The 57,671-nt window shown below is 38.9% G+C and carries 54 protein-coding genes and 2 pseudogenes (2 of these 56 cut by a window edge); 32 read left to right on the forward strand and 24 right to left on the reverse strand.

The window, feature by feature from the left end:
* The 5 genes from betA to ATS72_RS15795 form a co-directional block, all read right to left on the reverse strand.
* A protein-coding gene (gene betA / locus ATS72_RS15775; RefSeq protein ID WP_058429204.1) for a choline dehydrogenase crosses the window boundary here: on the reverse strand, positions 1–230 show its 5' portion. Its footprint begins 1,438 nt before the window's first position; the window shows 230 of its 1,668 coding nt (coding positions 1–230); it begins with the start codon at positions 228–230; its stop codon lies off the left edge, out of view.
* Positions 231–241: 11 nt separating this feature from the next.
* Positions 242–1,705: a betaine-aldehyde dehydrogenase gene (betB, locus tag ATS72_RS15780; RefSeq protein ID WP_010556261.1), complete on the reverse strand. Its 1,464-nt coding sequence runs from the start codon at positions 1,703–1,705 to the stop codon at positions 242–244.
* Position 1,706: 1 nt separating this feature from the next.
* The gene (gene betI / locus ATS72_RS15785; protein WP_170865593.1) at positions 1,707–2,282 is read right to left on the reverse strand and encodes a transcriptional regulator BetI; all 576 of its coding nucleotides are present in this window, start codon (positions 2,280–2,282) and stop codon (positions 1,707–1,709) included.
* Between the two features lie 492 nt (positions 2,283–2,774).
* A complete protein-coding gene (locus ATS72_RS15790; protein ID WP_006791764.1) occupies positions 2,775–3,080 on the reverse strand; it encodes a hypothetical protein in 306 nt (101 codons plus the stop codon).
* Entirely contained in the window at positions 3,080–3,337 is a 258-nt protein-coding gene (locus ATS72_RS15795; protein WP_008127891.1) for a DUF3081 domain-containing protein, read from the reverse strand. The genes ATS72_RS15790 and ATS72_RS15795 overlap by 1 nt, the downstream gene beginning before the upstream one ends.
* Positions 3,338–3,482: 145 nt before the next feature.
* Between ATS72_RS15795 and ATS72_RS15800 the strand changes: the two genes are divergently transcribed.
* The gene (locus ATS72_RS15800) at positions 3,483–4,763 is read left to right on the forward strand and encodes a flavohemoglobin expression-modulating QEGLA motif protein (protein ID WP_010556258.1); all 1,281 of its coding nucleotides are present in this window, start codon (positions 3,483–3,485) and stop codon (positions 4,761–4,763) included.
* A gap of 77 nt (positions 4,764–4,840) precedes the next feature.
* Here ATS72_RS15800 and ATS72_RS15805 read toward each other — a convergent pair whose 3' ends face one another.
* Genes ATS72_RS15805 through ATS72_RS15820 form a run of 4 tightly spaced genes read right to left on the reverse strand, consistent with a single transcriptional unit; the run spans position 4,841 to position 9,426 of the window.
* On the reverse strand, positions 4,841–5,644 hold the full coding sequence (locus tag ATS72_RS15805) for a DUF1338 domain-containing protein (RefSeq protein WP_058429205.1): 804 nt from the start codon (positions 5,642–5,644) through the stop codon (positions 4,841–4,843).
* A gap of 22 nt (positions 5,645–5,666) precedes the next feature.
* Complete coding sequence (gene astD, locus ATS72_RS15810) at positions 5,667–7,133, reverse strand: succinylglutamate-semialdehyde dehydrogenase (RefSeq protein WP_058429206.1); 1,467 nt, start codon at positions 7,131–7,133, stop codon at positions 5,667–5,669.
* A gap of 7 nt (positions 7,134–7,140) precedes the next feature.
* Positions 7,141–8,175, reverse strand: a complete 1,035-nt coding sequence (gene astA / locus ATS72_RS15815; RefSeq protein WP_058429207.1) for an arginine N-succinyltransferase — start codon at positions 8,173–8,175, stop codon at positions 7,141–7,143.
* Between the two features lie 45 nt (positions 8,176–8,220).
* Positions 8,221–9,426 (reverse strand): aspartate aminotransferase family protein, encoded by a 1,206-nt coding sequence (locus ATS72_RS15820; RefSeq protein WP_058429208.1) that lies wholly within the window; start codon positions 9,424–9,426, stop codon positions 8,221–8,223.
* Positions 9,427–9,608: 182 nt separating this feature from the next.
* Between ATS72_RS15820 and ATS72_RS15825 the strand changes: the two genes are divergently transcribed.
* Positions 9,609–10,037 carry an Lrp/AsnC family transcriptional regulator gene (locus tag ATS72_RS15825; protein ID WP_058429209.1) on the forward strand — a complete coding sequence of 143 codons (429 nt, stop codon included), beginning with the start codon at positions 9,609–9,611 and terminating at the stop codon, positions 10,035–10,037.
* A gap of 221 nt (positions 10,038–10,258) precedes the next feature.
* Complete coding sequence (locus tag ATS72_RS15830; protein ID WP_139295588.1) at positions 10,259–10,636, forward strand: hypothetical protein; 378 nt, start codon at positions 10,259–10,261, stop codon at positions 10,634–10,636.
* 84 nt (positions 10,637–10,720) lie between these two features.
* Here the strand turns inward: ATS72_RS15830 and ATS72_RS15835 are convergent.
* Positions 10,721–11,625: pseudogene (locus ATS72_RS15835) on the reverse strand (hypothetical protein).
* Positions 11,626–12,012: 387 nt separating this feature from the next.
* Here ATS72_RS15835 and ATS72_RS15840 point away from each other — a divergent pair.
* The 10 genes from ATS72_RS15840 (at position 12,013) to rluF (ending at position 27,498) form a co-directional block, all read left to right on the forward strand.
* A complete protein-coding gene (locus ATS72_RS15840) occupies positions 12,013–12,315 on the forward strand; it encodes an isoamylase early set domain-containing protein (protein ID WP_058429211.1) in 303 nt (100 codons plus the stop codon).
* A 9-nt stretch (positions 12,316–12,324) separates the two neighbouring features.
* A complete protein-coding gene (gene malQ / locus ATS72_RS15845) occupies positions 12,325–14,316 on the forward strand; it encodes a 4-alpha-glucanotransferase (protein WP_058429212.1) in 1,992 nt (663 codons plus the stop codon).
* The gene (glgB, locus tag ATS72_RS15850) at positions 14,317–16,554 is read left to right on the forward strand and encodes a 1,4-alpha-glucan branching protein GlgB (protein WP_058429213.1); all 2,238 of its coding nucleotides are present in this window, start codon (positions 14,317–14,319) and stop codon (positions 16,552–16,554) included. It abuts the gene before it with no gap.
* Complete coding sequence (gene glgX, locus ATS72_RS15855; RefSeq protein ID WP_058429214.1) at positions 16,547–18,610, forward strand: glycogen debranching protein GlgX; 2,064 nt, start codon at positions 16,547–16,549, stop codon at positions 18,608–18,610. The genes glgB and glgX overlap by 8 nt, the downstream gene beginning before the upstream one ends.
* Positions 18,603–21,134, forward strand: coding sequence for a glycogen/starch/alpha-glucan phosphorylase (locus ATS72_RS15860; RefSeq protein ID WP_058429215.1), 2,532 nt, complete (start codon positions 18,603–18,605; stop codon positions 21,132–21,134). The genes glgX and ATS72_RS15860 overlap by 8 nt, the downstream gene beginning before the upstream one ends.
* Before the next feature lie 18 nt (positions 21,135–21,152).
* Positions 21,153–22,454: a glucose-1-phosphate adenylyltransferase gene (gene glgC / locus ATS72_RS15865; RefSeq protein ID WP_006791778.1), complete on the forward strand. Its 1,302-nt coding sequence runs from the start codon at positions 21,153–21,155 to the stop codon at positions 22,452–22,454.
* A 70-nt stretch (positions 22,455–22,524) separates the two neighbouring features.
* Positions 22,525–24,060, forward strand: coding sequence for a glycogen synthase (locus ATS72_RS15870; RefSeq protein ID WP_058429216.1), 1,536 nt, complete (start codon positions 22,525–22,527; stop codon positions 24,058–24,060).
* Between the two features lie 92 nt (positions 24,061–24,152).
* Positions 24,153–25,367: an EAL and HDOD domain-containing protein gene (locus ATS72_RS15875; RefSeq protein ID WP_033018946.1), complete on the forward strand. Its 1,215-nt coding sequence runs from the start codon at positions 24,153–24,155 to the stop codon at positions 25,365–25,367.
* A 15-nt stretch (positions 25,368–25,382) separates the two neighbouring features.
* The gene (locus ATS72_RS15880) at positions 25,383–26,468 is read left to right on the forward strand and encodes a DUF418 domain-containing protein (protein ID WP_235591556.1); all 1,086 of its coding nucleotides are present in this window, start codon (positions 25,383–25,385) and stop codon (positions 26,466–26,468) included.
* 64 nt (positions 26,469–26,532) lie between these two features.
* On the forward strand, positions 26,533–27,498 hold the full coding sequence (gene rluF, locus ATS72_RS15885; protein WP_058429421.1) for a 23S rRNA pseudouridine(2604) synthase RluF: 966 nt from the start codon (positions 26,533–26,535) through the stop codon (positions 27,496–27,498).
* Between the two features lie 92 nt (positions 27,499–27,590).
* Here the strand turns inward: rluF and ATS72_RS15890 are convergent, their stop codons facing one another.
* Together ATS72_RS15890 and ATS72_RS15895 are read right to left on the reverse strand one after the other, a co-directional pair.
* Positions 27,591–30,668, reverse strand: coding sequence for an efflux RND transporter permease subunit (locus ATS72_RS15890; protein WP_058429217.1), 3,078 nt, complete (start codon positions 30,666–30,668; stop codon positions 27,591–27,593).
* Positions 30,669–30,670: 2 nt separating this feature from the next.
* The gene (locus ATS72_RS15895; protein ID WP_058429218.1) at positions 30,671–31,753 is read right to left on the reverse strand and encodes an efflux RND transporter periplasmic adaptor subunit; all 1,083 of its coding nucleotides are present in this window, start codon (positions 31,751–31,753) and stop codon (positions 30,671–30,673) included.
* A gap of 122 nt (positions 31,754–31,875) precedes the next feature.
* Between ATS72_RS15895 and ATS72_RS15900 the strand changes: the two genes are divergently transcribed.
* Positions 31,876–32,778: a LysR family transcriptional regulator gene (locus ATS72_RS15900; RefSeq protein WP_006791785.1), complete on the forward strand. Its 903-nt coding sequence runs from the start codon at positions 31,876–31,878 to the stop codon at positions 32,776–32,778.
* Positions 32,768–33,073 carry an MGMT family protein gene (locus tag ATS72_RS15905; RefSeq protein WP_039037404.1) on the forward strand — a complete coding sequence of 102 codons (306 nt, stop codon included), beginning with the start codon at positions 32,768–32,770 and terminating at the stop codon, positions 33,071–33,073. Before ATS72_RS15900 ends, ATS72_RS15905 begins: the two co-directional genes overlap by 11 nt.
* A 90-nt stretch (positions 33,074–33,163) precedes the next feature.
* Here the strand turns inward: ATS72_RS15905 and ATS72_RS15910 are convergent.
* The 8 genes and pseudogenes from ATS72_RS15910 to trhA form a co-directional block, all read right to left on the reverse strand.
* Positions 33,164–33,304 (reverse strand): annotated as a pseudogene (locus ATS72_RS15910) (IS3-like element ISCps9 family transposase); the annotation flags it as partial.
* An 84-nt stretch (positions 33,305–33,388) separates the two neighbouring features.
* Entirely contained in the window at positions 33,389–33,649 is a 261-nt protein-coding gene (locus ATS72_RS15915) for a hypothetical protein (RefSeq protein ID WP_058429219.1), read from the reverse strand.
* Positions 33,650–33,769: 120 nt separating this feature from the next.
* Positions 33,770–34,105, reverse strand: a complete 336-nt coding sequence (locus ATS72_RS15920; protein WP_139295589.1) for a hypothetical protein — start codon at positions 34,103–34,105, stop codon at positions 33,770–33,772.
* Positions 34,106–34,234: 129 nt separating this feature from the next.
* The gene (locus tag ATS72_RS15925; RefSeq protein ID WP_058429221.1) at positions 34,235–34,720 is read right to left on the reverse strand and encodes a hypothetical protein; all 486 of its coding nucleotides are present in this window, start codon (positions 34,718–34,720) and stop codon (positions 34,235–34,237) included.
* Positions 34,710–35,021 (reverse strand): hypothetical protein, encoded by a 312-nt coding sequence (locus ATS72_RS15930; RefSeq protein ID WP_058429222.1) that lies wholly within the window; start codon positions 35,019–35,021, stop codon positions 34,710–34,712. The genes ATS72_RS15925 and ATS72_RS15930 overlap by 11 nt, the downstream gene beginning before the upstream one ends.
* 120 nt (positions 35,022–35,141) lie before the next feature.
* A complete protein-coding gene (locus tag ATS72_RS15935) occupies positions 35,142–35,573 on the reverse strand; it encodes a hypothetical protein (protein WP_139295590.1) in 432 nt (143 codons plus the stop codon).
* 109 nt (positions 35,574–35,682) lie between these two features.
* Entirely contained in the window at positions 35,683–36,288 is a 606-nt protein-coding gene (locus tag ATS72_RS15945) for a hypothetical protein (RefSeq protein WP_058429225.1), read from the reverse strand.
* A gap of 693 nt (positions 36,289–36,981) precedes the next feature.
* Entirely contained in the window at positions 36,982–37,611 is a 630-nt protein-coding gene (gene trhA / locus ATS72_RS15955) for a PAQR family membrane homeostasis protein TrhA (RefSeq protein ID WP_039037401.1), read from the reverse strand.
* A 151-nt stretch (positions 37,612–37,762) separates the two neighbouring features.
* Here trhA and ATS72_RS15960 point away from each other — a divergent pair, with 151 nt between their 5' ends.
* The 16 genes from ATS72_RS15960 to ATS72_RS16035 all read left to right on the forward strand — a co-directional run bounded on the left by ATS72_RS15960 (position 37,763) and on the right by ATS72_RS16035 (position 49,709).
* Positions 37,763–38,095: a hypothetical protein gene (locus tag ATS72_RS15960; RefSeq protein ID WP_008129213.1), complete on the forward strand. Its 333-nt coding sequence runs from the start codon at positions 37,763–37,765 to the stop codon at positions 38,093–38,095.
* Positions 38,096–38,434: 339 nt separating this feature from the next.
* Entirely contained in the window at positions 38,435–38,707 is a 273-nt protein-coding gene (locus ATS72_RS15965) for a hypothetical protein (RefSeq protein WP_006794865.1), read from the forward strand.
* 235 nt (positions 38,708–38,942) lie between these two features.
* Entirely contained in the window at positions 38,943–39,521 is a 579-nt protein-coding gene (locus ATS72_RS15970) for an LON peptidase substrate-binding domain-containing protein (protein WP_074210178.1), read from the forward strand.
* Between the two features lie 67 nt (positions 39,522–39,588).
* Entirely contained in the window at positions 39,589–40,212 is a 624-nt protein-coding gene (locus ATS72_RS15975; protein WP_008129206.1) for a sigma-70 family RNA polymerase sigma factor, read from the forward strand.
* On the forward strand, positions 40,205–40,885 hold the full coding sequence (locus ATS72_RS15980; protein ID WP_058429228.1) for a ChrR family anti-sigma-E factor: 681 nt from the start codon (positions 40,205–40,207) through the stop codon (positions 40,883–40,885). Before ATS72_RS15975 ends, ATS72_RS15980 begins: the two co-directional genes overlap by 8 nt.
* Positions 40,886–40,893: 8 nt before the next feature.
* Complete coding sequence (locus ATS72_RS15985) at positions 40,894–41,847, forward strand: YbgA family protein (protein ID WP_058429229.1); 954 nt, start codon at positions 40,894–40,896, stop codon at positions 41,845–41,847.
* Positions 41,847–43,241: a deoxyribodipyrimidine photo-lyase gene (phrB, locus tag ATS72_RS15990; protein ID WP_058429230.1), complete on the forward strand. Its 1,395-nt coding sequence runs from the start codon at positions 41,847–41,849 to the stop codon at positions 43,239–43,241. The genes ATS72_RS15985 and phrB overlap by 1 nt, the downstream gene beginning before the upstream one ends.
* Before the next feature lies 1 nt (position 43,242).
* Positions 43,243–43,671 carry a nuclear transport factor 2 family protein gene (locus tag ATS72_RS15995; protein WP_006794850.1) on the forward strand — a complete coding sequence of 143 codons (429 nt, stop codon included), beginning with the start codon at positions 43,243–43,245 and terminating at the stop codon, positions 43,669–43,671.
* 2 nt (positions 43,672–43,673) lie between these two features.
* A complete protein-coding gene (locus ATS72_RS16000; RefSeq protein WP_058429231.1) occupies positions 43,674–44,384 on the forward strand; it encodes an SDR family NAD(P)-dependent oxidoreductase in 711 nt (236 codons plus the stop codon).
* Positions 44,381–45,637, forward strand: coding sequence for an NAD(P)/FAD-dependent oxidoreductase (locus tag ATS72_RS16005; protein ID WP_058429232.1), 1,257 nt, complete (start codon positions 44,381–44,383; stop codon positions 45,635–45,637). The genes ATS72_RS16000 and ATS72_RS16005 overlap by 4 nt, the downstream gene beginning before the upstream one ends.
* A complete protein-coding gene (locus ATS72_RS16010) occupies positions 45,630–46,358 on the forward strand; it encodes a DUF1365 domain-containing protein (RefSeq protein ID WP_008129195.1) in 729 nt (242 codons plus the stop codon). The genes ATS72_RS16005 and ATS72_RS16010 overlap by 8 nt, the downstream gene beginning before the upstream one ends.
* A 49-nt stretch (positions 46,359–46,407) precedes the next feature.
* On the forward strand, positions 46,408–47,670 hold the full coding sequence (locus ATS72_RS16015) for an SAM-dependent methyltransferase (RefSeq protein WP_058429233.1): 1,263 nt from the start codon (positions 46,408–46,410) through the stop codon (positions 47,668–47,670).
* A complete protein-coding gene (locus tag ATS72_RS16020; RefSeq protein WP_058429234.1) occupies positions 47,648–48,151 on the forward strand; it encodes a DUF2878 domain-containing protein in 504 nt (167 codons plus the stop codon). The genes ATS72_RS16015 and ATS72_RS16020 overlap by 23 nt, the downstream gene beginning before the upstream one ends.
* A 54-nt stretch (positions 48,152–48,205) precedes the next feature.
* Positions 48,206–48,685 carry a chalcone isomerase family protein gene (locus ATS72_RS16025; protein ID WP_425320033.1) on the forward strand — a complete coding sequence of 160 codons (480 nt, stop codon included), beginning with the start codon at positions 48,206–48,208 and terminating at the stop codon, positions 48,683–48,685.
* Between the two features lies 1 nt (position 48,686).
* Positions 48,687–49,226, forward strand: a complete 540-nt coding sequence (locus ATS72_RS16030; protein WP_058429236.1) for a DUF3833 domain-containing protein — start codon at positions 48,687–48,689, stop codon at positions 49,224–49,226.
* A 207-nt stretch (positions 49,227–49,433) separates the two neighbouring features.
* The gene (locus ATS72_RS16035; RefSeq protein ID WP_006793424.1) at positions 49,434–49,709 is read left to right on the forward strand and encodes an HU family DNA-binding protein; all 276 of its coding nucleotides are present in this window, start codon (positions 49,434–49,436) and stop codon (positions 49,707–49,709) included.
* Positions 49,710–49,800: 91 nt separating this feature from the next.
* Here ATS72_RS16035 and ilvN read toward each other — a convergent pair whose 3' ends face one another.
* The gene (gene ilvN, locus ATS72_RS16040; protein WP_006793425.1) at positions 49,801–50,298 is read right to left on the reverse strand and encodes an acetolactate synthase small subunit; all 498 of its coding nucleotides are present in this window, start codon (positions 50,296–50,298) and stop codon (positions 49,801–49,803) included.
* Entirely contained in the window at positions 50,298–52,025 is a 1,728-nt protein-coding gene (locus tag ATS72_RS16045) for an acetolactate synthase 3 large subunit (RefSeq protein ID WP_058429237.1), read from the reverse strand. Before ATS72_RS16045 ends, ilvN begins: the two co-directional genes overlap by 1 nt.
* Before the next feature lie 483 nt (positions 52,026–52,508).
* Between ATS72_RS16045 and ATS72_RS16050 the strand changes: the two genes are divergently transcribed.
* Complete coding sequence (locus ATS72_RS16050; protein ID WP_058429238.1) at positions 52,509–55,523, forward strand: immune inhibitor A domain-containing protein; 3,015 nt, start codon at positions 52,509–52,511, stop codon at positions 55,521–55,523.
* A 52-nt stretch (positions 55,524–55,575) separates the two neighbouring features.
* Here ATS72_RS16050 and ATS72_RS16055 read toward each other — a convergent pair whose 3' ends face one another.
* Together ATS72_RS16055 and ATS72_RS16060 are read right to left on the reverse strand one after the other, a co-directional pair.
* Entirely contained in the window at positions 55,576–56,583 is a 1,008-nt protein-coding gene (locus ATS72_RS16055) for an isocitrate dehydrogenase (protein ID WP_058429239.1), read from the reverse strand.
* A 186-nt stretch (positions 56,584–56,769) separates the two neighbouring features.
* On the reverse strand, positions 56,770–57,671 hold the 3' portion of the coding sequence (locus ATS72_RS16060; RefSeq protein ID WP_058429240.1) for a hypothetical protein. The gene runs 787 nt beyond the window's last position; only the last 902 of its 1,689 coding nucleotides appear in the window; its start codon lies beyond the right edge, outside the window; its stop codon occupies positions 56,770–56,772.

Genomic DNA, 57,671 nt, shown 5'->3' on the forward strand with positions numbered 1-57,671 from the left:
ATTTCACGGTTATCTAAGTACGGCTCTGGCTGAGTATGAAATTGCCAAGCATACTTGTCAGTATTCATAGGAATAGACAACGCCGTTGGCATTTTAATAAAAATACTTTTATCACTGCCACCGGTTTCTAGTAGTAACACTTTGTTGCTTGAATCTTCAGATAATCGGTTAGCTAAAACACAACCCGCAGATCCCGCACCAACAATAATATAGTCGTAATGATTACTCATAAAAGGGCGCCTTAAAATGGGCTTTCTATGTCGGCCATACCAACATAAATAGACTTGGTTTGCGTGTAATGATCAAGTGTTTCTATGCCATTTTCACGGCCAATACCAGATTGCTTATAACCACCAACAGGCATTTCAGCAGGTGAGTTACCATAGGCATTAATCCAACAAATACCGGCTTCTAATTGATGAATTACGCGGTGTGCGCGTTTAATATCGCTAGTAAATACGCCTGCAGCTAGGCCTAGGTGAGTACCATTAGCCCGTGCAATTACATCGTCTTCGTCTTCAAAAACGAGTACGCTCATTACTGGGCCGAATATTTCTTCTTTAACAATCGTCATTTCATCGTTGCAATCTATGAACACAGTAGGTGCAACAAAGTAGCCATTAGGCGCTGATTCAGGTGAAAGCGTTGAACCACCGGTAAGCAGTGTTGCGCCTTCTTCAATCCCTTTATTAACATAACTCATTACTAAGTCTTGATGCTTTTTAGAGATGAGCGCACCAAAGTTAGTGTTTAAATCTTGCGGGTCGCCCGCAATAATATTTTTCTCTGTTCGCGTTTTAAGCTCATCAATAAATTGCTGGTATATATTTTTATGAACGTAAATACGTGTACAGTTAGTGCAAATTTCGCCTTGGGTATAAAAGTTACCTAGCATGGCTGCGCTTACTGCTTGCTCTATATTTGCATCATCAAACACAACAAGCGGCGACTTACCGCCAAGCTCCATGGTTACGTCTTTTAATGTACCTGAAGCACTTGCGACTACCTTTTTACCTGTGCCTACTTCGCCAGTGAACGACACTTTGTCAATCTCACTATGTGCAGTTAACCATTGCCCTACATCACCCGCACCTTGTACTACGTTAAATACGCCAGCAGGTACGCCCGCTTCTATAAAAATTTCAGCAAGTTTAATAGCGCCTAGTGGCGTTTCTTCAGATGGTTTAAATATAAATGCGTTGCCAGCTGCAAGGGCTGGGCCTGATTTCCAACATGCTATTTGTAGCGGGTAGTTCCATGCACCAATACCGGCACAAATCCCTAATGGCTCTTTACGTGTATAGTAAAAGTCTTCGCCTACCATTTGTTGTTGGCCAACTTGCGCAGGTGCTAGGCCTGCAAAGTATTCAATTACATCGGCGCCGGTTTCTATATCAACACAGTTTGCTTCTTGCATTGGCTTACCGGTATCAAGCACTTCTATTAAGGCAAGCTCATCGTTACGTTCGCGAAGTATTGCCACAGCGTTTAATAAAATACGGCTGCGTTCAATAGGGGCCATTTTTGACCACTGTGCAAAACCTTGCTTTGCACTTTCAATGGCTGCGTTTTGAACAAATTCATCGGCAACTTCGACACTGTAAATAACTTCACCTGTTGCAGGGTTAGTTACATCAAAAGTTTCACCGCTTTGGTTAGCAAGAAAATGGCCATTAATAAAATTTTGATAGACTGGTGTGCTCACGCTAGGCTCCATATTGCTTGATGAGTGAATTTACATAGCTTTTTGCTAGAGTTTCACTGTGTTTAAACTGGTTTTTGTCTGATTTACTCAATACTGCTCTCAACCATAGGCCATCAATCATAGCGGCGCTAAGTTCAGCAGCTTGTTTTGCTTGCTCAATAGGCATTAATTGCTTAAATGAGAATGCTAAATTACTTTGCAAGCGTTTACTGTTTACATTTTGCAGTCGGTGAAGTTCGTCATCGTGCATTGATTGCGCCCAAAAGCTCAACCAAGTTTTGGTTGTATCACTGCGCTGTTGTACAAGCGCAAAGTTAGCTTCAACAATAAACATAAGGCGCTGTGTAGCGCTGGTGTTGTTGCTAACTTTTTCAATAAGGTCTTTTTTAAGATTAGAAAGCAAATAACGAACAGTTGCTTCTATTAAACCCTGCTTACCACCAAAGTAATGACTAATAATGCCTGAAGATAAACCTGCATTTTTACTAATGCTGTTAATGGTAGTTGCTTGTAGTCCACGCATCGCCACTGACTCAATTGTTGCGTCAATTAACTGTTGACGCCTGACAGGTTCCATTCCAACTTTAGGCATAATTTTTATTAATTGAACGTTCAATAAAGATAAGCTTAAGGTAATAGCTCTAACAATTCAAGGGTGAAGTAAATAGTCAGATACTAAAATGTAGATGAATTATTAATAAAACCAACAGGAGAAGTACTTAAGCAAATAGATGCAATAGATGGTTAATTACTATTTAAAACAGTAGTTTAAATGTTGTTTTAGAAATGCTTAAGAGTGTAATTATATCTTTACTCCTTGTTATGAAATAAAAGATGAATAAATTTATTTGAGTGGTAATAATTAGAGTACTAATAGTATTTTTTTAATCCAAGTGAGCACAAACACAACAATTACTTAGTGCACTAATAACTTAGGGAAGGTTAGTATTACTAGGGGCGCGGTAAGGCAGCTAGCTCTGGCTAAATAATATTAACCACGCTAATTTGGAAATTACCAGAGGCTTTTTATCTGGCTTGTATAGATGTTATTTAGTATAAATAATAGCTATTATTGTTCGCTAATCACGCCTTTGAATAGAAGGGGGTAACGTCTTAGGCGATTTCCAATATAGTCGTCAGCTAGTATTTGTTCACAAATAAAATTAACATCATCACTTGCCTCAAATACCCAGTCAAAGCGTTCAATTGCGAGTAAAAACCCCCGTTTTAAATGGCGTTGGCTTCTGTATTGTTCCAGATTTTCTTGAATGACGGCGAGTTTTGATGGATCTGATTTAAGCGCAGCTATTACCTGATTAATAAAGGCTGTATTGAGATTGCTGTCGCTGCGCTTTCTTACTTTTCTTGGATACATTATTCCTCGTTGGCGATATTGTGTAATTTTTTTAAGAAATCATCTTTATGTTTATCGTGCTCGTAATCAAGATGATAAGTGTTATGAAAACCAAAGCGTAATAGTACGCCACTACCTTGTAAATAAATTGTGTATCCATCTATATCTGAAAATGCAGTAACACCTTGATAATGCTTACCTTCGTCGTTTAGCTCTCCGCGCTTTTGTATTCGCTCATATACGGCAAGTATTTGTTTATTGTCGAGTTCATTTTTCATATATCACACCTTTAATTTAAGATTCAATACGTATTAGATATGAGGGTCGATCAGCTTAAAACAACAGATAAAATTGATTGATAATACTTGGCGATTTACTGTTTATAAATTATGCTCATGGTTCATTTTTTATTGAGCTTTCACCATGATAGACAAGGCGTTACTGCTTAAAACTCGTGAGTTATCAGACCAACTAATTGCACTTCAAACACCTATTCGAATTCTTGATGCAATAAATTGGGATAAACAGATCAAAGAGGAATTTTTTAGGCAAAAGTGTCAAAAAAACCCTCTAATAGATCGTGCATACTACCAACAGCGCGATTTAGGCTTTGTGCCTAGCGAGTTGCGTCAAGCGTTTTCAACATTACACCGAAACATTATTAACCAGTTAGGTCAGTTAAACCCCATTTCTCAATATATGGGTAAAATGTGTGGCGAATATAAAACGGTATTAAGTATGTTGGAGTACCGAGGTACTCCTGAATTTCATGATTTATCAGTTGAGCTTTTTGGTCATCCTAAAGATTTATTCCATGCGGGTGAGCCTTCACTCTCCGAGCTTGCGAATATGCTAGAGCAACCACTGCAAAATTTATTAATGGCCGACATTTTACCCGATGATCCTAAAAATATAGATGCTAGCGACGCGGTGCGAATTTTATCAGAGCAAGTTAATGCCAGTATGCCAGGTATAAATGTAGAGGTTATGTTGAGCGATGGGATTGTAAGCGACGCAGCAGCAGGTGCTAACAATATAAAGCTAAACCAAGATGTTAAATTTTCACAACGTGAATTAGATATATTAGAAGTACATGAAGGGTGGATTCATGTGGGCACGACTCAAAATGGTTTAGCCCAACCTTATTTAACCTGTTTAAGTAAGGGCACACCAAGCTCAACAGTAACACAAGAGGGCTTAGCAGTATTAACTGAAATTATTACTCTAAAATCTACCCCTAGGCGCTTATCGAAATTAGTTAATCGGATTCAAGCGGTCACCAAAGTAATTGATGGGGCTGAATTTGTTGATATATACCGAGATTACGTAGCTCAAGGAATATCTAAAGACGATAGTTATACGTTGGCTCAGCGTGTATTTAGAGGCAGCACAGCAACAGGGTTACCGTTTACTAAAGACATTGCCTACATAAAAGGCTTTGTTTTAGTGTATAACTTAATACGTGTGGCAATTCAGTTAGGGCGAATCGATCAGTTACCGTTGTTATTAGTCGGTAAGTTGTCTATTGATGATTTTAGATTAATTTCCCAGCTTCATGATTTAGGTGTGATTGAAAGCCCTAAGTTTGTTCCCCCGCATTTTAAAGATTTACGCGGACTAGCAACATGGTTGAGTTTTGGGCGCTTTATTGGTGATTTATCTTTTGAACAACTAGAAAACGACTATAAACCCTTGTTTTTATGATGTAGGTATTTTATCTGCATGCTTAAGTTCGTGAGCATAAAAAAAGCCCGTAAGGGCTTTTTTTTGTTTTCATCAAATTAGCGTGAGTTAGTGCTTTCAAATATTTTATCTGCAGACGCTGCAACAAACCCCGTGTAAAGTTCGCCATCGGCTTTCGGGTATCGAATGGCAAATTCATAAAAACAACTAGGGATGCGTAGCTCGCCATCGCTAAAGGTAACGGCGTAATCATCAGCAAGCGTTGATGATTGTTCTAATAGCACTTCTGGTGAGCCTTTTACTTCGCCGCCTGATGTATTAAGCGCAAAGCCTGCATCTTTAAGCGCTTGGTTAACATCGTGAATGTTATCAAACTTGGCAAGCATATTAATATTTACAGTAAAGTGGTTTGCACGGTAGCCCCATGCCGACATCCACGCTGCGTACTCACTTTCAGCGAGTAATTGCTTATAAGTGTCGCTACTTACTTGCCAATGGGTGCCTGAGTATAAAAAGTTATCGGCAATTACTGCGTTTTCATCTATTTGCTCTACCATATCTGTCACAATAGCTTGTAACTTTGGCGAGCACTTTTCTACTAATAACTCAGAGATAAATACTTTAGGTTGCTTAGGATCGCTGTGTTCGTAGTGTTTAGCGTATAGCTTTTTAGCTTCAAAGTGGTATTCGCCGCACTCTGTGTAACCTAACGCTAAAAAGTGTGCTGCTAGTTTTTCAAGGCCTACTTTTTCAATATTGAACGTACGTAGCGCAATATGGTCGTTAATTATGTCGTTTTTTTGGGTTGAACCTAAAAGGTCATGTATTTTATCTGCCGATGGAGTAACGGCTAAATAGTTATCCCATAGGTTTTCAAATAATGTATTTACGTTAGTATGCATGTTAAATCCTTAAAAATGGGTATTATTCTATTACTAAGCCAGGTGCTAAAGTTTGCGGTAAATTCACTTTTTCTGATTCAACCGACGCAACAGGGTAAGCGCAGTAATCTGCAGCATAATAAGCGCTAGCACGGTGATTACCACTTGCACCAATACCACCAAACGGTGCAGCACTAGATGCACCCGTAATAGGGCGGTTCCAATTTACAATGCCAGCACGAATACGCTTTAAAAAGTGGCTGTAATCATCTTCGTTATCGCCAAGTAAGCCTGCTGATAAACCAAAGCTGGTGTTATTAGCCTCTGCTATTGCGCTGTTAAAGTTGTTGTAGCGGTAAACTTTTATAAGCGGGCCAAAGTGTTCTTCATCGGCCATGTTAGCGATATGTGTAACATCAATAATACCTGGGCTTACAAAGCCGGTGCCTGCTTTTAGCTGCTTAAGCTCAACGAGTATTTCGCCGCCGCTTTCAACTAATTCTTTTTGCGCAGCAACCATACCAAGGGCTGCTCTTTCGCTTATCATTGCACCCATAAATGGCTGGTCAGTTGCAAAACTGTCGTCAACAACGATATTTTTAGTCGCGCTAATTAGTTTTTCTAAAATGGCATCGCCATTGGTTGAATTCTCAATAAACACGCGGCGGGCACAAGTACAGCGCTGGCCAGAAGTAATAAAGCCAGACTGAATAATATCGTGCACTGCAGCGTTTACATCGGCTACATCTTTAACTATTAATGGGTTATTACCGCCCATTTCAAGTGCTAATATTTTACCTGGGTGGCCTGCAAACTGTTTATGTAATAAATGGCCGGTGTTTGAGCTGCCGGTAAAAAATAAGCCGTCTATGTCTTTATGTGAAGCAAGTGCTTTACCTGTTTCTACCTCACCTTGCACTAGGTTAATAACACCCGCTGGTAATCCTGCTTTTAACCAAAGTGCTAAAGTAAATTCAGCAACGTGAGGTGTAAGCTCAGACGGTTTAAATACCACGGTGTTACCCGCTAAAATAGCCGGTACGATATGGCCATTAGGTAAATGCCCAGGGAAGTTGTAAGGACCAAATATAGCTACAACACCGTGTGGTTTATGGCGTATAAAGGCTTTAGCACCCGGCATTGGGTTTTCTGTTGTGCCGGTGCGTTCATTATAGGCTTTGATAGAAATGGCTACTTTACCTGTCATAGCGCCTACTTCTGTGCGTGTTTCCCAAAGAGGCTTGCCGGTTTCGCGCGCTATAATGGCTGCAAATTCTTCGCTGTGCTCTTTTAATTGTGCTACAAAGTTTTCAAGTATGGTAATACGCGACTCAATTGGCGTATCGGCCCACTGTACTTGTGCGGCTCTAGCTGCATTAATTGCAGAATCTACTTGCTCGGCATTTGCGCCATTACCTTGCCATACAACTTCGCCGTTACTTGGGTTAACAGAGTTAAAAGCGGGGCCTTGGCCTGTATGCCATTGGTTATTTATAAGGTGTGTGTTCATATTTGTTTTACAGGCGGAAAAAACGCGCTGCATCTCCTTGGGATAGATTAAGGGCATCAGCCACTTCTTGGCTTATTACTAATGTGTGCTTAGCGTGGTTATAGTGGGCGTGCTGGGTAAAGGTTGCTCTAAACCCACTTACACCTTGATTGCAAACGGCTAAAGTATCTGAGCTGTGCTGGCTAATATGTTCCAGCTCGCCAATTGTAATAGGGCATACTTGAGACTCACGAACACTGCGAATATTACCAAGCTTAGCTTCTACCGTTGGCCCTGCATCAAACAAATCAACGTAGCCACGATGCTCAAAACCTTCTTTTTCAAGCAGTTTGAGCGCCGGTTTAGTTTTATCATGCACGTTGCCAATCACTGCTTGGGCTTTTTTACTGAGTAAGTTGACGTAAATAGGGTATTTAGGCATTAATTCACTAATAAACACTTTATCGCCAAGCCCCACTAAGTGATCGGCCTTGGGAAACTCAATACTAAAAAAGTGCTCTTGCAACCACTGCCAAAACGGTGAATGACCATCTTCGTCACTTACGCCGCGCATTTCAGCAATGACGGTATCGGCAAAACGCTCGCTGTGCTGGGCCATAAATAAAAAGCGTGAGCGTGATAAAAATCGACCGGTTAAACCTTTGCGGTTGTTTTCGCGCAAAAACAAAGTACATATTTCAGAGCATCCGGTGTAATCGTTACACATGCTTAAAATATCAACGGTGTTATAAACATTAAGTGTAGGCGAGTGGTGTACTGTTTTACCTAAATGGTAATGGTACAAAGGCACGGATAAACCAACAGCGGCTTCTATGGCGGTTGTGCCAATGACCTCAGCTGTTTCACTGTCTTCTAAAACAAATAGGTAGCTTTCATCTAACGGCTGATTGATATTTTTAGCAAAGCTTTTTTCGGCGCGATCTATTTTTTCTTTTAATTGCTCATCATCTACAGGCAGTGAGGTAAAGCCATGGCCTGACTCGATTGCAATTTGCTTAAGTGCAGCAAAATCTGCAGTGGTAATAGGACGTAATACTTGCATTTATTACTTGCTCCAACAGCGCGCCCTGAGGCGCGCTTAATTAAATTAGCCGTTTACTACGTCGCTTACTGCTTTTTCAAAGCGTGCTAGGCCTTCTTTAATGTCTTCAAATGGAATTACTAAAGAAGGGGTAAAACGAATCACGTTCATGCCTGCAACAAGGTTCATTAAACCATTGTTAGCACTGGCAACTAAAAAGTCGCGTGCGCGTCCTTCAAATTCATCGTTTAATACAGCGCCAATAAGTAAACCTTTACCACGTACTTCGCTAAATACGTTGTATTTTTCGTTTATTGCGTTTAAGCCATCGCGGAATAACTGTTCGCGCTCTTTAACGCCGTTTAGTACATCAGGTGTATTTACGGTATCAAAGGCAGCTTCTGCTACTGCACAGGCAAGTGGGTTGCCACCGTACGTAGAGCCGTGCGTACCTATTTTTAAATGCTCTGCAATAGCAGTGCGAGTGATCATAGCACCTATAGGAAAACCACCACCTAACGCTTTAGCAGTCGTTAAAATATCGGGTACTACACCTAAGCCTTCGTAAGCGTATAAATCGCCAGTGCGGCCAACGCCTGTTTGTACTTCATCAAAAATTAGTAGTGCATTGTGTTTAGTACATAACTCGCGTACTTTTTTAGCAAATTCGTCGGTAGGTGAAATAATACCGCCTTCACCTTGAAGTGGCTCCATCATCACGGCACATGTTTTATCACTGATAAGTGCTTCAAATGCTTCGATATCGTTGTAATCACAATGCATAATGTCGCCAGGTTTAGGGCCAAAGCCATCAGAGTATGCAGCTTGTCCGCCCACCGTTACAGTAAAAAATGTACGACCGTGAAAACCTTTGTTAAAGGCGATTATTTGTGATTTTTCTGCGCCAAACTTATCAAGTGCGAAGCGACGAGCAAGCTTCAGAGCCGCTTCGTTAGCCTCTGCGCCTGAGTTTGCAAAATACACTTTATCTGCAAATGTAGCTTCAACCATTTTTTGTGCTAAACGCAGGGCTGGCTCATTAGTCATTACATTTGATAAGTGCCAAATTTTCTCGCCTTGCTCTTTAAGTGCATTAACAAGCGCTGGGTGACAGTGGCCTAAACAATTAACGGCAATACCGCCTGCAAAATCAATAAACTCATTGTCATTTTGATCCCATACACGTGAGCCTTCGCCTCGCACTGGAATAACAGCCGATGGATTGTAGTTTGGCACCATTACATCATTAAATAAGTCTCTTGTTACTTGCATTATGTACACCTAAAAATTGTGAAAGTTGAATAAAGATTAGCAAAATAAAAACGTTAGCGTTTTCTGAGCTAGATAATTTTTGTTATTAGTGGTTATTATCGAAGGTTACAGGTTAAATTTGCAGTGTTATTTTGTGAAAATTGATTACAATAAAAGTCAAAATAACGAAATAAATAAGCAATATGGTAACTCCACAAGATGAAAAGCTACTTTCTGTTCTTAAAACCAACGCCAGAGCGAGTATTTCTGACTTAGCTAGAATCCTTAATTTATCGCGTTCTACAGTGCAAAGTAGGATGCTTAAATTAGAAGAAACGGGTGTTATTAAAGGCTATAGCGTTGATTACGGCGATGCTTTTTTAAGTAAAATGGTATCGGCGCATGTGTCAATAAAGGTGATTCAAAAGCTCACTACTAAGACGAATATTGAGCTAAAGCAAATTGATGCGATATCACAGCTTTATGCTATTAGTGGTGAGTTTGACTTAATTGCAGTTGTACAAGCACAAAACTTAGAAAAACTCAGCCACTTACTCGATGATATTGGTAATTTAGATGGTGTGGAACGCACAACTTCTTCGGTTATTTTAGAAACCAAGTTTATGCGGTAAAGTATATTTTGTACCGATTGTTGCATTGGATAACTAATCTGTTAATATGCGCTGGGTTTCTAAAGTATCAATCTAACGCTCAATAGAAACTTAGTAAGTACTACATGGATGTGTACTAAGACCTACCTTAATTTTTCACATCCCAATTCCTAAAATTTAGATAATATGTAAAGTTTTTTGCTTTTCTTGAATGGAAACAGTTTTAAATAGCATTAAGGACAATGATGAAAAAAACTATTTTATTAATTATTCTAGTTTTGTTTTTTAGTTATTACCTAACAGCCAAAGCTAGTCAGGGAATTTTTATTAAAAAAGATTTCGAAATTAAAAGCTATAGTGATATTTTTTATAGACTTGAAACTTCACCGATAAGTATCGATGACATAATCGTTGGTTCAACAGAGTTTGCTTTGAGAATGTGTGCCGATAAGGATTATCAGAAAGTCCTAGGTAATACCGTTGAAAGTTGTAACGCTAACGTTAGTTCTTCTAATAATACCTGTGCAAGTTATTTACGAAAAGATTCAAAAAAATTCTACAAAGACAAGCACGAGGTAAAGCGACTAACGGAGCAGTTTATAAAGTGCGTTAGTCATTAAGTAACGAATGACGGTTTGGATATAACAGAATTGGTGAAGTATTATAAGTAGAGACAAAGTAATGTATGTTTTATTAATATATTATTACTTTCTTTTTAACACTTTTTTTGCTTTATCAAGTTTTATAAAGTAGGCATTACCACCAATTCCTTTAAACTCCTCGTCGGTGAATACAATTGTATTACCGTCATAAAAAGTGATGGCTTCTTTTTGCGTAACGATGCCTAAATCTATTTTAGACACATCACCAGAGAAAAACTGGTCACCTTTAAAGTTCTCAAATAACCAAATACTGGTAGAGTCGAGTAGTACGAGTTTTTTACGATCTGGGCTTAACGCTGCAGAGGTTATCCAGCACAGTTTTTCCATTGTTGTACAGGTTTTAAAAGATCCTATTAATTGGGCTTTAAAGTTAGCAGCGTGGTCGCCTACTTTGTATAAATTTGTAATGCCATCAAAAGGTTCTGTGCGGTTTTTGGTGAATAAAAAAGGTGGCGACCCAGAGCTACAAACGCTTCTAGATCAAAATTACGATTACTTGGTTTTATTGGATTGCCATCCATTTCAGGGTAAGTAAACTTTATTATTTCGGCATTTGTTGTATCGGTTTTGATATCAATTGGATTCTCTATTTTATAAATAGTCAGCCAACGCCTATCATTTTTATTGTTGCCAAAATCACCTAAAAAGAAATGACAAAATTTATTTTGAGTCATGTCTTCCCAATCAATGTTTTTAGCATTAGAAACTAAAATTTCTTGCGCAATCGACCCATCTTTATTTAAGCGGTAAAGCTTTGGATCGTCACCCCCATCGTTAATTGCCCACAAACGATCGCGCTTATCAAATTCAATGCCTGATATTTCTTTGAGTTTAGGGTCGAATGAAATTTCCTTTTTACTGTATAAGGTGTAGATTGAGGAAATAATAAACACTGCGACAACTAAAAAAATTAATGCCGTAGTTAATAAAATGCTTTTTTTCAACATGAAATTTACGATATTTCAGAGCGTTAACTTGATGTGTATTATCACTGATGTGAATACGTAACAAAAGCAGTTTATTGGGTAAGCTCTCTTTTTATTTCAAACCAAGTCATCAGTGTAATAAAGGTAAGTATTAAATAGTTAAATCGCTCCAATTGGTTTGAAAATTGCTGTGTACTAAATATGTCATTCTTAATATCTATATTTTATGTTTTACGCACTAATAAAGTGCGATAAAAAAGACTTGTTGCACTGTAATATTGCGTAAACAAAATTTTGCTTTAATACGGTTAGCTTAAAGTTTGACTGAATACAATCCCACATCGCCAGCTTAAAAATAGGCCCTGTGGCAATAATTAAATACCTTTTACTGTTTAGTTGGAGCCTACTATGTTGCATAAACGATTTTTTAAAACAAAAGATGAAGCGGAAATCACCTTTGAATTTGCTCACCCAGATGCGCAAGAAGTCTGCTTAATTGGCGAGTTTAACAGTTGGCAACCCTTGCCAATGAAGCTTAATAAAAAACAAGGCGTGTTTAAATGCAAACAACGCCTTCCTCTAGATCAACAATACCACTTTCGTTATTTAATAAATGGCGAATTTTGGGATAACGATCATAAAGCAGACGCTTATGAGGCTAACAGTTTTGGAACTGAAAATAGTATTGTTAATACCCAACGTATTAATTAAGGCCTGTAAATGAACGAACTTTCGCAGTTGTTTTACTTACACGGTATTGGTTATGAGTTTACTAAATACACAGGCGAGCAGATATTTTTCAGTGAAGATACACGTAAGCGTGCCCTGCAATGTTGTGGTGTTGATACCAACAACTATAACAAAATAGCTCAATTAAATTACAAGCTCGATGTAGAGCCTTGGATGCAGCTCTTGCCCAATGTAAGTTTAATTGAGCAAACAGACTTTTATTTAAAAGTGAAAATAGATGACAGACAACTTAGCCAAACTGCATCAGTAAGTGTTGAACAACTGGGAATAAAGTGTGAATTTACTAACCTTGATGATTTAATAATTACAGGTGAATACTACTTTAATGGTGTCCGTTATATTGAAATTGCACTGCCTTTACCTTCAATACCAACAGGGTATTACCACGCAGACATTACAGTAGGTGAACAGCACGCAAGTACTGATATCTGGTCTGTGCCCGAGCGTGTTTTTCAAGTTGAAGATACAAAAAAAACGGGGTTGTCGGTTCAGTTATATACGCTTAAAAATAAAGAAAGACTGGGAATTGGCGACTTTTCAGACTTACTCACGCTTGTTGATTTGTGCTGTGAGCACAATATGGATTACATTTTGCTCAACCCTCTGCATTTGTTGTTTTGCGAAATGCCTGAGCGTGCAAGCCCATACAGCCCTAATAGTCGTGCGTTACTAAACCCTTTATACATTTCTGTTGATTTGTGCGAAGACAGTAAAAACAATGCTGAATTAGCAAAAATTATGCAAAGTAATGAGGCGACTTCTCTTTTAAATAAATGCGGGCAGTTTATTAATTACGAGGATGTTAGTCGCGTTAAATATAAATTATTTAAAGCACTGTACGGCCATTTTGAATTAACAGCCAGTAAGCTTCGTCGTGATGCATTCAATGCTTTTTGCGATAAACATCAGCCCACCTTACAAACAATAGATTCACAAACCTCTCTTTTTGATTATTACCTACAGTGGCAAGCGCATCTTCAACTTGGTTTATGTCAAGAGCGGTGTATGAAAGGGGGTATGGCAATAGGTCTGATTAATGATTTAGCTGTTGGGTGCGCTGGCGATGGTGTTGAGTTCAAATCACAACGGTCATTATTCGCCGATAATGCCAGTGTGGGTGCACCGCCTGATCCTTGGGCTGAGGGCGGGCAAGATTGGGGGTTACCGGCTTTAAACCCGCAAAGTTTAGCACACAATAACTACTCATTTTACCGTTCGTTAATTCGTGAAAATATGCAGAGTGTAGGCGGGCTAAGAATCGACCATGTTATGGCTATTCGCCGCTTGTGGTGGTGTTTTGAAAATAATGGTCAGCGAGATGGTTGCTATATTTATTACCCCTTTGAACATTTGTTGGCCATTTTGAAAATAGAGTCGCATATTAATCAAAGCATAGTTATAGGTGAAGATTTAGGCATTGTTCCTCCAGAAGTAAAGCATGCATTATCATGCAGTGGTATTTTTTCAAACAGTTTATTTTATTTTGAAAAGCAAAACGATGGTGATTTTTTACCGTTACACGAATTACCCCCTCAGTGCTTATTGATGATTGCAAATCATGATGTACCGCCCTTTACAGGCTGGTGGCAGCACGATGACATAGCTATAAAACAACAATATCATTTAATTGACGACGAACAATCAACGCAAATTACCAACCAGAGAATCGATGAAAAAACGCGATTGCTTCGTTTTATCAATGCTACATCTAATCTTACATTAACGATACACAGCGATGCTAAGTCGGTTTATCGTGCGCTTAGCCAGTGTTTAGCTGGCTCAGATTCTCGATTGTTTGCACTTCAAATAGATGATTTAGATGAACAGCAATATCCGGTGAATATTCCTGGTACAGACAAAGAATATCCAAATTGGCGACGTGTATTAACACATACATGTGAAGAAATTTTTGCAAACAACGCCAGGCTTTTAGCTGCAATCGATTCAATAAGGAAAGGTTAAATGAGCAGTACAGCTTCAAATAGTTCGGCATTACCTAAATCTCAAAGCGCTGACTACGATGCCCAAGTTAATGCACTTAACATAGGGCGATTTAAAGACCCATTTAGCTTTTTAGGTGCACATAAAGTAAGTGAATCAAATATAGAAGTGCGTGTATATTTACCTGATGCCCACCATGTTTCTTTGTCAATTGACAATCAAATAGTCGAAACGCAAAGATATAAGCACAGTGATTTATTTATAGCCCGTGTAAGTCAGTTGCCTACCTTGCCTTATTTATGTACAGCCAAATATAGCGACACTTCGACTACGTTTTTTGATGAATATAGTTTTAACAGTGAGCTTGATACAGATGCCATGTACTTATTTAACGAGGGCAGTTTAGAGCATGCATACTTGCACTTTGGCGCGCACTTTACCAACCAGCAAGATGTAAATGGTGTTCGTTTTTGCTTGTGGGCACCTAATGCAGCCAGCGTTTCAATTATTGGTGAGTTTAATTTTTGGCAAGCGAATCGACATTTTATGCGTTTTCACCCTGCCAGTGGTGTGTGGGAGTTATTTATTCCCGAGCTTAAAGTAGACATGTGCTACAAATTTGCCATTACAGCGCAAAGTGGTGAGGTAATAGAAAAAGCAGACCCTTACGCTTTTAAAATGCAACAGGCTCCTGGTACCGCGAGTGTTCTTCAATACAAACCAGAGGCAATAGCGTTAAGTGAACAAGCAATAAGCAATAGGCAAAAGCGTAATCATATAGACGCACCAATCAGTATTTATGAGGTGCACTTAGCGTCGTGGCAGCGAGGTGAAGGTAATCGTTATTTAAGTTATACCGAACTTGCCGACAAACTCGTTAGTTACGCGCTTGAAATGAACTTTACCCACTTACAGCTTATGCCCATAAGTGAATACCCGTTTGACGGTTCATGGGGGTATCAGCCTGTTGGGCTGTTTGCTCCAACCAGTCGCTTTGGTGATTACAACAGCTTTAAGTATTTTGTAGAGCAATGCCATAAATATAACGTAGGGATTTTACTTGATTGGGTTCCTGGGCATTTCCCAAGTGATCCCCATGGTTTACACCGATTTGATGGTACGCACTTGTACGAACATGCCGATATACGCCAAGGCTTTCATCCAGATTGGAATACTTATATTTATAATTATGACCGTCCAGAAGTTAAGAGCTTTTTGATTTCTAATGCAATGTATTGGCTTCATCAATTTGGCTTAGATGGTTTAAGAGTAGATGCCGTTGCGTCAATGTTGTACTTAGATTACAGCCGTAAAGAAGGTGAGTGGATACCTAATTGCTATGGCGGTCGCGAAAACCTCGGTGCAATTGAATGCCTCAAACAGGTTAATTTACGCAGTTATAAAAACAACCCTGGCATTATGATGGTGGCAGAAGAGTCGACTGCTTGGCCAGGTGTTACGCAGAGTGTTGAGCACAATGGCCTAGGCTTTGGCTATAAATGGAATATGGGGTGGATGAACGATAGCTTGTTGTATATGCAACGCGATCCACTTTATAAGCAACATCACCATCACGAAATCACGTTTTCGATGGTATATGCATTTAGTGAAAACTTTATTTTACCGCTGAGTCACGATGAAGTTGTTCATGGGAAAGGCGCGCTAATTGAAAAAATGCCGGGCGATGATTGGCAAAAATTCGCAAATTTACGTGCTTATTATGCATTTATGTGGGCACACCCAGGTAAAAAGTTATTATTTATGGGGGGGGAAATAGCTCAACGTGCTGAGTGGGGGCATGATCATTCTATTGATTGGCATTTACTACAACATGAAAGTCATAAAGGTATAAAGCAGACAGTAAAAACGTTAAATGAGGTTTATAAAAATCAACCCGCGCTGTATGAACTTGACTCAAGTGCCGCAGGATTTGATTGGATTGACAACAATAATAACGAGCAAAGCATTTTAAGCTTTGTACGTTACGCTAAAAATGCCCATGACTTTGTAGTTGTGATTGCCAACTTTACGCCAATGTCATATCAAGAATATACCTTAGGCGTTCCGAGCAAAGGCGTTTATAAAGTGATAATAAACACAGATGAAAGCGAATTTTTTGGCTCGGGTATTAAAGTATCGCAAAACCAATCAAATACTGTTGTCACTAACGACAATCCTCAACATGGTTTTAACCAAAGCATCACTATTGCTATGGGTGGCTTAACAACAATTTATTTGCAAAAGGTACAAGATGAGTAATCAATTTGAAGTAACTCACGGTCTTGTTGAGCCTCTTGGCTCGAGCTTGCATTTAAATGGTGTTAATTTTTCATTGTACGCGCCAAAAGCGACACAAGCGTATGTGTGTTTATTTGATAAAAGTGGCCACTCTGAAATACTAAAAGTGGCTATGAATATAAATGAAGGTGGTATTTGGAGTATCCATATTGCACCGCTTAATACTGGGGCACTTTATGGGTTCAGGGTTGAGGGCGAATATAACCCTGATAATGGCCTGCTATTTAATGAACATAAATTATTAATTGACCCTTACGCTAAAGATTTATTTGGTGAGTTTACATGGAGTGAACGCCATTATGGACAAATGCCAATAGGCACCAAAAGTACCGTTAACAATGTCATTGATATACCAAAATCAAAAGTGTCATCAATTGATTTTTATGAACATAAAAAACCGAATCACAGGTGGTCTAAAACAGTCATTTATGAGTGTCATGTAAAAGGGACTACGTGTCGTCATCCTAAAATACCTAAGACGCTGCAAGGCAAATTTTTAGGATTGAGTCACCCGCATTTTATTGACCATTTAAAAAGTTTTGGAGTCACAGCAATAGAGCTACTCCCTGTGCATGCCTTTATTAGCGAGCAATTTTTAACAGGCAAAGGCCTACAAAATTATTGGGGATACAACACGCTTAACTTTTTCACTCCTCACAAAGACTATTTGGTAAACGACGATATTAACGATTTTAAACAGATGGTTAAGGAGCTTCATGCTGCAGATATTGAAGTTATTTTAGATGTTGTTTACAACCATACAGCTGAAGCGGGTAATGATGGCCCCATATTGTCGTTGCGCGGCTTAGACAACCTTGCTTATTACCGCACAGTAGAAGCTCAACCCAATGTATACATAAACGATACGGGGTGTGGTAACACCATTAATATAGATCACCCAAAAACGTTGCAGCTCGTGCTCGATAGCTTGCGATATTGGGTTGAAGTAATGGGGGTTGATGGCTTTAGATTTGATTTAGCAACAATACTGGGCCGCTCAAAGGCTGGGTTTAGTTCAGCGCATACGTTTTTACAAACTATTGCTCAAGACCCTGTTTTAAATAAGGTAAAGTTAATTAGTGAGCCATGGGATATTGGCCCTGGTGGGTATCAACTCGGGGCTTTCCCTCCACCTTGGCGAGAGTGGAATGACCAATACCGAGATGTAATTCGTCGTTTTTGGAAAGGCGATGAAGGGATTATAGCCAACGTAGCTAAACGCTTACATGGCTCGTTTGATATATTTGAGCATAGCCAACGAGGCCCACTCAATAGCATAAACTTTATAACCAGCCATGATGGATTTACCCTTGCTGATTTAGTGAGTTACGAGCATAAACACAATGAAGCAAATGGCGAGCAAAACAGAGATGGCCACAGTGCTAATTACTCATTTAATTGCGGGGCAGAAGGCTTTAGCACTGATGAAAAAATAGCCGCATTAAGATTACAACAACAAAAAAACTTTTTACTCACATTAATCCTTTCTAAAGGCGTGCCTATGATTGCTGCTGGCAGCGAAATGGCACATTCTCAAGGGGGTAATAACAATGCATATTGTCAAAATAATCGCACGAGTTGGCTTGCATGGAAAGAATCACAGCTGAATCATTCTTTAACGCGTTTTATAGACGATGCCCTTAAAATTAGACGTGCACATAGTGCGTTTAAACACAGTGTATTTTTAGACGATATAGACGAGCGCTTTACTGTTAAATGGTTTACCGAAACAGGTGACACTATGACAGATTCGCATTGGCATGAGAATTCGCGTCAATTTTTAATGTATAGCTTGCTTGATAAGCAAAATAAACACGCATTACTTATTGTATTCAATGCTAATAAAAAATCAGTCAGTTGTCAGTTGCCTCCATCACCTATTAATGCCTCGTGGCAAATGGTTTTATCAAGTGTAAATAATGCATCTTTAACAACTCACCAAGATGTACCCGTTGAAATTTCTGCACAAAGTAGTTGGGTTTTTAGTGCTAACTTAGAGGACGTAGCTAATGGCTAAGCAAGTTGAACAAGTATGTGTTGTAAAGGGGTGGCAAGAAGGCCCTGTAATAGACGAAAGCACCTTAAAAGATGATTTAACGCGCCATTTTTATTACACCCTAGGGCGAGACAAAGTCGGTGAGTCGCAGCTGTATTTGTACCATGCATTAGCATTGACGATCCGCGATCGTTTAGTGGCACGGTGTCGAGAAACGAATAAAAAAATCAAACAGCAAAAAAGCAGAAAAACCAGTTATCTTTCACTTGAGTTTTTAATGGGGCGTGCCCTGGGCAATGCGGTATTAAATCTTGATTTAGAGGATCAAGTGTCATCGGCACTACAAGAATATTGTACCGAAATTGAAACAGTCGAAGACGCAGAGCACGATGCAGGCCTTGGTAATGGTGGCTTAGGGCGCTTAGCTGCGTGTTTTTTAGATAGCTGTGCAAGTTTAGCTTTACCCGTTGTGGGTTACGGCATTAGATACGAATACGGAATGTTCAACCAATCAATTAGTGATGGTAATCAAATAGAGCAACCCGATAATTGGCTTCGTGAGGGTCACCCTTGGGAGCTAAGTGCTCCCGAGCATTCTAAGCGCATTAAGTTCGGTGGTTATGTAAATAGTTATACTGATAAACAAGGTAGGGAACACCGCCAGTGGGTTAGTAGCCATGACGTGTTAGCAGTGCCTTACGATGTGCCCATTCCTGGTTATAAAAACAATATTGTAAACACGCTACGCTTATGGAAATCAGAAGCGACCGACGAATTTAACCTAACTGAATTTAACGCGGGTAGTTATTCAGAAGCAGTTGCACAAAAAAACTTAGCCGAACAAATCACTATGGTACTTTACCCTAACGACAGCAGTGAAAATGGTAAAGAGCTACGACTACGCCAACAATACTTTTTATCATCAGCGAGTATTCAAGACATTGTTGATCAGTGGGTGAGTGATCATGGTGAAAGCTTTACTGATTTTGCTGATTACCATGTATTTCAATTAAACGATACTCATCCAAGTATTGCAGTGGCAGAGCTTATGAGAGTGTTAGTTGATGATTACGAGCTTGACTGGGATGATGCATGGCAAATAACAACAAAAACAATGGCCTACACAAATCATACCTTATTACCTGAAGCGTTAGAGAAATGGTCAGTTTCATTATTTTCAAAATTGTTACCCCGTATTTTAGAAATAGTATTTGAGATAAACGCACGTTTTCTAGCCGAAGTTGCACAGCATTGGCCTGGTGATGTTGATAAACAGCGAGAGCTATCGCTAATAGAGGAAGGTGGCGAACCGCAAATTCGCATGGCTTATTTAGCCATTGTGGGCAGCTATTCAGTTAATGGTGTTGCTGCACTGCATACAGAGCTATTAAAAGCGGGTTTATTTAAAGAGTTTTATACACTTTGGCCTAACAAGTTTAATAACAAAACCAATGGGGTTACACCTCGCCGTTGGCTTGCCCATTGTAACCCTACATTGAGTGAATTGATTAGTGAGAAAATAGGCACCGATTGGGTACGTGACTTTGCTCAAATAAACCAGCTACGTCGTTTTTATGATGACACATCATTTCAAGCACAGTGGCAAAAAGCCAAAGTAACAAACAAACAACGTTTAGTTGATTTAGTGAAAGAGCGCTGTGGTGTAGAGTTTGATGTATCCATGATGTTTGATGTACAAGTTAAACGGATTCATGAATACAAGCGTCAGTTACTAAATATACTCCATGTTATCCATTTATATGACCGCATTCGTCGTGGTGATACACAAGGATTAGTGCCACGTTGTGTTTTACTCGGTGGTAAGGCTGCGCCGGGTTACTACATGGCTAAAAAAATAATTAAGCTAATCAATAATGTGGCAGATGTGATCAATAAAGATCCCCTCGCGTCGTCGTATTTACGCGTGGCTTTTTTACCTAATTACAATGTGACAGCTATGGAAGTTATTTGTCCAGCTACTGATTTGTCTGAGCAAGTTTCAACCGCCGGTAAAGAAGCTTCAGGCACCGGTAATATGAAGTTCATGATGAATGGTGCATTAACTATTGGCACGTTAGATGGCGCCAATATCGAAATTAGAGATGCCGTTGGTGCCGATAATTTCTTCTTATTTGGTGCAGAGGCACATCAGATTGATGATATTAAGTCGCGTTATAACCCCGCACATTTAATTGAACAAAATAGCGACTTAGCCAATGTTATGCACTTGCTAGAAAGCGGGCACTTTAATTTATTTGAACCTTGCCTGTTTGACGATGTAATTAATGCAATTAAGAGCCCACACGATCCATGGCTTGTTGCACACGATTTCGAAAGCTATGTATCTGCACAAAAGCAAGTAGATAAAGCCTATGCTGATCAAGCTTATTGGACGCAAATGAGTATTTTAAATACCGCTGCCAGTGGCATATTTTCAAGTGATAGGACCATAAGCCAATACAGTGACGATATTTGGCATTTAACCCCACTCAATACTAGTGACACTGACTCAACGACAACTACCAGTAAAGCCACTAAAAGTTAGATAAATGGAGAGAATAGTATGCCTAATTATGCAAATCGCTACATAAGTAGCCTAACTAGAGAAACGTATGCGTTAATACTGGCTGGTGGTCGTGGTTCTCGCCTGCACGAATTGACCGACTGGCGTGCAAAGCCAGCCGTTTACTTTGGTGGTAAACACAGAATTATTGATTTTCCTTTGTCTAACTGTATCAACTCGGGTGTTAGGCGTGTGGGTATAGCAACACAATATAAATCTCACTCACTTATTCGCCACGTAAATCGAGCTTGGGGGCACTTTAAAAAGGAATTAGGTGAATCGGTTGAAATATTACCTGCATCACAACGCCATGGTGATGAATGGTATTGCGGCACCGCCGATGCTGTTTTTCAAAATATGGATATTATTCGTCATGAGTTACCTAAATATGTAATGATTTTATCAGGCGACCACGTTTATCGTATGGATTACGGTGCATTGCTTGCTGAACATGTTCAAAAAGGGGCCGATATGACCGTGTGTTGTATTGAAGTACCTGTTGAAGAAGCTGCAGATACCTTTGGTGTAATGACAGTAGATGAAGAAAGCCGTGTTTGTCGTTTTGATGAAAAGCCAGCTATGCCAAGCTCAGTGCCAGGCAAGCCGGGTACATGCTTAGCATCAATGGGTAACTACATATTTAATACTGAGTTCTTATTTGAGCAACTTAAGAAAGATGCTGAAAATGAAGGCTCAGGACGTGATTTTGGGCATGACATAATACCCGCTATTATTGAAGAGCATAACGTTTTTGCATTCCCATTCAGAGACCCTCAACAAGAAGGTCAGCCATATTGGCGCGATGTAGGAACACTCGACTCATTTTGGGAGGCTAACATGGAACTTGTTATGCCTGAGCCTCAACTTGACTTATACGACCCAGCGTGGCCAATTTGGACATACCAAGAGCAATTACCCCCAGCTAAATTTATATTTGATGATGACGACAGGCGAGGAATGGCCCTTGATTCTACAGTTTCGGGAGGGTGTATTATTTCGGGTTCGGCAGTAAGAAAATCATTGTTATTTTCTAACGTGCATGTGCGCTCGTTTTGTGAAATTGAACAATCGGTTATTTTACCGGGCGCTATTATTAACCGCGGTTGTAAAATAAAACGTGCAATAATAGACAGAAGTTGTGAAATACCTGCAGGGCTTGAAATAGGATTTGACCGTAAAACAGATGAAGAAAATGGTTTTAGGGTATCAAAAAAAGGCATCGTACTTGTTACCCGCGACATGCTTAGTGAACTTGCTAAAAAGTTAGAGCGTCAAACACAAGAAAATAAGAAACTAGCTTAATACAGAGTTAGGCAAAACAAGCTTGCCCTAAAGCGGGTGAGCTTATTAAAACAAAGGAAGTAGTAAATTAATGCATGTATTAATGGTTGCAGCAGAGAACGATGCGTTACCTGGCGCTAAAGTAGGCGGTGTAGCAGATGTAGTCCGTGATGCCCCGAAGGCTCTTGCGAAGCATGGCGTATCGGTTGATGTGGTGATCCCAGATTATGGATTTGAGCCATTAAATAGGCATTACATAGGTGAAGTAACCGTGGCGTTTAATGCTCAATCTCATGTAATGACCTTGTTTAAAGTGGATCAAACAAAAAATAATATAACTCAAATTGTAATAAGCCACCCAATGTTTAGTGAATCGGGTAGCGTTTATTGTAATGATGCACCGGGTAGGCCATTTGCAACCGATGCAACAAAGTTTGCGCTATTTAATGCGGCTGTTTGCGAAGCATTATTGCAAGGACTACTTAAACGCCCTAGTACGCTGCATTTACATGACTGGCATAGCGCATGCGTTGCTGTTTTACTTAAGTTTGAGCCACGTTACAGTGCTTTACACGATATACATTTAGCGTACACAGTGCACAATTTAGCACTACAAGGAATAAGGCCTTTTAAGCACGATGAATCGAGCTTAGAAGCTTGGTTTCCATCATTAAGTTACAACGGGCAACACTTGTGCGACCCAAGGTATTCAAATTGTTTTAACCCAATGCGAAGCGCCATTAATTTAGCAGACAAAATTCATTTAGTATCGCCTACCTACAGCCAAGAAGTGCTTAAACCCAGTAATTACAATGATGGCTTTTTTGGTGGGGAGGGGCTTGAACAAGACCTACAAAATGCAGCCGAACAAGGTAAATTGGTCGGCATTTTGAATGGCTGTGAATACCCTGCATTGGAAGTTGCAAATGCAGTTATGGACGAGTTGTACAACGAGGCAGAAAAAAGCTTATTTGCTTGGATGAGCAACAGCGAACAGCTTGAAAGCGTTCACTACATTGCGCACCAACGATTAAAGCAATTTAAAGCAACACCAAATAATGGGCCAATTGTTACAAGCGTAGGCAGACTCACAGAACAAAAAGTATTGTTATTATGTCAGCCATTAAATGGTGAACTTGCGATAGACGCAGTATGTAATAGTATTAATGAACAGGGTGGGCGTTTAATCATATTAGGCTCTGGCGATAAAGCGCTAGAAGCATTGTTTACAAAAGCCATGGCACGTAACGAAAATTTACTATTTTTAAAAGGTTATGCGCAAAGAGTAGGTGATTTAATGTATCAATTAGGTGATTTATTTTTAATGCCTAGTTCGTTTGAGCCTTGCGGAATAAGCCAAATGCTGGCAATGCGCGCAGGCCAACCTTGTTTGGTACATAGTGTTGGCGGATTAAAAGATACGGTAAAACATAATCAAAATGGGTTTAGTTTTAATGGCGCAACATTGCGTGAGCAAACACATACTTTGCTTTCATGTTTAACCGAAACGCTAGCATTTTATAAACAACATCCCAAAAAATGGCAGCAAATAAAATCTAATGCTAAAGCAGTACGCTTTTCGTGGTCCCAGGTTGCAAGTGATTACATTTCAACCTTGTACCGATAAAGTTTGTTTAATTTAGCTTAAGCGCAGTGACATTTTAGATTATTTACGCTATTAATAACTTGGTATTAATGGAATGAAATAAAGTAGGTAAAGTGTCTGTATTTGTTGCAAGGCAAGCAATTTTCAATCGGCGTCAAAAAGTAGTTGCTTACGAGCTACTTTTTAGGGACAGTCCTAAAAACTTTTTTCCTGATATAGCCGAAGGGCAGGCAACTGCGCGGCTTATTATGGAAAATCAACTTAATTTGGGCACACGCCATATCACCTCTGGTAAAAAAGCGCTCATCAACATTGGGCCTGAATCTTTAGAGCTTGACCTGTGTGCCTTTTTACCGTGCCAAGACGTTGTAATAGAGCTTCTTGAAAGCATAGAGCCCACTGATACAAATTACGAGTTATGCCGAGAGCTCTTTCATAGTAATTTTAATTTAGCCCTTGATGACTTTGTATATAAACCGCAATGGGATCGCTTTTTAAAGCTGGTTAAACTCATAAAATTTGATATAACCATAACCCCATTAAACGACATTCACCCTATTATAAAAAAGCTCAAAGATCACAAACAAATTAAGTTACTCGCAGAAAAAATAGAAACTCAGGAAGAATACGAAGTTGCCGCTGGCATGGGCTTTGATTACTTTCAAGGTTACTTTTTTGCAAAACCCACCATGATGAAGCACAACGACATTGATTATAACTACGGGTTAGTCGTTGCAATATATGCTGAAATAATGGGCCCCAATCCAGATTTAACCAAAATAGCAGCGTTGTTTGAATTGGATGCCGCACTGGCTTATAAATTACTACGTTTAATTAACAGCGGCGTATTTCCCATACAAAGTAAAATAGCCTCCTTAAAGCAAGCGCTGGTTTATTTGGGTCAGGAGCGGTTAAAAAAGTTTGTTAGTTTAATTGTTACCGCTCACACCGCTGGTAAAAAGCCTGCAGAGTTAATGCAAGTGTGCGTCGTACGTGCCCGCTTTTGTGAATTGATTGCTAAAAAAGTGGCCAAGCATCAGTCAGGAGAGGCGTTTTTAACCGGCTTATTTTCGCTTCTTGACGCTATATTAGATCAACCAATGAGCTTGCTTGTTGAAAAATTACCTTTTCAGGATGATATAAAAGCAGCCTTGCTCGAAGAAAAAAACACACTGTATTACATTTTAAAAGTTGTTAAAGCATACGAAACCGGCAGCTGGTGGGCACTCGAACAAGCTGTTATATTTTTAAATATACAAAGTGATATACTACCAGAGCTTTACCAGAAGTCGGTTGACTGGGCCGACAGCTATAAAAATAATATTTAACGGAAAACAGCTTTAATGCGTAATTATAATATGGACTTTATTCGCGGCATTGCCGTGCTTGGCTTAGTGTTTATGAATGGCTATGCCTTTGGTTTTATGGAATTTGGTTATGTGCCTTTAACTACCCCCCCTGTAAGCGACACCATCATTGAATATTTTAATATACTGTTTATAGAAGGCCGATTTAGAACGTTGTTTAGCTTACTTTTTGGCGCAGGTTTGTATATTCAATGGCAGCGCTTTAAATCATCTGCGCAAATAAAAAGTAGATTATATTGGCTCATAATTTTTGGTCTTATACATGGCTTTTTACTTTGGGCTGGTGATATTTTGTTTGTTTATGGAGTGTCTGGCTGGTTTATTATTAAATATCTAGACACCGACAACCCTAAGCTATTGCAAAGAGGGCTCGAGTTTACTGGGCTCTCGGCGGTGGTTACGTTTTTAGTGTTATTCACTATTCCTGACGATCAGAGCTTTCGTGATTCTGCCAAGTTTATTGAGTTATTTAGCCCTCATTACAGTGATTACTTTAATGAAAATCTTTTTATAAATATCGTTATGCTAGTAACAGTACCGTTAATGACGATGTGGATGTGCGTTGGCATCATGCTAATTGGCATTTACGCGTATAAAGAGGGAATATTTAACAAAGGTCTATCAAATCAGCAGTTGTGGGTGTGTGGCTTAGGTGTACTTATATTTTGTAGTATACGACTAAGCACATCAACGCTTACTGGTGGTTTGGGTATGAGTTTACAAGAAATTTCTAACATGTTCGCTGCTCTGTGTATGGCTGGGCTTTATATTCATGTAATTGTTAAGTTTTGTAATAATAGCCCACAGTTTGGCAAACTAATACAGCAGGCGGGTCGCATGGCATTCACACTGTATATAAGCCAAACCGTCATGCAATTACTTATTTATAGAGTGTTATTTCCAGAGTGGATACTTAGCTTTAATAGAATAGATTACTGGTTAGTTGCTGGCAGCTTAGTTGCTGTGCAGTTATTATTTACGTTATTTTATAGTCGTTATTTTAAACAAGGCCCGCTTGAAGTGCTGTGGCGCAAATTAACCGACATTAAATCGGCGGCATAACTCGCATTTTTAGGTGGTTTGGGTATACACTAGCGACCCTAAAAAATTAATACCATTAAGTGATATGACCGAATTAAAACGTTTAAATAAATTTATTAGTGAAACAGGTTTTTGTTCACGCCGTGAAGCCGATAAATATATTGAGCAAGGTCGTGTGTCAGTTAATGGTAATGCGCCAGAAATGGGCGTGAAGGTTGCAGCAACCGACGTAGTATTGGTCGATGGAAAACCATTAAAAACACCACCTAAACGTGTTTATATTGCCTACAATAAACCGGTGGGTATAACGTGTACAACCGAACGTAAAATTCAAAGCAATATTGTCAAAGCGGTTAATTACCCCGATCGTATATTTCCAATTGGGCGCCTAGATAGACCCTCTGAAGGGTTAATATTTTTAACTAACGAGGGCGACATTGTTAATAAAATTTTGCGTGCGGGTAATAACCACGAAAAAGAATACGTCGTCACCGTAGACAAGCCCCTTAACCGCCAATTTGTATCTAAAATGGCCAACGGCATTCCTATTTTAGATACTGTCACCAAAAAGTGTAAGGTTACACAAACAGCCCCTAAAGAATTTAAGATCATTTTAACTCAGGGGTTAAACCGCCAAATTCGCCGAATGTGTGAGTATTTAGGTTACGAAGTGGTGACTTTAAAGCGCACTCGTATTATGAATGTAACATTAAAAGGCTTAAAAGTGGGTCAATGGCGTCATTTATCCGATGTTGAAATGGCGCAAATAAACGACTCAATTGCTGACTCAGGCAAAACCCAAGAGCACTCGATAGATACTAACAAGCAAGTTGATAAAAATGCGGGTATATCACCTAAGCGTGACTTTCAGGGTGAAAACCCTCGTCGTAATAAGCAAAAAGAGCGAGGCGATGAGCAAAAAAATAATCGAACTAATGCACCATATCAAAAGCGCTCTACAACCTATGTTGGTAAACCAAAAACGGCAAAAGCAAATAGTGCATCTAGCAATAAAGCAGGCGCACGCACTAAGCTAAGTTTAAAAAAATAAGCTAAGCAATTACCACTGTATTTATTTAAGTTATAAAAAATGCCACAGTTTACGCTGTGGCATTTTTATTTAGTTAAGTACTTAATATGTCGTTACTTATGTGGTTGGTATTCAATTCTAAAAATCATAGTATATAAAACAGGCACTACTATTAATGTAAGTATGGTCGCAAAGCCCAAACCAAACATAATTGTGACCGCCATAGATTGAAAGAACACATCAAACAGCAAAGGGATCATACCGAGTATTGTGGTGATTGCAGCCATTGCTACAGGCCGCACACGGCTCACCCCAGAATCAAAAACCGCTTGGTAAGGTGAGCTGCCCGCTTTTAGCTCAAGGTTTATTTGGTCGACTAATACAATGCCATTTTTAATGAGCATACCACTTAAGCTTAATAACCCAAGTAGGCCCATAAAACTAAACGGCGCGTTCATTGCTAACAAACCGGCACTGACACCAATAATTGCCAGTGGAACTGTAGCCCAAATTACAAGAGGCTGTTTTAATGAGTTAAACAGTAAAACCGTAATAGCAAACATAGCTAAGTAGCCAAGCGGCAAAGACCCAAATATAGCTTTTTGAGCTTTGCTAGAAGATTCATATTCGCCGCCCCATTCTAATGAGTACCCATGAGGTAGCTCTATAGATTCAATAGGGCCTCGTACTCGGGCAAACAATTTAGCGGCTGTTTCATCTCCCAGCACATTTTGGTCGGCCATTACCGTTATTGTTCGCTTTCTATCGCGACGCATTATTAGGCTGTCTTCCCATTCAACGATAAACTCATCTACCACTTGAGTTACTGGTACAAATACACCTAAAACAGGGCTGTATATTTGTAAATCATGAACGCTATCTACATTAAGACGCTCATTAGCAGGGGAGCGCGCAATAATTGGCAGTAATTGAGTACCATCACGATATACACCCACCTGTTTACCCGACAGGCTTGTAAGCAACACATCATCCAGATCTGATTTACTTATGCCTAAGCGTCGAGCTTTTTGTTCGTTAAACTGTGGACGAATCATTTTGGTTCGCGCACGCCAATCATTACGAATATTAAATGCGCCGTCATCTTGAGCCATAAGCTTTTCAGCTTCAGCTGCGAGTTTTCTAAGAATGACAGGGTCAGGGCCCGTAAAACGGGCTTCTATTTTTGCATCAGTAGAAGGCCCAATCTCCATAGGCTTTATTTTTAGTTGAGCTGATAACGGTGTATTTTGAGAATAATCTCGGACCTTTTGCATAACAACCGCAACTGCTTCGCGGTCTTTTACTCTTATAATAAGTTGTCCATACGACGAGTAAGACTTTTGAGGCGCATAAGTAAGCATAAAGCGCGGCGCACCTTGCCCGGTTGTACTTGTTACTTCTTCTACAAGTTCTTCTTGTTGCAAATAGTTTTCAAGCTTCTTTATGCCATCTAGTGTGGCACGGATATCCGAACCTTGTTGTTGCCAGTAATCTACGTAAAACATAGGTGTGTTTGAGGCAGGGAAAAACGACTGCTTAACCGAACCAAACCCCACTACGGCACTGCACAGTAATACAACCATGAGGATCATTGTTGACTTACGATAGTGCATTGCTAAATCTAATAGCGCTTTATAGCCTGTAAAGATAAACCCGTGGTATGGGTCGTTATCTGAATCGTCTTCGGTGTTTTTATCTTTTTTAAATTCATTTTCTGAAAACATAAGGTTTGCAAAAAATGGAGTTAAAGTAATGGCGGTTATCCAGCTAAGTAACAGCGATATAAACAACACCCAAAACAAGCTGCCCGCAAACTCACCGGTTGCGTCAGAGCTTAAACCAATTGGCGCAAACGCAGTAATACCAATAATAGTTGCACCTAATAGTGGCCATTTAGTTTGCTCAACAATGTTAACTGCGGCTTTGAGTTTGGTCTGGCCACGTTTTAGGTTTATTAAAATTCCTTCGGTAACCACTATGGCGTTATCTACCAGCATACCAAGAGCTATAATAAGCGCACCTAACGATATACGTTGTAAGTCTATGGCAAACAACTTCATAAAAATAAAGGTGCCTAAAACAGTTAGTAATAAAATACCGCCTATTAAAATGCCGCTTTTAAGGCCCATAAAAATAAGGAGTACCACAATCACTATTGCAATGGCTTCTAGCAGGCTAACAATAAAACCGTCTACCGAGGTTTCTACTTCTTTTGGTTGGTTGTATACAGCATTCACGTCAATACCATGCGGGCGCTGGTACTCAAGTTCTGCTAAGTGAGCATCAATACGTTTACCTACATCAACCACATTAACGCCATTCATAAACGATATGCCAATTAATAGCGCTTGCTCAGAGTTGTATCTAATTACATTAGTGGGTACTTCAGCGTACTCTCTAAATACTTCGGCAACATCACCCAAATAAATAAGCTCGTTCGCACCAGGTTTAGAAATCAGCAGAGTTTCAAGCTCTTTAACATCTTTAAATTCGCCAGTGGGATGAAAACGAATCGACTCATCGCCCACTCTAATCTTACCTGCGTTAGACACCGTGTTTTGAGATTGTAACAATGCAAATATATGGCTGGGGGCAATACCAAGTTGGGCTAATTTACGGGTAGATATTTCTACCATTACTTGCGGCTGTTGCTCACCTGCAATCGTTACCTTGCTTACCCCTTTAACTAATACCAGTTCACGCTTTAAATAGTCGGTGTAGTCTTTTAGTTCATCGTAAGAATAGCCGTCACCTACAACAGAATATAAAACACCATATACATCGCCAAAGTCATCTAAAATTGTACTTGGGTAAACACCACTGGGTAAAGACGGAGAAAGATCGTTTATTTTACGACGCATTTCATCCCAAATTTGGCGAAGTTGCTCTTTTCGATAAGTGCTCTTCATTTCCACGGCAATTTGCGACTTCCCGTTGGATGAAATAGAAGTCACGTGGTCAACATAGGGTAACTGTTGAATTGCATTTTCGAGTGGAAAAGTAACTTCTTCCTCGACTTGCTGCGGTGATGCGCCAGGGTACATGGTAATAACCATGGCCTGTTTAAGTGTAAATTCAGGGTCTTCTAACTGACCTAAATCAAAATACGATACGCTACCACCAATTAAAAGCAGCAGGGCAAACATCCAACTAATTACTTTTTTCTTTATAGAAAATTGTGCAAAGCTCATAATTATAAGCCTCGCTCTTTATTCCATGGACGAACTTTCATGCCTTCTTCAATTGAGTGAACACCCGCAGACACCACAATTTGGCCCTCTTTAATACCGCTAAGTACCTCTATGCCATCATGGTGTAATTGGCCAACTTCAACAGCTTGTTTATGGACTTGGCCGGTATTTTCATCATAAAGCCAAACATAGGCATTATTTTTAATTGCTTCTTGAGGATCAGAAAAAACCGATTCAATAGGGAGTATTGTGTAAGCAACCTGCGAACGTGTTACTTTACTTAAATCAATTAAAACGCGGCCAGTCATACCTGCTAGTAAATTAAAGTCATCAGGCACGGGTAACGAAAACACCACTTTATAAGTGAGTGTTGCTGGGTCGGCTTGGGTGTCCCATTCTTTAATATCGAGCGAGTATTCTTTATCTTCAAAACCATCAAATTTAACAGTAGGGTGGTAATCCGTGCCTTTTTTGAATCGTGCCACTATTTTTTCAGGAACCTGAATTTCTACGTCCATTAAATCACGCGTTTCTAGGCGCAAAATATCTTGTTTAGCTTGAATATTTTCAAAATTCTTTACAAACACTTTGGCAACAGTGCCCGCAAAAGGGGCTCGCAATTCACTGTACTCTAGGTTGGTTTCAGCAATTTTAAATGCCGACTCAGCAATTTGCATATTGGCTGTTGCTTGGTCGAGCTCAGATTGGCTAGTAATTTTTTTCTCGAATAATTGTTCAATTCGGCTCAGTTGCGATTTTGCCAGTTCGTAACGTGCTTTACGTTCGTCAAACTGGAGCTGAAAATCTTCAGGGTCTAATTTGGCTAGTAAATCGCCTTTTTCAACGTGTTCCCCAGCAAGAACTGGAAACTCTATAAGTTCTCCGTTTACCCTAAATGCAAGGTAAGATCCTTGGTTTGCAACCACCTCAGCAGGGAAACTACGAATATTAATTTGAGAGTCATGACCAATATTGAACAACTTAACAGGGCGAATTGGCTCTTCTTTAACTAGTTGTTCTGGCTCAGAACAGGCAATTAAACTAAGTAGGGTCGTTGTTAGTAAACATAGACGAAAGAGTTTCATGTCTTCTCCATTGCAATATTGGCAAAATAAGTAAGTGCAGGATACGCTGCAAACATATAAAATAAAATTCATTAAATTTTAGAGACTCAATAAGTTTTACTTATAATGTTTTGAGGCGGTATATGAAGCTGAATCAATTAGTAATATTAGATGCCATAGTGCAAAGCGCAAGTTTGAGCGGTGCTGCGCAAAAGCTTCATAAAACACAGCCCGCGCTAACGTTGGCTATAAAAAACTTAGAAGCACAAATAGGCTTTGAGCTGCTAGATAGAACTAAGTACCGGTTACAGCTTACTGAAAAAGGACGTATTTTTCATCGTGAGGCACAACAGTTACTGCATGCAAATGACGAGCTTGCCAAACTCGCAGAAGAGCTTTCGTTAGGAAATGAACCCCAATATCGAATTTGTTACGAACAGCTCTGTCATAAACAAAGTTATAACAAGATCATAAGTAATACTTTTAGGCAGTTTACGAGTACAGAGTTTTGTATTACCAGTGGCAAACGGTTTGTATCGTTAGAACAAGTTAATAGTGGGCAAGCAGAGCTAGGTATTGGCCCCTGGTTTGATTTATTTCATGCTACAGGTGACTTAGAAAGCGTGCCCATAGGTAAGCTCGACATTGGTATAGTCAGTGCTAAAGGGTTATTACCCCAACAGTTAACATACACACAATTACAAACCTATCCGTGTTTAGCTATGTTTGAAAGCGATTTAAGCATAGACAGCGATAGGCTATCTTACTCTAAAGGTTCTGCAATGATGAAAATAGACGACGTAGCAACTTTAAAGTCGTTTTTACTTTCAGGGGCCGGATGGGCAATGATGAGCCTAGAGCATTGCAAACCTGAAATAAAAGCAGGCTTACTACAAGAAATCCATATTACAGACCGCGAACATAAATTTAGCGCACAAATAAGAGCGTTTAGGCAACATGCTATTCATCATGGCCCTGTGGCACGCACTGTATGGGAGCAATTTAAACAACTAAGTAAGGCTTACGCTGATAAAAATGGATATTGAAAAAGAAACCCTTATTTATACTGTAATAGCCGGTATCCCAGCAGGAAAAGTAGCAAGCTATGGTCAAGTTGCTACGTTGGCTGGATTTCCGCAAAACTCACGTTTAGTTGGCCGTTTATTAAAAATAATGCCAAGTGATTCGGTTATTCCATGGCATCGTGTTGTAAACAGCCAAGGTAAAATAGCGTTCCCTGTAGGCAGTAACAAGTACCAAGAACAGCGTCAAAAGTTATTATCAGAAGGTGTGCTTTTTAAAAACGACAAAGTAAATATGCGTGAGTGTAGATGGCAGTAAAGTTAACACTTTAGGCTAATTGCCAGTGTAGGTCCGATAAATTAGTGCCATACGGCACAGTAAAATACCTTCTAGATATTTTTGCTAAGTACTCAGTATTAACGGATGAACACCTAAAGCCTCGGCAACATCCAGTGATATGGCATCGTCTCGTAAGCTTAGTTTGACTAATTTGATTTTGCAATTAACGGGGTAAAACCATCTCTTTCTAGGTTGAGTATATCTAGGGATATTAGCCTCCTCAAAGTAATGAGGAGGTGTCCACTAAAACGGGTGAGGAGCATTGTCCTTGTTAAACAAATTGTTATGTGTAAATTACTTCTGTTCTTCTAAATGTTTTTTTACGTAATATTGTTCATTCTTTTTATATGCAGCCCACAAGGCATAAAAATCAATTGCGTAAACTAGTAAACCTTTAACGTTTAGATAATATGAGCCAAAAAATCCTGGTATTGAAAAGCCAAAATCGGGTATTAACGCAAAGCTAACAACAAACAAAAAGCCAGCAGTTAATACTGTACTAAATACACCAGTAAATATAACTTTGAAACTTTTCTTAACTTCGACTTCACTCAAAACATACCTTTACACATAACGCCTCGCTTAAACGGCGAAAAATAGCAGGCTAAAGTTAGCGACGAAGGAGCTCAAGCATGCTGTTTTGCGTCCTTTGGTTAAAGCGTTTGTTAGGTGAATTTAAGCCATAAATAGAGCAACGACAATAGAAACCCAAGTTAAACTAAAAACTAAAATACTAGTATTTTCGGATTCTGAATTTATATACAAAAATAAAGTGCCAAAGAAAAATGCAATTGGTGTTGCTGCCATTGCTGAGTATTCGCTTGGCAATTCACGCCCAAAAAAAACAATTAATATTTTTAAAATAATGAACGCAAAAGACATATAAAAGAAGACCCGAATCATCCATATTCTTAGATGATCATCTGAAGCAAGCGGTCTTACTTTTTTAGTAAGGAATATCTTCCTTAGAATTTGTAAGATTTCCTTATCCGTTTTATTTAGCTTAAACACACTAATGGATTTCCTCATTAACCTAACGCCAGCATAAGCGGCGATTAATAAAGGGCTAAAATTATTGAGCGCAGCGACAATAGCCCATTGTTAATTGTCCGAGCGAGTTTACGAGCCTTAATGCTCTTGTTATATGCCGTTTTTATACCTGCATACTTGTGTAGCACTAACTTTATAATTTACAACAATTGAATCCCCTGACACTTCAAATTGCAAAGATATATTACTGTAACAATTCAAATCTGTTTTGCTTACTATCTTATCTAATTTTACTGAGTTAGAAATTCCAGAAAGGCTTTTTACCATATTACTTATCTTGTCGTCTTTTATTGCATTTGAAGATAACCAAACTTCAAAGTCGTTATATTCAGTGGATATTTGAAGTTGCTCTTCGATTTTGGCATTCCACTTATCTACTGCTTGTTTGGTAATTTTAGTATCGGCTTCTTGTTGTTCAGAACACCCCAATAAAATAAAGAATGTCAAAAAAATAACTAAACGCAAAGTAAACACCTTAGGCATATAACGCCCGGCCTTGGGGCGCGCGCTTTTTGCGCGTCCCGCCACGCTTTTCAGTGGCATCAACGGCCGTTTGTTATAAATATCATCGCACATTTCGACTATCCCTGAGGTTGATACAGGCTTCCGACACACAAGCTTTTAGCATTTCCATCTTGAGCTCAACTTGCTGGTCGATGATAGCATTTGCCTCTTCAACCTCTCCGCGTGCTAATGACTCCCTAATTTTAGTTAGTGTATCCAAGTCATATGCAGCATTCGAAACTAACGAATCTTCAATAATCCCAGTGGCGACGTAGTCTGCATGCTTATTGATAGCATCAACAAGGAAGGCAAAACCCCATAGGCCAAACACCAATAAAGTCGCGAAGAATAGAACTTGTTTCAGGTACTTCATAGTTTCAAATATTTATAACGCCCTGTTAAGGGGCGGATAATAGTTGGCTTAAAATAGTGACACGAAGTGGAACCCAAGCCAACTGTTAGGAGTCCCGCTTGAACAGTTTGTTATGTGTACTTACAACCGGTCAAAATAGTCACCTGAACGATGCCTAAAAAACACATTGCAATATTGCAACTCAATTTCCAGCGGCGCAGTTTTTAAAACATTTATGTAAGGATTTAGTTCTAGTGTAACGGTGACGTTTTGTGAAGAAACCAGCGAATCAAATAGAGCACGTTTTTTTGCTTCTGATTCAGAATATGGCATTCGAATTATTATGTTTTCGTTGCAATTTGGAGCAGCGATAGGAAAGTGCTCTTTTGGCACATACACTTCAAACTGACCACCTTTATTAAATCCATACTCAGTATTTAATTCATACTGTCCCGAGCGCAGTTCATATTTCATATGGTAATAGTTTGAATACTTGCCAGGGTTTACCTTTATCTCCTGAGCATAACTTTGCAATGAAATAAATAACAATACTGTGATTAAAACTTGCTTCATACTTTCCTGTACACATAACGCTCCAATATGGGGCGCATAAATGCTTGGCTAAAACTAGCGACGAAGGAGCGCAAGCCAAGCGTTTTGCGTCCATGCCATAATTGGCTTGTTATAAACCTGTTTGCATTAATATTTCGTTTATAGACGATTCTATGTTTTTTCTTAGTACTTCAGAAACATGCTGTTTATCCGCGTCAGAGAGCTCATCCCATGTTGCTGGTAATTCTTCAATGTTAATAGGCATCAGCTTTTGTAGATAACAAGCACTACATTTTTTCTTACCGTTAATATATGGCGCGATATTCAAAGCTACATAAGTGTTAGCCTGCATCGCATTTCCAAAAGCAGACCGCTGATTGACGCCATAGCCGTATGTGCCCGGAGTTGCATAAACATCACGGGGTATTAGCTCAATGATCATGTCATATTTTTGTCTTTGAGCCTCTTCAATCAGTTGAACTTGAAACCCTTTATTTTTTAACCTGTTGATAACCGAATCAGTTAATAGCTTAGAAAAAGTTGGATCATTTACTTGAGCATACTCATTATTAAATATTGTGGTTCCAATAGTTACAAAGTTTGGTGTGTCAGGAAATTGATTGATGATGCCAACAGTTTTGACTGATTGCAGCTCAGTTGGCTTTAAAGTGGAAGCGCAGCCACCTAAAAAGCTGAGGGTTAAAATGGTAATTGCTAATTTTATGATTTTTTGCACGATACGTCCTTTTAAGGTTTATAACGCCCAAAAAAGGGGCGAGTAATTGTTGGCTAAAATGTGTAGCGAAGCGAAACCGAGCCAACGATTACAAGTCCCGCTTATTTTGCTTGTTAAGTGCCTTTAGCACTCTTTGAAAAGCTGACAGTAACACTACTAACCAACCGATAAAAACAAATGAAATTAAAGCCCATCGAATATACTCCCAATATTGAGTCTTTGACTCAAGACTACCATGAGCAATAACTTTATAATTATTGTTGGTCAACCAACTAGGAAACTCACCTCTCTCCATTCTTCGTTTGTAATTTCCTTCCTCACCACCGCCAATACTTAACAATAAAGATGGAGATGGTTTGATTACCAACTCGTAATCTAATGAACCACCAGGTTTATGTATGCATGTCCAAAATAAGCATACTGTAGCGATCAATAATGTGACACAAAACTTCATAGGCACTTAACATGTTTATAGCGAGCTAATCGCGCGTATTTCTACCACAGCATCGCTTGTTTGTCTTAATTACTCATTTGTAACAAACTTCTTAAGCATTTGCTAATACTAATAAAATACAGTCGTTCTGGTTTTTAATGCAAGATAAAAACGAGCGATTGGGTCGTTTTCCTGACTATGCAAGCAATATACTTTGACGAAATTAAAAAGTAACTGTTAACTAAAGCTCTAAGTAGCCATTAATAAACGTAGGTGCTGATCGAAATATAATGACAAATACAACCAGCTATTACGAATAAGTGCCAAATTGCGTGACTGAATTGAGTTGTTTTAGCGCTGTAAAATAATGTGCCTGCGCTATAAAAAATTCCGCCAGCGAGTAGCCAATACAAAGCTTTTACATCAATGCTTGAATACAACGGATAAATAATTGCTAATGCAAACCACCCCATGAGTAGGTAGGTGGCTAGGGATATTTTTTTGTTACCATTTTTAACAAGTATTTTGTATGCAACACCTGCAATCGCAACGGTCCATATAAAGCTGAGTGTACCCCATGACCAGGCCCCCGATAGTGAGAGTAATAAAAAAGGAGTGTATGTGCCTGCAATAAGTAAATAAATGGCGCAGTGGTCACACTTTTTATACAAGGCACGCAACTTAGGTTGCACGCTCGCGTGGTATAGTGTTGAAGATAAAAATAGTATAAATAAGCTACTACCGTATATTGCGGTACTTATATTGGCTTTAGTGCTGGTTGCTTGGTTAAATAAATCCCACATAACAAAAACAGCAAAAAAAATACCGAGTGCGTGGCTTATAACATTGAGCTGTTCTTCTTTACGAGAATAAGGGGCGTCGAGTGACATTACTGCTCCTACCACTATTTAATTTTCGTTTAGTGTACAAGTGTACGCTGAAAGTTTCAATCACTGTATAAGTTAAAGCTTTTTCTTGATTTTAAACAAAAATAATTCACTATGGGTTGGCCTATTTACAACAAAACTCAAGTTAATAACCATGAAAGCAAATTTAAAAGCCGCATTACTAACAGCCATTATTTACCCAGGGGCAGGACACTTTTCGTTAAAAAAACATTTAATAGGTGCAATATTTGCTGGTGTGTTTTCGGTATTATTAATTTTAACGATGAAAGATATATTTGCCGTTGCACAATGTACAGCCAATGAAATTGTGGCAGGAAAAATACCGATGACCATCACCTCTATTTTAGGTGCTGCAAAAGAGCCGTCACTGGCATGTGCAAAACTTGCAGAGTACAAATATTTGCCACTTATGATAATTATTTGGGTGCTGAGTATGGTTGATGCCTATCGTTTAGGTAAAAAGTAAACCCAGGCCTCCCCATTTTTTTGTATTCACTTTTTTGTTATTTCAATACCATTATTTAAAGTTGTGTTTTTTTCGTAATGACTTTGTAATTCACCGTGCCATTTTGTATTTAAATTTTTTAGCTAGCATAAAAAATTAAGCATACCCCTATTTATTTTTTAACTAAAAAGTGGCTAAAAAATAAAATTACGTGGTTAAATTAACCTTCCCTGAATTTCAACAAATTAACCAGCTCATTAAAACTTTATTAATATCAGCGATTTAAACTTTATTTTCATCTTGGCACAACCCTTGAGTATATAACTACGTCTAAACAATACACAAACAAGGAATACCATTATGAAACATTCAATTAAAATCGCTATGGCTAGTTTATTAGTATTAGGTTCTTCGCAAGTAAACGCGACAGAAGTGGACCTAGATGTAACTGATATTTTAACAAACAGTGTAACTACCTACATTAAGCAAACCACCATTGAGCTTGAAAAATCTATAAAAGAAACACTTTATTTTGATACAAAATTAACACTGGAAACGTTAATTGAGCCTGCTGATTTAGTGAGTAATGAAGCGGCAGAAAGTAAAGACCCTGCAGTTAATAACGTAAAATAAGCAACTTAAAGGAATAAGGCGATGAGTACCGAGCTTGGATTATTTGCACTTATGTTGGCACCCGTAGTGAGTATTATAACTGCGTATATATCTGTACAAGCACTAAAGAGTATGGGTGGGTGGCTTAATATTTAACCAATTAAGTGTAATGCAATTAATTCGGTTTACTTAAAGCTGATCGACTTATTAAAAACGCACGTAAATAAAGGCAGTGTTATTGATAGAAGTAGACTTTATGAAACGTGCGATTTTCCCATTACCCATTTTTATTTTACCTGAAGGTTATACGCGTTTGCGTATTTTTGAACCTCGTTATTTAAACATGGTTAAAACCGCATTAAAAAATAACACGGGGTTTGTGCTATGTACGTTTGAGCATGACACACCTTTTAACATTAGCGCCCAAGGATGCTTGGTTGATATAATCGACTTTGACCAAGACGATAATGACGTGCTGCTTATTGATGTTTTTGCGTCTAAAAGTGTTCAAATAAATGATGTTTACCAAGACGAAGAAGAGCTTCGCCATGGTTTAATATCTGATTGCAAAACGCCTTACTGGTATAGCGATAAAAACAAACAAGTTGGTGAGCATTTTTTATTGCATGACGCATTGCGTAACGTTTTTTATGGTAACCCTGAACTTAACCTACTTTACAAAACAACTCACTTTAATAACTTAGCTTGGATAGCTGCCCGTTGGCTTGAGTTGTTACCTATTTCGATCGAGAAAAAACAACAACTTGCGTTCGAAACTAACTTTGATAACTTACTTAATTTCCTCCATACTGTAATTAATAACGAATTTGCCTAAATAATGTGATCTCGTACCATTTATTGCACGTATTACCTTTATCAAAACAATAATGGGATTAATTACTATGGTAAGTCAACAACAGTCAACTCGTTGTGAACCTAATACAGGTAAGTATACTGCCATGCCAGAAACGCCTAGTTCTGAACTTATGCAAGCATTACTATCGGTTGCACAAGACCGTGATAAAAAAGCATTTGCCTATTTATTTGAATACTTTTCACCAAAAATTAAGCGCTTTGGAATAAAGCAATTTGGTGTTGAAGCACAAGCCATGGAGCTTGTACAGGAAACATTAACGTCTGTATGGCGTAAAGCACACTTATACAACAGCGATAAGGGTGCTGCTACTACGTGGGTTTATACAGTAATGCGTAATGCGTCATTTGATATGCTTCGTAAAATGAAGAGCAATAAAGAAGAAAACATCAGCGAAGACATTTGGCCTTTAATTAATGATTCTGAAGACACAAATCACGAATACACTGACCATTTAGAAGACAAACAAATTAAACGCTACCTTGATAAATTGCCCATCGCTCAACGTGAGGTTGTTCGTGGTGTTTACTTTCAAGATATGTCGCAAGAGCAATTAGCTCAACAACTTAATATTCCAGTAGGCACGGTAAAATCACGATTACGTTTAGCCTTGCAGAAATTACGTAATGAAATGGGAGATCAGCATGATTAAACATCACCCGAGTGAAACACTACTTACAAAGTATTGTTCAGCGTCGTTAAGTGCCTCTTTGAGCCTTGCAGTTTCGATACATGTAGATATGTGTCCTGTTTGCCAAGAAAAAGTAGCAAAAATAGAAGCAAGCAACGCAGATGCTCTGTTTAGTGAAGACACCGAAACTTTTGAGCAACCAGTTAATAATCAATCTCAGTTGCTTGAAGAGTTTGATATGAATGTGCTTGACTTAATTACTGCAGACGATTCTGTAGACGAAGTGTATGAAGTAGAGCCAGTTAAAGTAAGTGTAAATGATCACAATTACCAACTCCCTCGTGCTCTGACTCGTATTTCGCACAGCAAGTTTACTCAAGTTGGCAAATTAGCCCGTTCACGTGTAGCACTAGATGATGGTGCATTACGTTCAAGTTTACTGCACATAGATGCGGGCGGTGAAATTCCTGAACATACGCACACAGGTTTTGAAATAACCCTATTACTTGACGGTGAGTTTTGTGATGAAGACGGACACTACGTGCCAGGTGACTTTATTTGGCAAGATGGTCGTCATCAACACACGCCAATAACAAAAGATGGGTGTTTATGCTTTACAGTTGTGAGCAGTGCGCTACATTTTAATAAAGGGCTAAGTAAATTACTAAATCCAATTGGTAATTTAATCTACTAAGAGATTACATGCAAAAAACTACAATAAAAATAGGTATAAGCGCCTGCTTAGCAGGCGAAAAAGTTAGATTTGATACAGGTCACAAAAGGTCAAACTTTTGTATGGACGAACTTGCAAAGCATGTTGAATACACACGCTTTTGTCCTGAGGTTGCGGTTGGCTTACCAATTCCTCGACCTACAATTCGCCAAGTTCGAGTTGGCGACACAATTAAAGTTTGCCGTCCTGATGGCTCCGGTGATGTTGGACCGCAGTTAACTGAATACGGTAAAAAGGTTGCTACTGAGCAAGCTAAAGAGTTGAGTGGTTTTGTATTTTGCGCCAAAAGCCCAAGTTGTGGCATGGAGCGTATAAAAATATACAACGAGGCTGGGACGGGTAACACCTCAGAGGGCGTTGGTTTTTTTGCAGAACAAATTATGAAGCACAACCCACTTTTGCCTTGCGAGGAAAATGGTAGGTTAAACGACATACACCTGCGTGAAAATTTTGTAATGCGTGTGTACGTTTTAAACAGTTGGCAGCAGCTTGTAAAAGATCCATTAAGTGTTCATCACTTAACGCAATTCCATGCAAAGCATAAGTATTTATTAATGGCACACAATTACCAAGCTTATCGTGAGCTTGGCAAGTTACTTGGAACCTACGCTGGTGATGATATAAACGCATTGGCTGATGAATACATTTTAGGCTTAATGACAGGGCTTAAAAAACCTGCATCTCGTCGTAATAACTGTAATACGTTAATGCATTTACAAGGTTACTTTAAAAAAGACCTTGCTAAGGTAGAAAAGCAAGAACTACGTGAAGCAATAGACGAGTATCGCTCTGGTTTAGTGCCGCTTTATGTGCCTCTTACTTTACTTAAGCACCATCTAAAAGTTCACCCTAAAGAGTACCTAGAAAAACAGGTGTTTTTTAATCCCTATCCTCATGATTTAAAACTACGATTTGGTATTTAATGAATACATTATTTTGGTTTAGGCGCGATTTGCGCCTTTTTTCGAATGAAGCGTTAATAGAAGCGCTAAATAATGGCGCTAAACACGCCATTTTTTTTGTTTGCGAAAAGCAGTGGCAACAGCACCAAGCAGCGCCAATACAAATTGATCTACTAAAGCGACGTGTAACTTATTTGCAAGAGCAACTTGCCAATTTCGGCATAACGCTTAATGTAATAAACGCTCCCAGTTTTAGTGATTGTGAATCTGAGCTACTTTCGTTTTGTGAAACTCATGATATTCAGCATATTATTGCTAATACAGAATATGAGCTTAACGAAGTAAATCGAGACAAAGCTGTTTTAGCACAGTGTGACAAACGTTCCATTACCTTTACATTATACGAAGGAGATTTAATTGCGCCTGTTGGTAGCGTTAAAAACCAAAGTAATGAAATGTATAAAGTATTCACACCATTTAAACGCGCATGGTTAAAACAGTATCAAGATACTCACTTTAGCCTGGCTCAATGGCCACTAGAGCAAAACCCTATAAAAATTGAAAAAAGCCAGTACCTTGAAAGCGATGGTAGTTCGGATAAATGGCCTGTTGATGATGAAACACTTTTAACCGTTGTTGATAATTTTATTTGCGATAAGTTAACAAGCTACGACGATCAGCGTGACATCCCCAGTATTAAAGGTACATCTGGTTTGAGCCCGTATTTAGCGCTGGGCATTATTAGCCCAAAGCAGTTGCTAATTAATATACAGCAACGTTACCCCGACATTTTGACTACATCAAAAAGTAAAACATTCACGTGGGTTAACGAGCTTATTTGGCGAGAGTTTTACAGGCATCTTATTGCAGAGTACCCGAAGCTCTCTCGTGGTGAAAACTTTAACGAGAAATACAATCCTGTTGAATGGCGAAAAAGTGAAAAAGAATTTAACGCGTGGTGCGAAGGTCGAACTGGTTACCCACTCGTAGACGCAGCTATGTTACAGCTTAAGCAAACTGGATGGATGCATAACCGTTTAAGAATGGTAGTGGCCAGTTTTTTAACTAAACACCTATTAATTGACTGGCGTGAAGGTGAGCGCTTTTTTATGCAGCACCTTATTGATGGCGATTTAGCTTCTAACAATGGTGGCTGGCAGTGGGCTGCAAGCACAGGGTGTGATGCACAACCGTATTTTAGGATTTTCAACCCTATTACCCAAAGTGAGCGCTTTGATCCAACAGGTAAGTTTATACGTAAGTATTTGCCTGAGCTTGAAAATGTGCCAGATAAACACATTCATTTTCCGCATACCTACTTAGCTGCAACGGGCAAGGGAAGTGAATGTTACTGGCCAGCAATTGTTGATCACAAAGCTGCACGTGAACGTGCGCTCGCTGCATTTAAGGTATGATATGGATAACCAGTTACCAGTAGATAAATTTGTTGATATTTACCAGCAACTTAATAGCTCTAATTTGGACTTATTAAGTGACATTTATGCCGACAATATTCAATTTATTGATCCGATGCACGAAATTAACGGCATTGAAAGTTTGCGTGACTATTTTGCAAATTTATATAGCAATGTTAAGCATTGTCAATTTGATATAACGGATTCGTTTGGTATCAACAACAATGCATTTGTTTATTGGACAATGCATTATTCACATCCCAAACTGGCCTCTGGCAAAACCATATCTGTGCAGGGCCACAGTAAGCTAATTTTTGATAATGATAAAATTGTTAAGCATCGTGATTATTTCAACGTAGGCGAACTACTTTACAAGCATATTCCAATTCTAGGTAGTGTGGTTAGTTACATTGATAAGAGGGCGGGCTAATTATGGTTACCTTAATTACAGGCGCAACGTCAGGTATTGGCGAACAACTAGCTATTAAATATGCAAAAATGGGCGACACCGTTATTGCATGTGGACGTAATACAGAAAAACTAGCTGAGCTTTCAAAACATAACAACATAGAGAGTTGTAAGTTTGATGCAACAAGCCTAAAAGATATTAAAGAAGCAACCATTGGATACCCACACTTTGACCGAGTAATTCTTAATGCGGGCAATTGTGAATACATAGACGACGCAAAAAACTTTGACAGTGCTTTGTTTGAGCGCGTAATTAATGCAAATTTACTGTCGGTTGGCTACTGCTTAGAAGCATTACTCCCTAAAGTTAAAAGCGGCGGTCAATTAGTTATTGTTAGCTCAAGCGTTACATACTTACCGTTACCACGCTCCGAGGCTTATGGGGCGTCTAAAGCGGGCGTAAGTTATTTAGCTAAAAGCCTAGCCGTTGATTTGATGGATGTGGATGTCACGTTAGTTCACCCAGGGTTTGTAAAAACTCCTCTGACCGAAAAAAATGATTTTCCTATGCCTATGGCAGTGACCGCTGAAGAAGCGGCAGATTATATGATCAAAGGAATAAACAAACGACGTAAAGAGGTACACTTTCCGTATCGCTTTACGCTTATATTAAAAGCATTGCGGATATTGCCTTTACCGCTTTGGCTTAAAATAGCAAAAGGATTAACCCGTTGAAAAAAATAGCAATAATAGGAACTGGTGTATCAGGTTTAACATGTGGGCATTTGCTTCACAAACACTACGATGTCACTTTATTTGAAAAAAACGATTACATTGGCGGGCACACTGCGACTGTTGACGTAGATGTTAAGGGCGTTAATTACGCCGTGGATACCGGATTTATTGTTTTTAATAACCGAACCTACCCTTATTTTGAAAAGTTACTTGCGCGTATTGGTATAAAAAAGCAAGAAACCCAAATGAGTTTCAGTGTTCATAATGAGGCAACAGGCTTTGAGTACAATGGCCATACCTTCACCAGTTTATTTGCACAAAGAAGAAATATTTTTAGGCCTAAATTTTGGCGCTTGTTATCTGACATAGTTAAATTTAACAAACTATGTAAAGCCATACACGAAAAAGGCGAATATCAGCAATCGCAAACACTCGGTCAGCTACTTAATGAAAATCAGTTTAACGACTTTTTTAAATATCATTATATTTTACCTATGGGCGCAGCTATTTGGTCTACTAGTATTAAAGAAATGGAAAACGTAGGCGTAGAGTTTTTTGTAAAGTTTTTCTTTAATCATGGCCTTTTAGATATCACAAATAGGCCGCAATGGTATGTTGTACCTGGTGGTTCACGTGAATACATAAACCCATTAATTAAAGGGTTTGCTGACAGAATAAAGCTTAACACTGATATTAAATCGGTAACACGTGCAAATGACGATGTAACCATTGAGCTTGCTAATGGTGAGCAGCACGTTTTTGACAAAGTTATTTTTGCGTGCCACTCAGACCAAGCACTCAAACTACTTGGTGATGCAACAAACCAAGAAAAATCAGTACTTGGCGCAATTCCTTATACTGAAAATTCAGTAGTACTTCATACAGATACAAATTTACTACCTGACAGAAAAGCCGCTTGGGCTAGTTGGAATTATTTATTAAATAACAATACCGACAAAGCAGCTGTTGTTACCTACCAGATGAATATATTGCAAGGTATTCAATCAGACACGCAGTTTTGCGTTACGTTAAACCACCTTGAAGGGATAGATAAAAGCAAAATATTGCGTGAATTCACTTACCATCACCCTGTTTTCAACAAAGAGTCTATTGCTGCGCAAGGGCTTAAACAAACGATCGATGGTCAAAATAATAGTTATTTTTGTGGTGCCTATTGGTACAACGGCTTTCATGAGGATGGTGTACGCAGTGGTGTAGATGTGGCAAGGCAGTTAGGGGTTGAATTTGACTAGTGCTGTTTATTTAGGCGATGTTAAGCATCGCCGTTTTGCTGTTAAGACTCATCATTTTAGTAATCCACTTTATATGATGTGGGTTGATCTCAACAACCCAGAGCAATTGAACAATAAGCATAAATGGTTAGGTACGTCTGGTTCAAAAGCATTAAAGTTTAACGAATCAGACTACTTTGTTAATAAGCCCCACAATAATGATGCGTCAATCATTGAACGTGCAAATCATCAGTTATTATCGCTTGGTGTAACTGAGACTTTTAACCATGTATACATGCTTGGACAGCTCCGTTGCTTTGGTATTTACTTTAGCCCAGTAAACTTCTTCTTTTATGGTCATAGCGACAGTGAATTTAAGTACATGGTGGCTGAAGTTAGTAATACGCCATGGAATGAGCGACACTACTACTTGATACCACTAGAAAAAAAAGTGAACTTTAAAAAAGTCTTTTCCGTATCACCTTTTATGAACCTCGATATGAACTATCATTGGACAATTAGGTTAACGCAAGATAAAACATTGATTCATATTGAAAATAAACGGGATGGAGAATTGCTATTTGATGCTACTCTTCGATTAACCCGCAAAGAACTGACTGAAAAAGAAATGAGTCAGTTGTTAAAACGATTCCCAGCAATGACGTGGACAATATTTAAAGGTATTTATTACCAAGCGTTGAAGCTGTTTATAAAAAGAGTGCCTTTTTTAGGTCATTCTTAAAAGTCACAAATTACATACAAGCAGTAATAAAAATAATATAGGTGTTCTAATGGAAAAAGTGTCTAGCTTAAATTGCGAACAAAACACAGGCTGGTTTACAGGGCTTTATAAAAAATTAGTATTTAAAGCTTTTTCTTCAATAGAAACAGGGCAAATCACCGTTATTGATGAAGATCTGCAGCTTGTTTTTGGAGATGCATCATCCGACTTAAAAGTAACGGTAACAATTCACGACAAAGCGATGTACAAGGCGTTTGCATTATCCGGAAGTGTTGGCGCAGGCGAGTCTTACATTTTAGGTCAATGGAGTTGTGACAACTTAACCCGACTAATTGAGTTATTTGCTATAAATGAAAAACAGTTAGACGAGTTTGAGAAAAAATTCGCTTTTTTCAGCAACATTGCCCACAGACTAACTCATTTAAAAAATAAAAATTCTGAGTCAGGCTCTAAAAAAAATATAGTTGCTCACTATGATTTAGGTAACGATTTATACGAATCGTTTTTGAGTAAAGAAATGCTTTACTCGTGTGCTGTTTATCCATCAAAAGATGCCAGTCTTGAAGACGCGCAGCAGTACAAATTAAAGCGCATATGTGAACAAGTAGAATTGCAACCTGGCGATTCCGTTATAGAAATTGGCACTGGATGGGGCGCATTTGCCATTTACGCAGCAACACATTACGACTGCCACGTGACGACTACTACAATATCTGATGAGCAACATGACTTTGTTGCAGAAAAAATTAAACAGTTAGGCTTAGAGAATAAAATTACGCTTCTTAAGCTTGATTACAGACTACTCACGGGCAAATACGACAAACTCGTTTCGATTGAAATGATTGAAGCGGTTGGCCACGAATATTTACCTAGCTTTTTTACCCAGTGCGGTTCGCTACTCAAAGACGATGGCGCAATGTTGATACAAGCAATCACCATAAGCGATCAGCGATACAAGCACTACCTTAAAAATTCAGATTTTATTCAACAGTATATTTTCCCTGGTGGGTGTTTACCCTCATTAAACGAAATGAGTGAGCAAATCAAAAATAACACCGATATGGTTATCCATACTGTTAGTGATATTGGAACGCATTACGCAAGGACGTTAGCTGACTGGCGTGAACGCTTTATCAAAAGTTGGCCAGATCTAGACCGCACAAAATTTGATGACCGCTTTTATAGGCTATGGTTATTTTATTTTGCGTACTGTGAAGGCGCATTTAGAACGCGTGCAACCAGTACTGTACATTTAATGGCGCGTAAACCTCGCTTTAGTAGCAATGTAGATGAAATTGCACTCGCTTATTAATTTTGTCTTGTTTCAAGCAGTGTGGTTTTTATCATTACTGCTTGAAGGACAATCACTTTTATTTAGCGCTGGCATCATTGTATTAATGTTTTATTTGTCAAAGCAAAAAAAACAAGATGCATTATTGCTATTTAAAGCGCTTCCTATTGCTTTGCTACTTGAATACATAGCGGTGGAGCTTGGTCTACTTTCATTTAAAGTTGATCCTTTTCCTATTTGGCTGGTACTTCTATGGGCCGCCTTGCTCCTTTCATTAAATACATCGATGCATTTCTTAAGTCGATTAAGACTCTGGCAGGTATTTGTTGTTTGCCTTATTTTTGCGCCAGCTAGCTACTGGGCGGGTGCACGTTTTAACGTAATTAATTTAGGCTTACCGCTATGGCAGTTTTGGGTAGCCTACGGTGTTATTTGGTCGGCGGCCTTCACGTTTATTGTATTTATAAACCAAAAAATTAAGTCGATTATTTTAGCAAGTTAAAATTAGTTTACCCTACTATTTTTTATTTAAATAAGGACTTTAATTGTGAAATCAATCATAACGACAACTGTTTTATGTCTTTTATTGTCTACTTCTGCTTTTGCTAATGTTGAATTTAGCAAAGTGGGCGAGGGTAGAATGGAATACTTGTTTTGGGATGTTTACGACGCCACCTTATATACCCCTTCCGGCGATTATGCTTTGGGTGAACACCCTGTCAAATTTAAGCTGACCTATTTACGTGATTTTGACGCCAAAGATATAGTTAAAGCAACCAATGAGCAGTGGGAGCACATAGGTAAAAAAAATCTAGTCGGCAAGTACGATGAGGTGCTTTTGTCTATTTGGCCAAACATAGGTAAAGGTGATTCGTTAACGCTGATAACTGATAAGGAAGGCAAAAGTACTTTTTTGCATAACGATAGCGAGGTTGGCGTAATTGATGATGTTGCGTTTTCAAGTGATTTTTTAGCTATTTGGTTAGGTAAAAATACGTCAGAGCCAGCTTTAAGAAAAAAACTATTAGGAAATTAAAATGATTATTAATAACGCGTTAAAAACGATTTTTGTGTGTGTATTTGCACTTCTTTTGGTTAGTTGCTCAGCCCCTAATGTAGAACACTACAGTAAAACAACTCCCAATTTTGACTTTAAAACCTTCTTTAGCGGCAAATTAAAAGCATATGGCGTAGTGCAAGACTTTAAAGGTGAGCTAACCCGTAAGTTGGTAGTTGATATGAACGCTACGTGGGAGGGCAACCAGGGCGTCATAGAAGAAGACTTTGTATATGATGATGGTGAAACACAAAAACGCATCTGGAAAATAACCCTTAATGACGATAACACCCTTACAGGGACTGCCGCTGACGTTCTTGGCGTTGCACAAGGTAAGAGTGATGGCAGTGTATTTCATTGGAACTACAATGTAGAACTCCCTTATGACGGAAGTACTTTAGAAGTTAATTTTGATGATTGGATGTACTTGGTAACACAATCGCGCTTGATTAACCGCACATCTATTGTTAAGTTTGGTGTCGAGGTCGGGGAAGTGACCTTAGTTATCGAAAAAATATAGTTTTTATATGCTGATTAACATGCACCAAAATTGTACAAAAATTAAGTCTTTGTTAACACAAGATGCTGTATTTTAGCGGAAATTAATATAATTTTATGTGTTTTATAAGATTTTAACTAAAAATTGCAATTTGCTGTTGCTAACTTTTAAAAAATACATAAAGATAGGTTTTGCGAAGGCAAAATAATAACGAATAGGAATCTAACAATGAATAAAGCTCAATTAGTTGAAAAAATTGCTACTGACGCGGAAATTTCTAAAGCCGCAGCTACACGTGCTCTTGACGCATTTACTGGCGCTGTAACTTCTGCACTAAAAGAAGGTGATTCAGTAGCATTAGTTGGTTTTGGTACTTTCTCAGTTAAAGAACGTGCTGCACGCACAGGCCGTAACCCTCAAACGGGTGCTGAGATCCAAATCGCAGCGGCAACTATCCCAAGCTTTAAAGCAGGTAAAGGTCTTAAAGACCAAGTAAACCTATAATTGGTTTTACAAATTAATTGAAAAAAGGGCTAATAAGCCCTTTTTTTTTGTGTTGAAAAAGCCGTAATGTAACGGCTCAGTATTTGAAAAGTTATGCTTTTAAGGCTTTATCGCCTCTACCAATTCCAACTGCACCTGAACGTACAACTTCTATGATATCTGTTTCATGGCGTAGCGTATCTAAAAATGATTCTATTTTGTCTGTGCTGCTCACAAGTTGTAAGCTGTAACTTTGACGGCCCATATCTAAAATATCACCTTTAAACACATCTACTACCCGGGTAACTGCGGCACGCGTTGTTTCGTCTTGTGCAAATACTTTTACAAGGAGTAGTTCTCGTTCAATGTGACTCATTTCTGTTAAATCAATAATTTTTAATACATCAACGAGCTTGTTAACTTGCTTGGTAATTTGTTCAACAATTCGGTCATCACCCATTGTTGTTATGGTAATACGCGATAAAGACTGATCGTCAGTAGTACCTACCGTCAAGCTGTCAATGTTGTATGCTCGTTGTGAAAATAGTCCAACAATACGAGATAGTGCACCGGGTTCGTTTTCTAATAATATCGATAAAATACGACGCATTATGCTTTAACTCCTTTACGTAACCACATTTCGTCAATGCCACCTAGTTTAATTTGCATTGGGTACACATGTTCTTTTTCATCGACAAGTATGTCTAAAAATACTAGACGATCCGTTATGCTCATTGCTTTATCAATCGCGGGTTGGAGCTCTTCAAGAGTGTTTACCTGAATGCCTACGTGGCCATAGCTTTCAACTAATTTTATAAAGTCAGGTAGTGAGTCCATGTAAGATGATGAATGACGACCGCCGTACACCATATCTTGCCATTGGCGTACCATTCCTAATGAGCGGTTGTTAAGAGAGACGACTTTAACGGCTAAGTTGTACTGCAAACACGTAGAAAGCTCTTGAATGTTCATTTGAATAGAACCATCGCCAGTTACGCAAACCGACTCTTTATCAGGAAATGCGAGCTTAACACCCATGGCAGCTGGTAAACCAAAGCCCATAGTGCCTAATCCGCCTGAATTGATCCATTGGCGAGGGTATTTAAATGGGTAATACTGTGCTGCAAACATTTGATGCTGCCCTACATCAGAGCTGATGTAGGCTTCGCCGTCTGTTGCTTTATAAAGCGCTTCAATAACAGCTTGAGGCTTAATTTTTTCTGAAGGGCTTTGTTTGTAACCCAAACATTTTTGTTCGCGCCAGCTAATAATTTGTCGCCACCAATCTTCTTGTGCACTGCGATCTATTTGAATTGTACTTTTGTCTATTCCATCTTGTAGTTGTTTAAGTACAGTGTCTAAACAACCTACAACAGGTATATGCGCTTTAATGGTTTTAGAAATAGAGGTGGGGTCTACATCTACGTGAACAATAGTTGCATTAGGGCAAAACTTTTTAACGTTATTTGTAACCCGATCATCAAAGCGAGCGCCTAATGCTAATATAACGTCGGCATTTGCCATAGCTTTGTTGGCCTCTAGCGTGCCGTGCATCCCGAGCATACCGATAAAGTTAGGGTGAACCCCTGAAATACCACCCAGACCCATTAAAGTGTTGGTAATAGGTGCATTCAATGATTCTACTAAGCGCGTTAATTGCTCTGAGGTGTTTGAAATGATAATGCCACCCCCAGAATATATAACTAGCTTTTTAGCTTCCAATATAGCGGCCACTGCTTTTCTAATTTGTTTTGAATGGCCTTTGGTATTTGGGCTGTAAGTTCGAAGTTCAGTAGTTGCAGGGAAGTCGTATTCAAATTTGACAGCAGGATTAAGCATATCTTTTGGTAGCTCAACAACAACAGGCCCAGGGCGACCAGTGCTTGCAATATAAAAAGCTTTTGCCAATATTGCAGGTATTTCTTGTGCACTTCTGCAGTTAAAGCTGTGTTTTACAATTGGTCGAGAGCAACCAACTATGTCTGTTTCTTGGAAGGCGTCGTCACCAATTAGACTAGTAGGTACCTGCCCAGATAATACAACCATCGGAATTGAGTCCATGTACGCAGTTGCAATACCGGTTATACAATTTGTAGCACCAGGGCCTGAAGTAGCAAGAACAACACCGACCTCACCAGTAGCACGTGCATAACCGTCAGCCATGTGTGTTGCTGCTTGTTCATGCCTAACTAAGATGTGCTCAATATCATTTTGTTGAAAAAGTGCATCGTATAAATCTAATACTGAGCCACCTGGGTAGCCAAATATATATTTTACCTTTAATTCTTTTAATGCCTGAACGACTAGTTCAGAGCCATTATACTCTTGTTTGCTCATCCTCATTCCTCTGCGCTTTTTTGTGCATAAAAAAACCCCCGCGTGGTGCGGGGGTTTTTAAAAAGCAGTATTACCTTTTAATACATCCCCGCTGGGCTTATTACTAAGACCAGTACGAGAACGACTAGAAGGTTAAATTGTGTTTTCATAGTTATTTACTCTACTCAGCAAAACACTGCTTTGATGTGAAATTTTATATGGGTTTATTTTTAAGTGTTTTAAGTGTTTATGTCAACCTTGAATGTTGTTTTTTGCATTTTAAATTCGTTTTTTATTGTTTTTTAGTGGTTTATTGCTTTTTGTGCGTTTAATTTGAAGTTTTTAGGGAGATAATATGCAGTGTGCTTGTTTTTGCTTTGTTTGCTGTTGTTTTAGTAGTAAGCAATTATAGATTGCTTACGTATACTTTAAGCTGGTTTATAACATGTTTAAATAGTTGTTATTAGGTATGATGTGCTTAACAAATTGTTTGAGGAATATACAGTGAACAAAATAGCGTTACTTACTCTTATTACTACGTTGTTTAGCTCTATAACTGTAGCTAAAACATCTACTCCGCACGATGTAGGTGTGACCAACAAAGAACGAATTTTGTATTGGCTTAATAAAAAAGAAGACTTAACTTCCGATGAGTTAGAAGCGTCTTACAATGAATACATCAATAATCAATCACCTGTGCAAGTAGCTTTAAAAAATGGGTTTAGCCAGCTACCTCGTTTATCGACATATAACTCAATACAAAAGGGGCTCTTACCTAGTGAACAATCTAGTTTTTCAGCGGGGTTAACCCCAGATGATCGAGTCAATACCGTTAAAGTATTAACTATTTTAGTTGATTTTCCTGATTTAAAGCACGACGAAAACCAGTTAACTCCCCAAGACACTGATATGTTTTATACCGACTACTCCCCCGATCATTACCAGCAGATGCTGTTTAGCACTAACGGCTATGAAGGCCCTGACGGACAGGTTCTTTTATCGGCGGCCGATTATTATAAAGCGGCTTCTGGCAACAGCCTTAATTTTGAAGGGCAAGTTTACGGGTGGGTAACTGCAAATAATAACGCTAAATTTTATGGTGAACGTTTAGGCTCTACCCGAGATAAAAATGCGCCGAGCCTTGTAAAAGAAGCTGTTGAAAAAGCGGTAGCACAATTTAATATTAATTTGGCTGATTATGACTTAACTGATCTTGATGACATAGACGGTGATGGTATTACCGACGAACCAAATGGGATAATCGATCATGTTATGATTTTTCATTCTAGTATTGGTGAAGAGTCGGGCGGGGGTTATTTATCAACAGATGCAATTTGGTCACATCGTTATTATGTTTTAGACGAAAATAGCCAACCAACTGAAGTTGTTGGGAGTGATATAAAGCTATTTGGTTACACAATAAACCCTATTGATGCCGCCATTGGTGTTGTTGTTCATGAGTTTGGGCACGATTTAGGTTTAAAAGATGAATACGATTTACAGTCTAATACGGTAGGTGAGCCTGTAGCCTCATGGTCGGTTATGTCGTCAGGTACGTGGGCGGGTTCACCACGCGGGTCTGAGCCAGTAATGTTTAGCCCATATGCGCTAGAATATCTTCAAACACGCTACCAAGGTAATTGGGTAAACCAGCTTAGCCTTGATATGGATGAAGTTGTTACGAACCCAGTGCAAGTGATTAATAACGCATCAAGTACGTCTAAATCACAAAGCCAAGTAAAGGTCACATTGCCACCAAGGCTTGAAAAATTTAAAACGCCAGTCGAAGGCGTTTTTCAATATTATTCAAATACCGGCGATAATCTTAATACTCGTTTAGTGAACACCATTAATTTACCAAGCACGACAGAATCGCTTATGCTGAGCTTTGTTGCTTTTTATAGCATTGAGCAAGATTATGACTTAGTTCAAATAAAGGTTAATGGTGTGCCAATCGCGGGTAACTATACGCAACCTACTAACCCTTTCTATGGCAATATTGGTCCTTATATTACAGGTGATTCATTTTTAAATCCTGATGCACAACTTCCTAACGGATACTTAACGCATCAATTTGATTTATCTGCTTATGCAGGGCAAACAATAGAGTTACAAGTACAATACTTAACAGACGCTAATACGCATTATTATGGTTTTGTTATTGACGATATGCGCATTGAGCAAAATGGTTCATTAATTTGGCAAAATAACGCAGAAACTCAAAGTAATACGACCTTATCCGGGTTTGCAAAAGTAGGGAGTTATGTATTTGCTATGCCATCTTACTACTACCTGCAGTTACGTGACTATTCGGGTATAGATAGTGGATTACAAAAAGAAGGTTACTCGCCGGGATTATTACTGTGGTACAGCGATGAGTCGCACACTGATAACAATACAACTGAGCACCCCGGTAGTGGTTTTGCATTGGTTGTTGACGCAGATCAGCGTGCTATCAATAAAGGAGGCACGCAATCACCAGCAAATACCGCTATTCAAATAAGAGATGCCGCATTTAGCCTTTATGCTCAACGAGCAGGGCTAGGAGATGACGATTTATCTGCTATCAGCTCTTTTAGTGACGAGATGGACTATGGCTTTGCAGAACAAACTGAATCGGGTGTTAAATTACCACAAGTTGGCTTTGGTTTTACGCTCACAAACCAAGAAAACGATAATCAAAGCATAGAAATATTATTAAATTACGAGCCATCAAATGGCATTAGTTACTCACTCTCAGATTTCACAGCAGATTTTACAGTTGATGGATTGACGCTTTCGCCATCCGATACGTTTACTTGGGATTTTGGTGACGGCAGAACAAGTTCTGAGTTATCCCCTTCGCACGTTTTTGAGAGTTACGGACGCTATGATGTAACATTTACGGCAAGCAACGGTGAAGAAGAGCAGGTAGCAACAACAACAGTCATTATTGCCGCACCCCTGAGTATCACTGAAATTGATTACGAAATAACACAAGGGCTACTAACGGCAAAAGCTGAAGTTGCAGGAGGGTTAGCACCATACAGTTATTTGTGGAATTTAGGCGATGGCAGTTCGCTAGCATCACAAGCCATTTCATATGACTATTTACACTCGGGTGATTATTTATTGTCGCTAACAGTGACTGACGACCAAGGAATGTCGGTATCTCAAAACGTAAATGTAAACGTAAATGTTCCACTTGCAGTTAATACCGTTTTTTCAACAAATAATTTAACGGTCCAATTTAACGCGGATGTCATAGGTGGGTTTAAAAATTATACATATAGCTGGGATTTTGGTGACGGCAGTGAGCTTTCTCAAGTTCAAAACCCAGGTCATACTTATCAAAATGCTGGCAGTTATTCTGTTACTTTAACTATAACCGACACAATTACGGGAGAGGTTATTAGTGATGACTTATCCGTAACGGTAGCACAATCTCAAACTAATAGCGGTTCAAGCTCTAGTGGAGGGGCGCTTGGCGGGTTATTAATTTTTATGTTGTTAATTTCAATTAGATTTAAACGCCCTTAAATGGCATAAAAAAGCCAGCAAAAATGCTGGCTTTTTTGAACGTTTTATTAAATTACAGGCGATCGATCACTGACTGTGTGAAATCAGTTGTTCCGTGGCTGCCACCTAAATCACGTGTAGTACGGTCACCTGATTTAATTACATCAGCAACAGCGCTACGAATTCGCTCCGCTGTGTCACCCATGTTTAAGTGCTCTAGCATTTGAATAGACGCTAAAATTACAGAGGTAGGGTTTGCTAGGTTTTTACCCGCGATATCTGGTGCGCTACCGTGCACAGCTTCAAAAATTGCAGCATCTTCACCAATGTTTGCACCTGGTGCCATACCTAAACCGCCTACTAAGCCAGCACATAGGTCTGATAAAATATCACCAAATAGGTTAGTCGTTACAACAACGTCAAACTCTTCTGGTGTCATTACAAGTTTCATACACGTTGCATCAACAATCATCTCTGTTGATTCAATTTGTGGGTAACGCTCAGCTACTTCACGAGCAACTTTTAAAAATAAGCCAGAAGTAGATTTTAAAATGTTCGCTTTGTGAACCGCTGTTACTTTTTTACGGCCTTCTCGTACCGCAAGCTCATAAGCAAATGTTACGATTTTTTCAGCGCCTTCACGCGTTATTACAGACTTTGCTTCTGCTTCATTGCCGTCTTCGCTAAGTACTTGGCCAGCGCCTGAGTACATACCTTGTGTGTTTTCGCGAATAGTGATGATATCAATATCATCGTAACGTGCTTTAGTGCCTACAAATGATTTTACTGGACGTACGTTAGCGTATAAGCCAAATTGCTTGCGCAGTGTTACGTTAATAGACGTAAAACCTTCACCTACAGGGGTAGTTAACGGGCCCTTAAGTGTGATTTTGTTTTTAGCAATTGTATCAATTGTCTCTTGTGGAAGTAACTCACCTGTTTTTTCTAGAGCGGCTAGGCCAGCATCAACAAATTCATAATCAAAATCGCATCCTGCGGCTTTTAGTATTTCAAGTGCTGAGTCGATGATGCTAGGACCGATGCCGTCGCCTTTGATCACTGTGATGGTTTGTTTGGCCATTATCTTTTCCTTTAAAGAGTTTGATGTGCACATAAATAATTACTCTGAGAGAGTAGCTGCTTGTTAGGTCATTTATGTGAATGGTTGAAAATTTTAAGGGCGCATTTATACCAATTTACCGCTTATTTTGCCAGTTTATAGAATAAATAATGGGTATAACTTGTATTTATAATGGTAATAACCGAACTAAATATTGTTATATATTTGAAGATTTCCTAATTGGTCGTAAAAAGTGCGCTCTTCATTCCAGCCATTTAAGCTTAGTTGTTCACTAAGAATTTGCTGTTGCCATGGGGTTAATTTTAGTTCTGGTTTGAAAACCTGTTGCGCAATAACTTTTAAGGCGACCCATAGCTTATGTTTATTTGTTAGCTGTTTTTTTGCTGTTTGCTCTGCCTGTAACAACGTGTTTGCCCAAGGGTTATCGCTCAGTAATTGTGAAAACAATGCTTCGATGTGTTCATTTTTAATACTTGCTACACCAAAAAATGCACTAAATGGTGAACTTAGCGTTTTGTTAGGCACTTCATCGATAGCTATTTTTCGTGTTAAGTGAGTACTGCATTGGGTTAACATAAAATGAGTATATGCATACAGAGGTAAAGTTATGTGCTCAAATTGATACTGCTTATTGTGAGTTACCAATAAAGCCATTATTTTTACTAAGCTGTCTAATCGATTTACTATAAACCTTTGTAGTGGGTGAGGTGTTGAATTCACCAATTGTTCAAATACAACGCGCTGAATAATCGCAGGTGCATTATTGTATCCAACCATCGACAAGCTATGGCGGAGATCTTTAGCTGCTTGATGTTCTTTATTATAAGGTTTTACGGCTTCACATACTCGCGCAATAATCTCAGGGTGATGACCCATTATTTTATTCAAACCTTTAAAACTATATTCTTGGTTAACTTTAATTTGACTAATTAACTCAATTAGTTGCCTTGGTTTATCTAAACTGCTTGGCTCGTTAATAGTAATATGTTCACTGTTCCATACACTGTATATAAGCTTTTTATCTGCACACTTCCATTGTTTGGGATTGTCTTTTAGTGACGCTTTTATTCTATACCAAGCTAATTTCT

Origin of the sequence: Pseudoalteromonas sp. 13-15 (assembly GCF_001468205.2) — a bacterium.
Lineage (GTDB): Bacteria > Pseudomonadota > Gammaproteobacteria > Enterobacterales > Alteromonadaceae > Pseudoalteromonas > Pseudoalteromonas marina.

What these genes read in the sequence shown, in the direction of transcription:
- ATS72_RS15900 (WP_006791785.1), top strand. Translation starts at nt 31,876, where the DNA reads ATGAAGCTGAATCAATTAGTAATATTAGATGCCATAGTGCAAAGCGCA.
- ATS72_RS16015 (WP_058429233.1), top strand. Translation starts at nt 46,408, where the DNA reads ATGGAAAAAGTGTCTAGCTTAAATTGCGAACAAAACACAGGCTGGTTT.
- glgC (WP_006791778.1), top strand. Translation starts at nt 21,153, where the DNA reads ATGCCTAATTATGCAAATCGCTACATAAGTAGCCTAACTAGAGAAACG.
- ATS72_RS15925 (WP_058429221.1), bottom strand. Translation starts at nt 34,720, where the DNA reads ATGTGCGATGATATTTATAACAAACGGCCGTTGATGCCACTGAAAAGC.
- ATS72_RS15935 (WP_139295590.1), bottom strand. Translation starts at nt 35,573, where the DNA reads ATGAAGCAAGTTTTAATCACAGTATTGTTATTTATTTCATTGCAAAGT.
- glgB (WP_058429213.1), top strand. Translation starts at nt 14,317, where the DNA reads ATGAGCAGTACAGCTTCAAATAGTTCGGCATTACCTAAATCTCAAAGC.
- ATS72_RS16020 (WP_058429234.1), top strand. Translation starts at nt 47,648, where the DNA reads ATGAAATTGCACTCGCTTATTAATTTTGTCTTGTTTCAAGCAGTGTGG.
- ATS72_RS15980 (WP_058429228.1), top strand. Translation starts at nt 40,205, where the DNA reads ATGATTAAACATCACCCGAGTGAAACACTACTTACAAAGTATTGTTCA.
- ATS72_RS15795 (WP_008127891.1), bottom strand. Translation starts at nt 3,337, where the DNA reads ATGAAAAATGAACTCGACAATAAACAAATACTTGCCGTATATGAGCGA.
- ATS72_RS15870 (WP_058429216.1), top strand. Translation starts at nt 22,525, where the DNA reads ATGCATGTATTAATGGTTGCAGCAGAGAACGATGCGTTACCTGGCGCT.
- ATS72_RS15800 (WP_010556258.1), top strand. Translation starts at nt 3,483, where the DNA reads ATGATAGACAAGGCGTTACTGCTTAAAACTCGTGAGTTATCAGACCAA.
- ilvN (WP_006793425.1), bottom strand. Translation starts at nt 50,298, where the DNA reads ATGCGTCGTATTTTATCGATATTATTAGAAAACGAACCCGGTGCACTA.
- ATS72_RS15820 (WP_058429208.1), bottom strand. Translation starts at nt 9,426, where the DNA reads ATGCAAGTAACAAGAGACTTATTTAATGATGTAATGGTGCCAAACTAC.
- ATS72_RS16030 (WP_058429236.1), top strand. Translation starts at nt 48,687, where the DNA reads ATGATTATTAATAACGCGTTAAAAACGATTTTTGTGTGTGTATTTGCA.
- ATS72_RS16000 (WP_058429231.1), top strand. Translation starts at nt 43,674, where the DNA reads ATGGTTACCTTAATTACAGGCGCAACGTCAGGTATTGGCGAACAACTA.
- glgX (WP_058429214.1), top strand. Translation starts at nt 16,547, where the DNA reads ATGAGTAATCAATTTGAAGTAACTCACGGTCTTGTTGAGCCTCTTGGC.
- ATS72_RS15995 (WP_006794850.1), top strand. Translation starts at nt 43,243, where the DNA reads ATGGATAACCAGTTACCAGTAGATAAATTTGTTGATATTTACCAGCAA.
- ATS72_RS15805 (WP_058429205.1), bottom strand. Translation starts at nt 5,644, where the DNA reads ATGCATACTAACGTAAATACATTATTTGAAAACCTATGGGATAACTAT.
- astA (WP_058429207.1), bottom strand. Translation starts at nt 8,175, where the DNA reads ATGCAAGTATTACGTCCTATTACCACTGCAGATTTTGCTGCACTTAAG.
- ATS72_RS15830 (WP_139295588.1), top strand. Translation starts at nt 10,259, where the DNA reads ATGATGAAAAAAACTATTTTATTAATTATTCTAGTTTTGTTTTTTAGT.
- ATS72_RS15825 (WP_058429209.1), top strand. Translation starts at nt 9,609, where the DNA reads ATGGTAACTCCACAAGATGAAAAGCTACTTTCTGTTCTTAAAACCAAC.
- ATS72_RS16055 (WP_058429239.1), bottom strand. Translation starts at nt 56,583, where the DNA reads ATGGCCAAACAAACCATCACAGTGATCAAAGGCGACGGCATCGGTCCT.
- ATS72_RS15905 (WP_039037404.1), top strand. Translation starts at nt 32,768, where the DNA reads ATGGATATTGAAAAAGAAACCCTTATTTATACTGTAATAGCCGGTATC.
- ATS72_RS15895 (WP_058429218.1), bottom strand. Translation starts at nt 31,753, where the DNA reads ATGAAACTCTTTCGTCTATGTTTACTAACAACGACCCTACTTAGTTTA.
- ATS72_RS15975 (WP_008129206.1), top strand. Translation starts at nt 39,589, where the DNA reads ATGGTAAGTCAACAACAGTCAACTCGTTGTGAACCTAATACAGGTAAG.
- rluF (WP_058429421.1), top strand. Translation starts at nt 26,533, where the DNA reads ATGACCGAATTAAAACGTTTAAATAAATTTATTAGTGAAACAGGTTTT.
- phrB (WP_058429230.1), top strand. Translation starts at nt 41,847, where the DNA reads ATGAATACATTATTTTGGTTTAGGCGCGATTTGCGCCTTTTTTCGAAT.
- ATS72_RS16045 (WP_058429237.1), bottom strand. Translation starts at nt 52,025, where the DNA reads ATGAGCAAACAAGAGTATAATGGCTCTGAACTAGTCGTTCAGGCATTA.
- ATS72_RS15880 (WP_235591556.1), top strand. Translation starts at nt 25,383, where the DNA reads ATGCGTAATTATAATATGGACTTTATTCGCGGCATTGCCGTGCTTGGC.
- astD (WP_058429206.1), bottom strand. Translation starts at nt 7,133, where the DNA reads ATGAACACACACCTTATAAATAACCAATGGCATACAGGCCAAGGCCCC.
- malQ (WP_058429212.1), top strand. Translation starts at nt 12,325, where the DNA reads ATGAACGAACTTTCGCAGTTGTTTTACTTACACGGTATTGGTTATGAG.
- ATS72_RS15985 (WP_058429229.1), top strand. Translation starts at nt 40,894, where the DNA reads ATGCAAAAAACTACAATAAAAATAGGTATAAGCGCCTGCTTAGCAGGC.
- betI (WP_170865593.1), bottom strand. Translation starts at nt 2,282, where the DNA reads ATGGAACCTGTCAGGCGTCAACAGTTAATTGACGCAACAATTGAGTCA.
- ATS72_RS15890 (WP_058429217.1), bottom strand. Translation starts at nt 30,668, where the DNA reads ATGAGCTTTGCACAATTTTCTATAAAGAAAAAAGTAATTAGTTGGATG.
- ATS72_RS16035 (WP_006793424.1), top strand. Translation starts at nt 49,434, where the DNA reads ATGAATAAAGCTCAATTAGTTGAAAAAATTGCTACTGACGCGGAAATT.
- ATS72_RS15965 (WP_006794865.1), top strand. Translation starts at nt 38,435, where the DNA reads ATGAAACATTCAATTAAAATCGCTATGGCTAGTTTATTAGTATTAGGT.
- ATS72_RS15930 (WP_058429222.1), bottom strand. Translation starts at nt 35,021, where the DNA reads ATGAAGTACCTGAAACAAGTTCTATTCTTCGCGACTTTATTGGTGTTT.
- ATS72_RS15970 (WP_074210178.1), top strand. Translation starts at nt 38,943, where the DNA reads ATGAAACGTGCGATTTTCCCATTACCCATTTTTATTTTACCTGAAGGT.
- ATS72_RS15860 (WP_058429215.1), top strand. Translation starts at nt 18,603, where the DNA reads ATGGCTAAGCAAGTTGAACAAGTATGTGTTGTAAAGGGGTGGCAAGAA.
- trhA (WP_039037401.1), bottom strand. Translation starts at nt 37,611, where the DNA reads ATGTCACTCGACGCCCCTTATTCTCGTAAAGAAGAACAGCTCAATGTT.
- ATS72_RS15840 (WP_058429211.1), top strand. Translation starts at nt 12,013, where the DNA reads ATGTTGCATAAACGATTTTTTAAAACAAAAGATGAAGCGGAAATCACC.
- ATS72_RS15960 (WP_008129213.1), top strand. Translation starts at nt 37,763, where the DNA reads ATGAAAGCAAATTTAAAAGCCGCATTACTAACAGCCATTATTTACCCA.
- ATS72_RS15790 (WP_006791764.1), bottom strand. Translation starts at nt 3,080, where the DNA reads ATGTATCCAAGAAAAGTAAGAAAGCGCAGCGACAGCAATCTCAATACA.